Raw genomic sequence first — 45181 nt, 5'->3', positions numbered from 1 at the left:
TACCTTTTTGCCGTCATCAGAAAAAGTAAAACTCCGGACGGCAAGCGGAGCCGTTTTACCTTTTGGTGTAAGCAATGCTTCGTTTACCAGTATAATTTCTTTGGTCGGGTCGCTTACGTCCGTTTGCACGATAGAACTGTTTTGCTGGTGCATATAACTTTGGCCGTCTTTGGTCCACTGCGTGCCAAAACTGCCCTGCGAAAAAGCGGCAAAAAAATTAAAAAAAAGGACCGAAAGCGTAAAAAAAAGTAGTTTTATAAATTTTTGAAATAGCATTTGGGAAGAAAGTTTAGCTTTTTAAGAAGGACGAAAAATAGGCAGTAAAAGAAGTATACCGCTTATTTTAATTTTAATATAATCTGTTAACTACAAATTAACATTAGATTGCAATTTATTTGTAAATTTTTTTTGGTTTAAGAAAGCAGTTTTTGCCGCAGCAAAAACTCCAACTGTCCGTTGCTCACGGCCAGTTTATCGTTCATTTCTTTAACATTTTGGGCTTCTTCGTAAATGGCGTACGCCCGTTTAAGGGTCCGGTCCATTTCGTCTTCGTTCCAAGGTTTAGTGAGGTAATGAAAAATCTTTCCTTTGTTAACTGCCTCAATTACAGCATCCATATCCGAAAAACCGGTTAGTAACATACGTACTGTCGCCGGGAATTTTTCCACCACTTTTTGCAAAAATTCGCTTCCGTTCAGCTTGGGCATCCGCTGGTCGGCAATCACGATCTCGACCGGGTTTTGCTCCAAAATCTGCATTGCTTCGTCTGTATCCAGCGTGGTATAAACCTGGTATTTCGTCCGGAAAACCGCCCGAAAAGAGATAAGGTTGTTTATCTCATCGTCCACGTATAAAATATTAATTTTTTTTTCAGCCATAAGGAAAATTTTAATTAATATAAATCATATTTCTATTAATTAAATCAATAATTTGCATTACTCGTATAAACGAATTAAATAAGAAATCATACTATGGATTCATTAAACGAATTAAAAAAAATAATAGCTATAAAAACCAACAAAAATTTGTGTGAAAATGACATATACAGACCAAAATTTTTTAAACTAATTAATGAGTATGAAAAAGAGGAATTGCTGAAATTACTATTTGAAAAAACCAATATAAAAATTTATGACAGTATTTTATCTCAATTAAAGGAATTAGTAAAAAATAGAAACCCGAATATAACTTTAAAAAAAGATGAAATTGATAAAGAAATTGAATATACTTTAAAGGGAGTTGATCTATCAGAATTTGGGACATGGGTATATTATCCATGGAATGAAAAATTAGTACACATTTTAGACGAAAAAGATTTTATAGATTTAAGGACAAGCAGAAATAAATATAAGATTACAGATGAGGAAAGAAAAACTTTATCATCAAAAATTATTGGCGTAATAGGTCTTTCTGTAGGTCAATCAGTATCTTTAACATTAGCAATGGAAAGATGCTTTGGAGAATTAAGAATCGCAGATTTTGATGAATTAGAATTAACAAACCTAAACAGGCTTAGAAGTGGCGTACATAACTTAGAAATCAAAAAAACTGTAATAGTAGCCAGGGAAATAGCCGAAATAGATCCGTATTTAAATGTTACTTGCTTTCATGAAGGAATCACTGAAAATAATTTAGATAAGTTTTTGTTAGAAAACGGGAAATTAGATGTCCTTATAGATGAATGCGACGGAGTTGATATAAAACTTAAATGTAGGATAGCTGCTAAAAAATATACAATTCCTGTTTTAATGGAAGCAAGTGATAGAGGGACTGTGGATGTAGAAAGATTTGATTTAGAACCAGACAGGCCATTATTACATGGTTACATTCAACATTTAGATGTTTCAAAATTTCATACATTAACTACCAACGAACAAAAACTGCCGTACCTTTTAGCTTTTGCAGGGGTAGAAACATTATCCACCAGAATGAAAGCGTCTGCTGTGGAAGTAGGCCAAACAATTTCAACATGGCCACAACTTGCAAGCGCAGTTACGATGGGTGGTGGAATTACAGCAGACATATGCAGAAGAGTTCTCTTAAATCAATTCCATCAATCTGGTAGATACTTTATTGATATTGAAGAGTTGGTAGGCGATCCTAAACAAGAAGATAAACTTTTTCATTATAAAACTGAGAAACTAACTATAGAAAAGATGAGAGACTTTGCTAGTAAAGTCGCTTATCAAACGATTGATAATGCTGTTATTGATAATGATATTATCGAAACTTTGGTGAAGGCAGCTCTTGTTGCACCATCACCTGGTAATAATCAACCCTGGAAATGGTTCTTTGATGGAAGACAGCTATTTCTATTTAATGATGAAGAACGTTCAATTTCCTATGGCGATTTTAATTATATGGCTACCTATATGTCGCTTGGGGGCGCACTTGAAAATATTGAATTGAAAGCATTAGAATTAAAAATTAAAACCATAATAAAGCATTTCCCACTAAAAGAAACTGAAAATAATGTTTTAGTTGCTGTTTTACAATTTATTAAAGATGATAACATTGCAAAAGATAACTTGGTAAGCTTTCTAAATGTTCGTTATACAAATAGGCGTAAAGGAGATAGTTCGCCGTTAAGCAATGACATTCTTAATGATTTTAAAACATCTGTGGCTGATATAAAGGATGTTGATTTAACATTTATAACTGAGTATAATATATTGCAAAAAGTTGCAGAAATAACTGGAAAAGCAGAAAAATTACGAATGTTTATTCCACAAGGACACTACGAATTGTTTGAAAAAGAAATAAGGTGGACTAAAGAAAGTGCAGAAAGTACAAGGGATGGCTTGGATATTCGAACACTCGATCTTGAGGCAAAAGATGCAATCGGTTTTCGTGTTGCAAAAGATTCACAAGCTATAAAACTGGTAAGTGCCTGGAATAAAGGTGCGGCGTTAGAAAATATGACTAAAAAACTTGTTTCAACAGCTTCTGCAGTTGGATTAGTCACTATTCCAAATTTCACTCCGGAGAATTGTTTATTAGCAGGACATGCTACACAACGCATTTGGCTCAATGCAAGTAAACATCATATTGCTATGCAACCAGCATTGGCAGCAGTATTACATTTTGCCAGACTGATACAAGGTAACGGCATTGATATGCCAGAAAATATACAAGTTCAATTTAGAGAGTTATATAATGAATTTAATACAATATTCAACTTAAATTCTAATCAAGTACCGGTGTTTTTATTTCGACTTTTTAATGCCACCGAACCAAACATAAAGTCATTAAGATTAAATTTGAGTGAAATTTACTTTTCATAAGTAACATATCAATGAATTCGCTCGTATTTAGAGTATTTAGAGCTATTGATGAACCCGAAGCATGTTTGCGATTTATAGAAGGCCATAGAAAGGTTTTAGAAATTTATGGTATAACCATGATAACATCCAATAAAGCATTATGGATGAACCATAAAAATACTTACGTTATACTTGTTGAATCTGTAGAAGACGGAAAAGTAGTTGGTGGTGCCAGAGTACAAATTGCAGATGATGATTTACCGTTACCTATTATTGATGCTGTTAAGCAGATTGATATAAGAATATATGATATTGTTGATGAATATAAATATAACTTTATAGCAGAATTATGTGGACTATGGAATTCGAGGGAAATTGCCGGATATGGAATAGGTAGTAATTTCTTAATAAGAAATGGAATTGCATTAGCAAGAATCTTACGATTAAAAACAATGATCGCTTTATGTGCCCCTGCAACTGTAAAAATGTGTTCAAAATCTGGATTTGTAATTGAAAGATCATTAGGTAATGATGGATTTTTTAATTACCCTAAATTAGATCTTATAGCAACAGCAATGATTATTAAAGATATAAATAATCTTGAAACCGCAACAGAAGAAAGTCGTGACTTTATTAATGACTTGTGTTATAAAAGAATAATGCACAACATAGAAAAAGGCCCGAAAGGTGAAATTAGAGTTGAGTATAATTTAATTTTAAAAATGTAAATGTGTAAGCATAAAAGCCTTATTGTAATAATAATTATAAATTGCACTTGTTTAATAACAAAACCGTCTTTTGCAAACATCGGTTTTGTGAAAATAAAAAACGTTTCATTTTATGAAGATAAAACTAAATTTTTAACAATTAAAGATGCAGTAAATCTTAATTATAAAACAACAAGCCTAACTCCAAACTTTGGTTTATCAACTTCGGTTTATTGGTTTAAAATAACCATTGAAAATAATAGTGATGATAGTAATTTACTCTTTCAAATATTAAACAGTACAATAAGTTCTTTAGAGCTATATAAACCAGAAAATGGGAAACTAACATCAACAAAACTCGGTGAGTATATTCCTTTTTCAAGTAGGTTATTTAAAAGCTCTACTCCAATTTTTAAAGTTTATATACCTCGTAACAACGCCCGTACTTTTTTTTTAAAAGCCTATAGCAATAGTGTTATACAACTTCCGATGTCTATTGGTTCAGAATATGATATACTATATTCTATAAGTTTTGACCAATATTTATTTGGAATCTATATTGGGATAATTTTTGTTATGTTCTTTTACAATCTGTTTATTTATTTAACAGTTCAAGATAACAATTATTTATTCTATGTGCTATATATATCAGTTATAGGATTAACACAAGCATGCTTGAAAGGTTATGCTGGAAAATATCTTTGGCCAGAGAATACTTGGATTATTATTCATGCTCAAATTATTATCATAGGTTTGTCCGGAATTGTGTCTTTGTTATTTTCATCAAGCTTTTTAAATGCAAAATATAACTCACCTCTGTTTTATAATCTCTGTAAAGTTTTAATAATTGCAGATATTATTGGAATTATTTTTGCTCTATTAAATTTTTACATTTTAGCACAACAGCTTTTTCAGATTGTAAACGGAATTGAATCTATTCTAATAATAGTATTTGGGTTAATAGTTTATAAAAAAGGTTATAAACCTGCACTATTTTTAAATATATCGTGGAGTTTTTTTTTAGTAGGAGTTATAATCTACATATTAAAAGATGTTGGTATACTTGCTTATAGTACATTTACCAGTAATTCAATATTAATAGGTTCTGCAATTGAAGTAACATTACTATCTTTCGCCCTTGCAGATAAGATAAACACTTACAAAAAAGAAAAAGAAGAACTGCAGGCACAGGCATTGGTTACCGCACAAGAAAAAGTCGAATCAGCAAAAAACCAAAATAATATTTTGGAACACAAGGTAGAAGAACGTACATTTGAACTGGTAGAGACAAACAAAAATTTAAGCAAAACCCTTACTGATTTGAAAGAAGCCCAGACACAATTGGTAGAAGCAGAAAAAATGGCTTCGTTGGGGCAACTTACCGCGGGCATTGCCCACGAGATCAACAACCCGATCAATTTTGTTTCGGCCAACATAGAACCCTTGAAACGCGATGTTGACCTGCTGGTGGATGCCATCCAAACGATGGAAAACGTAGGTTTATCAGAAATACCGGTTAGCAAAAAGCAGCAGCAGATTGACGAGTACAAAGAAGAAATTGATTTTGACTACCTGAAATTAGAGATCGGCCAATTGCTGAACGGGATACACGAAGGCGCTTCGCGCACGGCCGAAATTGTAAAAGGGCTGAAAATATTTGCCCGCTTGGACGAGGACGACCTTAAAAAAGCCGATATCAACGAAGGCCTGGCCTCAACGTTGTTGGTTGCCAACAATATCATCGGCAAAAACATCCGGGTAATCAGAAACTTTGGCCAAATTCCGGTGATCGAATGCTTTCCCGGCAAACTGAACCAGGTATTTTTAAACATTATCTCTAATGCAATCTATGCCATTGATGAAAAATTTGGCAAAGAGCCTGGCGGGGTGTTAGAAATAACGACCGCTTGCGATGAAAAATATTTGCTGATTACCATTGCCGATAACGGCACCGGCATGAGCGAAGCGACAAAGAACAAAATATTTGAACCTTTTTTTACCACCAAAAACGTGGGTGTAGGTACTGGCCTGGGCATGTCCATCGTGTACAACACGATTAAAAAACACCATGGCGAAATTTATATAAATTCGGCCGAAGGCGAAGGGACAACCTTTATATTAAAATTACACCTTATATTTGACGAGTACCTATTAGAAGACTACCAAAGTGAGCAGCACGGATAAAATTAAAGTTTTGTATTTGGATGATGAGCCTCAAAACCTGATTGGGTTTAAAGCGTCATTCAGGTTAAATTATACCATTTTGGTAGCTCTTAACAGTGATGAGGCCCGCCAGCACCTGAAAGAAAACCCCGACATCCGTGTTTTCTTTTGCGACCAGCGCATGCCAGACATCAGCGGTGTTGATTTTTTTGTAGAAATCCAACGTACTTATCCGCTGCCTGTCCGTATTCTGCTGACCGGTTTTACCGATGTAGAATCGGTTATTGATTCGATCAACCGCGGCAATATTTTTCGGTATTTAAGGAAGCCTTACCTTCCGGAGGATATCATATCTTGTATCGAACAGGCCAACAAGTTTTACATGGTTACTTCTATGCTTTCTATAAAAAACACAGAGCTGGAAAAGGCCTATAAAGAACTGGAAAAGTTTGCCTATAGCGTATCGCATGACCTCCGTGGGCCGTTGCTGAGCATTATGGGTGCCGCAGATGTGGCGCAATACATTGATAATATTGACGAAATAAAAGAGATGCTGCGGCTGATGGAAAAATCAGTTAAAAAGCTGGACACTTTTATCCTCAACATCCATGATTATTACAGTTTAAAACAAGGTGAACTGCAAATTGAAGAAGTGAATTTTGCAGATATTATAAAAGACCAGGTAGAAAACTTTAAGGTAACTACCAAGATGAAAAATATAAACTTTGTTACAAAAGTAGAACAAAAAGATAATTTTAGGAGCGACACCATGTCGCTTAAAATTATCCTAAGCAACCTTTTGTCCAATGCATTTAAATACCAGCAAAAAGACAAACCGGACAAATATGTTGAATTGGATATCAAAGTAAAAATAGGGACAGCTACCATACAAGTAATAGACAACGGGATAGGCATACAAGATAAATTTGTGGGCGATATTTTTAACATGTTTTTTAGGGCCACGGCAGAAGAAGTTGGATCTGGCATTGGCTTGTACAATGTTAAAGATGCCGTTACAAAAATAGGCGGCCAAATTTCTGTAACTTCTGTTTTTAATAAAGGCACAACATTTGTAATTACAGTTCCAAGTAAATAATAAAATGCAGGATATTACCAACTTTATTATAATTGATGATAGCAAAGAAGATTGTTACCTGATTAAAAAAAGACTGCAAACATTAAAAGCTTCTTTTACTATTCAATCTTTTTTAAGCCCGCACGAAGCTTTTGACTATGTTTTAAATACTGTTGCCACCACCAAAAGCATCATCATCCTGGATATTTACATGCCGTTAATGGATGGTTTTGAATTTGTAGAAGCTTTTGAAAACCTTCCAAAAAACATCCAAGACAATTATTTAATTTGTGCACTTACTTCATCCATCAACAAACAATATACCGACAGGATCAGTGCTTACCAATCTGTTAAGTTCTTTTTAGAGAAGCCACTCAAAACAGAAAGTTTACTGGATCTGATGGCAAGCTAAACTTGCACAATTGATAGTTGATGCTTTACTTGGATAACAATTAACTTTACAACCATTCAAACAATTATCCAAGATTAAAAAAATAAGTTTTGCTCCTTTAATCTTACCAACAATTAGTACAATACCTTATTTTACAATCTCAAGCCTTATTTTTAAAGTTACCAAAAACATTAAAGGTTTATTTTAATTTGTACAAAAGGTTTGGCCATGCTTCTTTTATCACCTAAAAATTGGCAAGCCCTTGATTTTTAATTTGTACAAGTTGTTGCAATCACCAATTTTATATGGTAAAAGAAGCATGGAAATCTAAATAAGTGAAGTTTAAACAGGCACTAAATTTATACCGGTAAAAGAAGCATGTATCTCTGACATCTGCTATCAAACTAACCTAATACAAAAAAACTTATTGTGTTAAAGCATATTGAATAAGGTTGGCGCCCATTTTCAAAGCTTTTAAGCGGCTTTCCTGCGTATCTCCTGCATAAGTTCCAAAATCTTCCCAACCGTTGCCCAGGTCGCATTCGTAAGTATAAAAACAAACCAAACGGCCTTTGTAGATCAGCCCAAACCCTTGCGGCCTTTTACCGTCATGTTCGTGTATTTTGGGCAAGCCATTTGGGAAAGCAAATTTCTGGTGAAAAATGGGATGGTTGGCCGGCAGTTCTACAAAATCCAGTTCGGGGAAAACCTTTTTCATTTGCGGACGGATAAATTCGTTCAAACCGTAATTATCGTCAATGTGCAAAAAACCGCCACCTGTTAAATATTTGCGCAGGTTTTTAACTTCCTGTGCAGAAAAAACAACGTTTCCGTGCCCGGTCAAAAACACAAACGGATAATTGAACAAAGTTTCACTGCCCACTTCTACTACATCTTCTTCGGGCTTAATATTGGTTTTCAGGTTGTCGTTGCAAAATTTAATCAGGTTGGTCAAAGCAGTCCTGTCACCGTACCAATCGCCGCCGCCATTGTATTTTATTTTAGCAATTTTGTAAGTTGGTTCTGTAAAACTCAACAAAGACAAAAAACAAATGAGCAGGTATTTTATCATCGGTTTAAAAAGTTGACTTCAAAACAGGCTTCCAGTGCAGCCGTTTCTGTTCTTAAACGGCTGTTGCCTAAAGTTATGGCCTGATATTGGTTTTTTAAAGCGAAATCAATTTCCTGCGGAGAAAAATCGCCTTCCGGGCCAATCAAAATTAAATAGTTTTGCTGCGGCCGCAATGCTTCTTTTATCGGTACTTTTTCGGTGTCCATACAATGTGCCATCCATTTTTGGGCATTTGCTGGCACGTTTATCAAAGTTGATAAATCAGTCAGCGAGTTTAATTTGGGGTGATATGCTTTAAGCGATTGTTTTACTGCGGAAGTGATTACCTTGTTCAGCCTTTCGTGGTTGATGGTTTTACGTTCTGAACGTTGGCAAAGAATGGGCGTAATCTCGTCAATGCCAATTTCGGTTGCTTTTTCTACAAACCATTCCAGCCGTTCGATATTTTTGGTTGGCGCAATGACCATGTGCAGATAATGATTTCGCTTGCCAAATTCATGCTGTGTTTGTAAAATGGTAAAACGGGTTTTTTTAGGGTTAGCGTCCGTAATCTTAGCATGATAGAAATTGCCTTTCCCATCAATTACTTCAATTGTACCTTCTTTTTGCAAACGCAAAACTTTACAGCAATGCCTGCTTTCTTCCTCATTTAAAAAGCAATCCTGCAGATCTAAACCAGGGGCATAAAACAAGTACATGTAACAAAGCAATTAATGGTTATCAATTACGTCTTCCTCGTTCAGCAACAATTCCAACTTAACCGATTCGATGTTCTGGTCTGATTTTTTTAAAACAGTAATGTTGTAGCCGTTGGCTTCCTTTTGCTCGCCCACTTCCGGGATTTTGCCAAAAATATCACCCAGCCAGCCGGAAACAGTATCAAAATCGCCGTCTTCAGGCAGGTCGTGCGGCAATTGCCCGTTCACATCATAAATACTGGCCAAAGCGTTCACCACAAACTCCGTCGAAGTAATTTGCTCTACAATTGGTTTTTCCTCATCATATTCATCCTGTATCTCCCCTACAATCTCTTCCACAATGTCTTCCATGGTAACCATACCGGCAGTGCCACCAAATTCATCTAAAACAATAGCAATCTGGATGCGCCTTAGCTGAAGCTCGGCCATCAAGTCATTAATCCTTTTGGTTTCGGGGATGAAGTAGGGTTTACGGATGATATCGCTTAAGTTGAATTCGGTTTGGTTAACCAGCAGCGGCAAAATATCCTTTGCTTGCACAATGCCTACGATCTTGTCCATCGTGTCATCATAAACCGGCATCCTGGAATAGCCTTCTTTGATGATCCGGTTTAACAGTTCATCTTTGTTTAAGTGCAGTTCTACACCGGATATTTTTGTCCTCGGAACCATGATATTTTTAACAACCCGCTCGTTAAAATCAAACACGTTTTTAATTAGTTCATGCTCGGTAGAATCCAAAGCGCCGCTTTCTTTGCCCTGGTCTAATAGATACTGCAGCTCTTCCGAACTGTGGTGTGCTTCGTTTGTGCTTACATTTTCTATCCCAAACAGTTTTAAAATCCCATTGGCAAAACCGTTCAGCAACCAGATAAACGGCCGGAAAACCACATAGAAAAAACGCAATGGCAAAGCAACAAACAAACTGGTACGGACAGGCTGCTGTATGGCAAAAGTTTTTGGCGCCAATTCGCCAAAAACAATATGCATGACCGTAATAATTAAAAAGGCTAAAAAGTAGCCGAGATTTTGCGCAAAAGCACCTGATATAGAAACATGTAAAAAGCCAAATAAGCTAAAAACCAGCTTTTTCATTACCTCCTCACCTACCCAACCCAAGCCTAATGAGGCAAGCGTAATCCCCAATTGCGTGGCGGCCAGGTATTCATCCAAGTGATGAATGATACTTTTGGTTATTTTGGCTACCTGGCTGCCGGTTTTTGCCTGGACTTCAATTTGAGAAGACCGTACCTTAACAATTGCAAATTCGGCAGCAACAAAAAAACCGTTTAGGAATACTAAAAAAACAGTTAAGAAGGCATGAAAACCGCTAATGTCAAGATCGGGACCCATTAAATAATTTCTTTCTGGAACGTTGCTTTGTACAGCTCGATACTTTCTTCAATTATCCGGTAAGCTGCATCTTTACCTTCAAATTGCTCGACTGTAACGGCGTTACTGTGTTCCAATTTTTTATAATCTTCAAAAAAACGCGTAATTTCTGCTTCGGTGTGCGGCGGAAGGTCTAAAATATCATTGATATAGTTTACCGACATATCTTTGGCGGCAACAGCAATAATTTTATCGTCGCGTTCGCCTTTGTCTACCATGTGCATTACACCGATTACTTTGGCTTCGAGCAAACACATCGGCACCACTTCCTGCGAACAGATGACCAAAATATCTAACGGATCATTATCATCACAATAAGTTTGCGGGATAAAACCATAATTGGCCGGGTACATTACCGAGGAGAACAGCACGCGGTCTAATCGGAGCAGGCCGTAATCTTTATCTATTTCGTATTTACATTTAGAGCCTTTTGGGATTTCGATAATTGCATTAACAATTTTAGGAGAGTTATTACCTTCGCCAGGCGGAATGCTATGCCAAGAATGTTCTGGAGTCATAATCAATTGTGTTTTATATTTATTTTCAGTTTGGTAAGTCGTTTTGGCCAAAATTGTTTTTTGCTGATTTAAAATAGGCAATTACGATAGGCGTTGCCGTAAAAGCAATCAAGCCGACAATAATATAGGGCATATAATGAACAATTCCAGGGAATTTTATGCCCAGGAAAAAGCCAAGCAATGTGAGCAGCATCACCCAAAAAAAGCTCCCCAACAAATTAAAAAGCGTGAATTTTTGAAAACTGACTTTTGCAACACCCGCAAAGATAGGTGCAAAAGTTCGGATTATCGGAAAAAAGCGGCCAAAAACAAGGGCCATACCGCCATATTTTTTAAAAAAGTCTTCGGCCATGTAAACGTAGCGCTTTTTAAAGAAAAAGGAGTCTTCGCGGTTAAACAACCTTCGGCCGGTGCTGCGCCCAAACCAGTAACCTACATAATTGCCCAGTACGCCGGCCAGAAACAAGGTGGCCAGTAAATGGTAAATGGAAACCTCCAGCAAACCGGTGGCACAAAAAATGCCTGCTAAAAACAGCAAGTAATCACCTGGCAGAAAAAACCCAAAGAACAAACCGGTTTCTGCAAAAACAATAAAAAAGACCAGGTAAATTCCGCCCTTGCTGATGATTGCTTCTGCATCCACTAAGTTTGATAAATGTTCCCAGATTTCTTTCATTCGCAATGTTAATTTGCAAAATTACAAATTATTAAATTAATTGCAGTTTTAGCTGCCAAAGCTAATAGCCTGTTTAAAGTTTACCTAACAACCATCATGCTTCTTTTATCATCTAAAAATTGGCAAAGTTTTGGTTTTATTTAAATTGATACAGGCACCAATTTTTATAGGGTAAAAGAAGCATGGGCAATTTTTTCTGGCATAAACAATTCTGCCTTAAATTAAATGGGCAATGATACCCGGAAAGATGCCGATAATAATGGTGGCCAAAGCAGCGAACCCCAACACAAAGCCAACATTTGCCGGAATGTTGATGGAATTACGTTCTTCCTGATGAAAGTACATGGCAATAATCACCCTAAAATAATAGAAAATTGAAATGATGGCATTGATAACGGCCAGCACTGTAAGCCAAACCTGGTACTGCGACAATGCCCTGGAAAACATAAAAAACTTGCCGATAAAACCGGCCGTTAAAGGAATGCCCGCCAAAGAAAGCATGGAAATGGTAAGCACTAAAGCCAGGAAAGGGTTGGTTTTTCCCAAGCCGTTAAAGTTGTCAAAACTGCTGTTTCCGGTTTGCTGCTGCACCAGCATCAACACACCAAAAGCGATGATGGAAGCAATGGAATAAGCCGTGGCGTAAACAAAAACCGCATTGCTGGAAGCAACGCCCAAAGCAACAATGGCAAACAACATATAACCCACATGCGAAATGCTGGAAAAAGCCAGCATCCGTTTAAAGTTATGCTGATACAAGGCCGTAATATTGCCGATAAACAAAGTAATAATCGTAATGATTAAAAGCGAAGGTGTCCAGAAATCGGCTAATGGCGCAAAGCAAACGGCAAACAAACGCAGAAATGCAGCAAAACCTGCTGTTTTAACCACGGTTGCCATATAAGCGGTAATCAGCGTTGGCGAACCTTCGTACACATCTGGTGTCCAAAAATGAAACGGCGCGGCGCCAACTTTAAAACATAAGCCTACGATAATCAGTAAAATTCCTGTGTAGAACAAAAAAGAAATATCGCGCGGGTTGGATAAAATGTAGTCACGTATGACTTCCAAATCAAAAGAACCGGTTGTGCCGTAAATCAAAGCAATACCAAACAACAGGAAACCGGTAGAAAAAGCGCCCATCAAAAAATATTTCATCGCGGCTTCGTTTGATCCAAAATCCCGCTTTTTAATACCCGCCAGAATATACAGGCTTACCGACATAATTTCGATGCCTATAAACAGCATCGTTAAATTGTGGTACGAAACCATCACCAAAATTCCGGCTAACGAAAATAAAATGATGGCATAATATTCTGCCACATGCACACTGATCCTTTCAAAATAGTTTTTGGAAAGGAGAATAATCAGCACGGTAGAAAGAATACAAATCACCGAAAAAGCAATGGCATAATGGTCAAACAAAACCATTCCGCTGTACTGAGGTTGGGCAATTGTGTTCCATTGCATGGCAGCCAATCCGGCGGCTACCAACAAACCAACTACCGTAACCGGCAGCAATGCTTTGTTTGCACCATATAATCCCAAATACAAAACAACAATGGCTAAAACAGAAACTGTAATTAAACTACCCATTTTTTATTTAGCTGATATTAATTTTTGATTTACTTGTTCGATCAGGTTGCCCACGCTTGCTTCCGAAAGGTGTAATATTGGTTGCGGATAAATACCGATGATGATGATTAAAGCACAAATGGTGATTAAAACAACTTTTTCTGAACCGGAAACATCGGTAAAAGGAGCCGTAAGTGCAGTGGTTTCGCCCTGCATCACCTGTTTATACATTCTTAACATGTAAACGGCACCGAAAATAATCGTCAACCCGGCAACGGCAACCAGCCAGATATTGTATTGATAGATGCTGTTCATGAGCAAAAACTCGCCGATAAAGCCATTGGTTAAAGGGAGCGCAACCGTGCCCATAATTATAATGATAAAAGAAGCAGCGAGAAAAGGTGCACTTTTGGCAATACCACCCATTTGGCTAATATCGCGTGTGTTGATCCTTCTGCTGATGATATCCATTACAAAAAACAAACCGACCACATTAATTCCGTGGCTCAACATTTGGATGACCGCACCTTGCACGCCTTGCATGTTCCAGGCAAAAATGCCGGCGGCAATCAGGCCGACGTGTGCAATGGAAGAATAAGCAATTAAGCGTTTGCCGTCTTTTTGGTTAAAAGCGATCAGTGAAGCATAAACAATCCCGATAACAGCAAGAATAATGGCCGTACTTTGCCATTGTACAAACCCAAGGGGCGCGATTGGAATGAGCCAGCGGATCACGCCGTAAATCCCCATTTTCAGCATAATACCCGAAAGCATCATTGTTCCTCCTGTTGGTGCCGTAGTGTAGGTATCAGGTTGCCAGGTATGAAAAGGGAAAACCGGCATTTTGATGGCAAAAGCAATAAAGAAAGCCCAGAATATCCAGCTTTGGTGATAGGCATCAAGGTTGAGGTGATAAAAAGCCTGGATATCAAAAGTTTTACCAGGTGTTTGCAGGTACATATAAATAATACCGAGCAGCATAAAAAGCGAACCGGCGAACGTATAGATGAAAAACTTGATGGTTACTTTAACCCGGTTTCCTCCGCCCCACAAAGCACAAATAAAATAGATCGGAATCAGCGCCGTTTCCCAACCGACGTAAAACAGAAAAGCATCCATCGCTGTAAAAACCAACAGCAAACCGGTTTGCATAAACAGGATCAATGCGTAAAAAGCGGAAGGATTACTGTACCGATGTTTGAAAGTTGAAAGGATAATCAGCGGCACTAAAACAGTAGTCAGGATAACCATAACCAGACTAATGCCATCAACGCCGGCTTTAAAATGGATTCCCCAATCTGCAATCCAGGGATAATCAATTACGTATTGAGAAGTGGCATCGGCATGAAAACCGGAAACCATAATTGCGGCAACAATTAGTTCGGCCAGGGCAAAAAACAGGGCAATATTTTTAGCGTTATCGCCTTTAAACAATAACAATAGCAACGCTGCAAAAAGAGGTAAAAAGAGTAGAATAACCGTCATATCTTAATCTTGCAAGCTGTTAAATTTTGAATAAACTATAAGCCATCATGGCAATGATACCGATTACCATTACGAAAATATAAAAACCGACATTTCCGGTTTGCAGCAAACGCAGGCCTTTGCTGCTTTCTACCGAAACTTTTCCCAAACCGTTTACAAATCCGTCTATTATTTTCAAATCAACAACTTTATAAAAAAACTTTGATGCTACATCCAAAGGTTTGCGGATGATCAAATCGTACAGTTCATCAATATAAAACTTATGGTAAGCCAAAGCAGTAATTGGGGTACGTTCTCCGTCTTCTTCAACCGGAATATTGCCGCCTTTGCCATATTTTATAAAAGCATAAATGATGGCCAGAATAGCACCGGTAACAGAAACAGCCATCAGGATTAATTCCGACTGGTGTTCCATATGAAATTCTGTAGTTTGTGCAGCGGTTGAAGCAAAAATGGGCGAAAGAAAATGTTCCAGCCAATGATTTCCGCCCAAAGTTTCTGGGATGCCGATAAATCCGCCAACTATAGAAAGAATGGCGAGCACGATTAACGGAATAGTCATGGAAGAAGGTGATTCGTGCAGATGGTGTTCCTGCTCATGCGTGCCGCGGAATTTTCCGAAGAAAGTTAAATAAATCAGCCTGAACATATAAAAAGCGGTAAACATGGAGCCCATCACACCTAAAACATACATCGTTTTGCTATATTCAAATACATGCGCCAGGATTTCGTCTTTGGAGAAAAACCCTGAAAATGGCGGAATACCGGAAATGGCAATTGCGCCAATCAACATCGTGATAAAAGTAACAGGAAGCTTTTTGCGCAAGCCGCCCATATTGCGCATGTCCTGCTCACCGCTTACCGCGTGGATGACCGAACCGGCACACAAGAATAAAAGTGCCTTAAAAAAAGCATGGGTGATGACATGGAAAAAAGCACCCGTGTAAGCGCCAACGCCCAATCCTAAAAACATGTAACCCAACTGCGAAACCGTCGAGTAAGCCAGCACTTTTTTAATATCCGTTTGGGCAACAGCAATAATGGCTGCCAAAAGAATGGTTGCCAAACCGATAACCGCTATTAAATGCTGCGTAAAAGGTGCCAACGTAAATAACACATTAGACCGAACGATCATATAAATACCGGCCGTAACCATTGTTGCTGCGTGGATTAAAGCAGAAACTGGCGTTGGGCCAGCCATGGCATCGGGCAGCCAAGTAAATAAAGGTATTTGTGCCGATTTTCCGGTTGCGCCAATAAACAGCAAAATCGTGATCAAAACTAAAGTTGGATTGCCGATATTTAAAGTTGCTGCTTTAGAAAAAACATCGGTAAAAGAAGCACTGCCGAAAGTAGCGATCATCACAAAAATGGCGATCAGGAAACCTAAATCTCCGATGCGGTTCATTACAAACGCTTTTTTGGCGGCATCGGCATAATCCGGATTGGTAAACCAGAAACCAATGAGCAGGTAAGAACAAAGCCCCACGCCTTCCCAACCAATAAATAAAATGATGTAGTTTGAGCCAAGAACCAGTAGCAACATGAAGAAAATAAACAGATTGAGGTAAGCAAAAAACTTTCCGAAACCTGCATCATCGTGCATATAACCAATGGAATAAACATGGATTAAAAAACCAACGCCGGTAATAATCAACAGCATTAAGGAGCTTAACTGATCAACCAGGAATGAAAAAGGAATGGATAATTTTCCGGCTTTGATCCATTCAAAATAAGTAACATTAATAGGCTGACCTAAATTTTTTACCTGTAAAAACAGTATCACGCTCAGGATGAACGGAATCAGGACGACCAAACTCCCCAGCAAACCAACCAGGTTTTTGGGTAATGTATTTCGGCCTAAACCATTAATAATAAAGCCAGCTAAAGGAAGTATTGGGATTAACCAAATGTAATTACTGATCATGCCAATACGTTTTGATTTCTAAAAGTTATTACCATTTTAACCTGTTCAAAACATTAATATCAATGGTGTTGGTGTTGCGATAGATCATTACGATGATTGCTAATCCAACAGCTACTTCTGCTGCGGCCAAAGCCATCACAAAAAACACAAAAACTTGCCCGGCTGCGTCGTTTCTGTAAATAGAAAAAACGGTGAGCAGTAAGTTTACCGAGTTCAGCATCAACTCAACCGACATAAAAATGACGATCGCGTTTCTTCGGATCAAAACACCCATGACACCAATGGAAAAAATAATGGCGCTTAATAAAATGTAATGGTTAAGCGGAATGGTTTGGATGGCGTTGGATATATGTTGCATCGTAGATCAGGATTCTTTTTTAGCTAATAAAACCGCGCCAACCATTGCCGATAACAGCAGGATGGAGGAAACCTCGAACGGTAATAAAAATTGATGGAAAAGCACTTTGCCCAGGTTTTTTACCAGACCGAGGTTTGGGTCGCGCAAAATAACCGGTTCAGTATTACCGGATATTTTTAAGGAAGCAATTAGCGTTACCAGTAAACAACCGCCGCCAATCACGCCAATTATTTTTAACAGGTTTGATTTTACCGGCTCTGTTTCTGTATTCAGGTTCATCAACATTAAGGTGTATAAAAACAGCACCAGGATGGCACCCATGTAAACAATAAAATTAACGATGCCTAGAAACTGTGCATTCAGCAAAAAATAATGAATGGTAAAAGTAAAAAAAGTGAGAATGAGGTAAAGCACGCTATGAACCGGATTTTTAGAAAAAATCACGAGCAGCGAAAAGAAGACAGACAAGAATGCGACGAAGTAAAATAGACTCATAGGTTGAAATAAAAATACCTTTGCTCCGGGCAAAAACCGGGGCAAAGGTATAAAAACTATTGATTCAAGGGCGCTTCTACCAATTTGTCTTTTCCGTAGATAAAATCTTTCCGTAAAAAATCAGATGGAACAATATCTCCGTCTAAGTAAATCGCTTCTTTTGGGCAGGCTTCTTCACACAAACCGCAGAAAATACAACGCAACATGTTAATTTCGTAAACGGCGGCATATTTTTCTTCGCGGTACAGCTTTTCTTCTCCAGGCTGGCGTTCGCCTGCAATCATTGTGATTGCTTCTGCCGGACAGGATAAAGCGCACAAACCGCAAGCCGTGCAACGTTCCCGGCCTTCTTCATCTCTTTTTAAAGAATGCAGGCCACGGTAATTTTCAGAAAATTCGCGTTTTTCTTCCGGGTAACGGATGGTTACCGGTTTTTTAAAGAAGTGTTTTATAGTGATGGAAAGCCCTTGTGCAATGGCAGGCAAGTAAGCACGCTCCCAAAAATTGAGCGGTTTTGCTTCGAGGACTTTCTTTTTATTGGTTAATGATTCCATTTTAATTTAGACAACTATTTAAAAATTGTGGCAAAAACACCGGTTAAAACGATGTTGGCAATAGCAAGCGGGATTAAAACTTTCCAACCCAGATCCATCAATTGATCGTAACGGAAACGCGGGATTGTCCACCGTACCCACATAAAAAAGAAGATGAAGAAAATAATCTTGATAAACAAAGCAACCACGCCCAGGATGGTAACCAAGTTTTCCGACAAACCCAAATGGTGCATAAACGGAAAGTTAAAGCCACCAAAATAAAGGGTTGCCATTACTGCCGAGGAAATGAACATGTTGATGTATTCTGCAAAAAGGTAAAAACCCAATTTCATGGAAGAATATTCGGTGTGATAACCGCCAACCAACTCAGTTTCGCATTCCGGCAGATCAAAAGGGCTACGGTTGGTCTCTGCAAAAGCACAAATGATAAAGATGATAAAACCCAAAGGCTGACGGAAAACGTTCCAGGTAAACCATCCGTTCGACCAAAAACCGTGTTGCTGCTCGGCAATTTGTCGCAGACTTAATGTTCCCGTTAACATCAATAAGGCGATGATGGATAAGCCCATCGCAATTTCGTAACTGATGTTTTGGGAAGCTGCACGGATAGCACCTAATAAAGAATATTTGTTGTTGGATGCCCAGCCGCCTATCATGATACCGTAAACGCCCAGAGAAACCACTCCGAAAATGTAAAGGATTCCAACGTTGATATCAGTTACCTGCAAATCAATTACGCGCGAACCAATGGTTAGTTTTTGTCCCCAGGGAATAACCGCAGAACCGATACAAGCCGTTAAAATAGCCAGTGAAGGCCCGACAATAAACAGCAAACCGCTGGATTGTGTCGGAATGATCTCTTCCTTCATAAACATTTTAGCACCATCAGCCATTGGCTGAAAAATGCCAAAAGGGCCGGCGCGGTTCGGGCCAACGCGGTCTTGCAAAAATGCAGCTACTTTACGCTCGGCGTAAGTAGAATACATGGCAGTTACCAAACTGATCCCGAAGATGATCGCAACCAGTATAAATTTTTCTAAAACTAATGCTAATTCCATCGTCTAATTATTGTACAACTATTACTCTTGTTAATCCTGTATCTAAATAGAATATCTTGTCCTCTTTAACAAATGCACCTAATTTATTCTTTGCTCTATACTCATGCACAAGTGTGTAGCCGTAAAATCCTTTATGATTTGTTGTGTCTGGTGGAAGTACTCCATGTCTTACATAGTTTACGTTTTCACCACTAAATTGAGATTCTGTAATACTATCAATTTTCCTAAAAGTTCCAGGTTGATAACTTGTTGAATCATCTAAATTCTTGTTAAGATAGCTTTTTACTAATTCCTGAGCTTTATCTTGCTTGTCGATCATTTTTTTATTACAAGCAATTAGAAGAGGAATAAAAACTATAATACTGTATTTTTTCATGAATTTGAAAAATCAAATTATAGTCGTGTAAAACGTTCTAATTGTTCTTTATTAGATTCCTGTAAGGCCAGGTTTTTCTTTACAACAGGTGGCAGATTCAAAGAACCATAATGATTTGAACTGATGACAGAATCATTGGAAACATTGCGTGGACCTTCAATTACCCAATCTGCTGTTTTCTTTTGCTCAAAACGGCAAGTGTTGCAGATGAACTCTTCCACTTCGCCATAAGCATCTTTGCGGCCGGTTACGCGCAACACATCTTCGCCTTTATACCAAAGCGTTACCTTTCCGCAGCATTTATCGCAATCGCGGTGCGCTTCTACGGGTTTGGTAAACCAAACGCGGTTTTTAAAGCGGAAAGTTTTATCGGTTAAAGCACCAACCGGACAAACATCAATTACGTTTCCGGAGAAATCATTGTCAACTGCCTGATGAATATAAGTGGAGATTTCAGAATGATCGCCGCGGTTTAAAATGCCGTGGATGCGATGATCGGTGATTTGATCGGCCACAAAAACGCAACGGTAGCATAAGATACAGCGCGTCATGTGCAATTGAATTTTATCGCCGATGTCTACCCGTTCAAACTTACGTCTTTCAAACTCGTAACGTGTTTTTGCTGCGCCGTGCTCGTAAGCTAAATCCTGCAAAGAGCATTCGCCTGCCTGATCGCAAACCGGACAATCCAAAGGATGGTTGATCAGCAGCATTTCTACAATGCCTTTTCGCGCTTCAATTACTTCCGGCGAGGTGATGTTTTGTACTTCCATGCCATCCATTACAGTTGTACGGCAGGAAGCAACCAATTTCGGCATCGGCCGCGGGTCTTTTTCTGACCCTTTGCTCACTTTAACCAAACAGGTACGGCATTTTCCGCCGCTGCCTTCTAATTTAGAATAATAGCACATGGCAGGCGGAACCACATCTCCTCCGATTTGCCTTGCGGCATTAAGGATCGTAGTGCCCGGAGCCACTTCTACCGGAATCCCGTCTATGCTAACTTTAACTATTTCTGACATTTCGATTTCTAATCAGTAATAAAAACTTAAAAACTGCGCCTCTATTTTTTATGTGGTAAAAGAAGCATTTATGCTGATGCTTCTTTTAACACCTATTTTTTATACTGCAACAGGTTCTGGTTTTGGCAACGGATCGGCGTAATGTGCCAAACCGTAATTGCGTTGTAAACAAAACTTTGGCTCGGTTACATGCCACTCAAACTCATCACGGAAATGACGGATGGCACTTGCAACAGGCCAAGCCGCAGCATCACCTAAAGGACAAATGGTGTTTCCTTCGATTTTTCTAGAAACGTCAACCAGCAAATCAATATCGCTTAGTTTTCCGTGCCCGTATTCCAAACGGTGCAACACTTTTTCCATCCAGCCTGTTCCTTCGCGGCAAGGCGAACATTGCCCGCAGCTTTCGTGGTGATAAAAACGCGCAAAATTCCAGGTGTTCCGAACGATGCACTGGTCTTCATCAAAAGCAATAAAACCACCCGAACCCATCATTGAGCCGGTTGCAAAACCGCCGTCGGATAAGGATTCATAAGTCATCAGCCTTGCTTCCTGGTTAATGGTTTTATTGATCAAATTTGCTGGTAGAATCGGAACAGAAGAACCGCCTGCAACAACTGCTTTTAAACGTTTGCCGTTTGCAATTCCGCCGCAATATTCATCGGAATAAATAAATTCTTCAACCGGAACGCCCAGTTCAATTTCATAAATTCCTGGTTTTACTAAGTTTCCGGATGCAGAAATTAACTTAGTTCCTGTACTTCTGCCTACTCCAATTTTGGCATATTCTTCACCGCCATCACGGATGATTGGAACAACTGCTGCAATAGATTCTACATTGTTAACCACCGTTGGGCAACCCCATAAACCGGCAATTGCCGGAAAAGGAGGTTTAATCCGTGGGTTTCCGCGTTTGCCTTCCAACGATTCGATTAACGCTGTTTCTTCTCCGCAGATGTACGCACCGCCACCAGGTTGAACGTATAATTCCAGATCGTAACCTGTTCCTAAAATATTTTTGCCTAAAAATCCGGCATTTCTGGCTTCGGCAATTGCTTTTTCCAGAATACGAATTTGCGGCATCATTTCTCCACGAACGTAGATGTAAGAAGTTTTTGCTCCCAAAGCAAAACTGCCGATGATCATTCCTTCGATCAAAAGATGCGGGATTTTGGTCATCAAAAAGCGGTCTTTAAACGTTCCCGGTTCCGATTCATCCGCGTTGCAAACCAAGTAACGCGGCTTGCCTTCCGGTTTAGCCAGAAAACTCCATTTCATTCCTGTTGGAAAACCGGCACCGCCACGGCCACGCAAACCCGATTTTTTAACTTCTTCTACAATATCTTCCGGAGAAAGTGTTTTTAATGCTTTTTCAACAGCCGCGTAGCCGCCTTTTGAACGGTAAACATCAAATGTATTGATGTTGGGCACGTTTATATGTTCTAATAATAATTTGCGACCCATTACTGCTAATATATTTTACCCGTTATTTTATAGTATTTTAAATGATGTTTTAAGCTGAATGAAAGAATTAACACTGTTTCAAAACCTATGATTAGATTGTATCGCTCCCAATTTTTAGTCTATAAAAACAGTATCAGTAAAGTTATCAACGCTACATCACACGCAATAACTTTAATTTTTTCATTTTAATTATTCGCCTTGATTGTAAGATCACTGATTAACTGATCGACAGAAGCTTCTGTTAAATTTTCATAAAAAGTATATTCAGGACCAATTTGCAAAACCGGGGCGAAACCGCAAGCTGCCAAACATTCTACGCCGCGCCAGCTAAATAAGCCATCGGGCGTTACATCACCTTCTTTTACACCCAATTTTTGTTCGATGTATTTCATAATTTTTTCTGCGCCAACCAAACAACAAGGCCCGGTCCGACAAACCTCCAGCATGTATTTTCCTTGCGGACGAAGGAAGTACATCGTATAAAAGGAAGCAACTTCATATACTTCAATCGGCTGAATATCTAAATATTCGGCCACTTTATCCATTGCATCTACGCTTAACCATCCGAATTCGGCTTGTACAACATGCAGAATCGGTAACAATGCCGCTTTTGCACTTTCAACCGGGTAGCGTTTTACGATTTCCTGAAATTGCTGGTAGAGGTGCGGAGAAAAATCATGCACTACAGTTGTTTCTTCAATTTTAAGCATCTAATTCTCCTGCAATAATATTTAAACTACTCATGTTGATGATGGCATCTGATAAAAGCATGCCTTTGCTCATCGGCGCATACATTTGGTAATTGATGAAGCTCGGCCTGCGGAAATGTAAACGAAAAGGGGAACGGCCGCCATCATTAATTAAATAAAAACCCAATTCGCCGTTTGCGCCTTCCACTGCGTGATATACTTCTTTTACCGGTGTTTTTACCTCGCCCATCACAATTTTAAAATGGTAGATCAAAGCTTCCATATTGTTGTAAACTTCTTGTTTTGGAGGCAAGTAATACTCCGGAACATCAGCATGGAAAACACCTTTCGGTTCTTTTTCCAGTTTTTCTAAAGCCTGGGAAATAATGTGCATACTTTGCTTCATCTCCTCGTTACGAACCATAAAACGATTGTAAACATCGCCGTTTGTGCCAACCGGGACTTCAAAATCAAAATCTTCATAAGAACTGTAAGGCTCCATCGCACGAACATCGTAGTCAACACCAGTTGCACGTAAAATCGGTCCGCTCCAACTGTAACTTAGCGCCGTTTCTGCATCAACAGGCGCAACACCACGCGTACGGTCAATAAATATACGGTTGCGGTTAAAAAGAGATTCAAATTCTTTTAACACAACCGGGAAATCAACCAAAAACTTACGGATTTTACGGAAAGCGATCTCGTTAAAATCACGTTCAAAACCGCCGATACGGCCGATGTTGGTGGTCAATCGCGAACCGCAAACTTCTTCATAAATCTCATAAATGGCTTCACGATATTCCATCATGTACAAAAAGCCGGTGAAAGCACCAGTATCAACACCTAAAACGCCGTTACAAATGATGTGATCTGCAATCCGGGCCAGTTCCATTACAATTACGCGAAGGTAATCTACACGTTTTGGCGTTTTAATATCTAACAGTTTTTCTACCGTCATGTGCCAGCCCATATTGTTGATGGGGGATGAACAGTAGTTCATCCGGTCTGTTAGCGGTGTGATCTGGTAAAAAGGCCGGTGTTCAGCAATCTTTTCAAAAGCGCGATGGATGTAGCCGATGGTAGAAACACCGCTTACGATTCTTTCACCATCCATTTGCAACACATTTTGGAAAACGCCATGCGTGGCTGGATGGGTTGGGCCGAGGTTTAAGGTTGTAGGCGAATCCTGAACATCGGTATTTGTAAAAACAGGAAAACTTTCCATTCCTTGTATGCTCCTTTTATCTTCCAAAAAAATAATCTCTTTTATCTACGCGGTTTGGGTCTTCCAATGGGAACTCTTTTCGCATTGGAAAAACTGTCATATCGTCCACGTTTAAAATCCTGCGTAAATCCGGGTGTCCGTCAAATTCAATTCCGAAGTAATCATATGTTTCGCGCTCCATCCAGTTGGCACCATTCCAAAGGTTGGTTGCCGTTGGAATATGGACGTCATCTTCTGTAAGAAAAACTTTAACCCTGATACGAACATTATTGACAAAACTATGCAGGTGGTAAACAACTGCAAATTTCTTTTCCTTGTCAGGATAATGAACAGCGGTAATGTCCGTCAAATAATTAAACTGAAATGTAGGATCTGTTTTTAAAAACGAAAGGACATCAGTAATTTTTTCGCGGGAAGTTTCAAAATTGGGCAAGTCAGAAGGTTCTGAAAGCAAAACAATTTGTTCGCCAAACTTTGAATTGAGTTGATTAATTACTTCTTCGTTTGAAATTTTACCCATTATTGAATCCCGTATTTAGCAAGCAGTTCTTTGTATTCCGGTGCTTCCCTTCTTCTGCCGCTTTCTGTTTGCACTAATTTTTGGATGTTCATAAAGCCATCAATAATCCCTTCGGGCCTTGGCGGGCAACCCGGAACATAAACATCAACCGGAATAATTTCATCAATCCCCTGCAATACAGAATAGGTATCAAAAATACCACCGCTTGAAGCACAGGCACCAACCGCCATCACCCAACGTGGCTCGGCCATTTGCAAATAAACCTGGCGTAAAACTGGCGCCATTTTTTTAGCAATTGTTCCCATCACCATTAATAAATCTGCCTGGCGTGGAGAAAAGCTTAATCTTTCGGCACCAAACCTGGCCAAATCATAATGCGAACCCATCGTAGCCATAAACTCTATACCGCAGCAAGAGGTAGCAAACGGTAAGGGCCATAATGAATGTGAACGGGCAAGGCCAATTGCCTGGTCCAGTGAAGTAGCAAAAAATCCTGATCCTTCTACGCCCGGTGGCGCTTCAACAACCTTTATATTACTCATATATTTAATGCCAAAAAACTCATCTCACAAAAAAGACGAGTACAAATTTACAATAATAACTTCTTGTGCAATAGCTTCTAAACCAGCATAAACTTATTTAGAACAATTCTATTATTAAAACTGGTTTAAATTTTTATCGCAAAATTTATCATGCTTCTTTTATGCCTCTAAATTTTGTTTCGGTATAAAAAGCACAAGACCTCAATGATTTTTATGTGGTAAAAGAAGCATATGAATTATTATCGAAAAAATTTCAAACTGACTTTTAATCCCAGTCCAATGCCTTTTTTTTGATAATATAAATAAAGCCTAACAGTAAAGTCCCCATAAATACAAACATTTCTATCATGCCATCTGACCCTAAATCCCGAAAATTTACTGCCCAGGGATACATAAATATAACTTCTACATCAAACAGTACAAACAGGATAGCCACCAAAAAGTATTTGATAGAAACTGGCGTACGTGCATTTCCTATCACTTCAATCCCTGATTCAAACGGCGTTAACTTGTCTTTAGTACTTCTTTTAGGCCCTAATTTATGGGTTGCAAGCATGGTGGTAAAAACAAAACCAAGCGCAACAATCATTTGAAAAATGATTGGCAGATAATTGACTGGTAAACTTTGTGCTTCCATGTTGCAAAGATAATAATGTAACATAAAAAAGGCCTCTTTTTCAAGAAGCCTTTTTTATGGATACTGTTTTTATCATTTACCTTTTGCGGAACCACCGCCTTTTTTGGAGAAATAAGCAATTGCCTGTTTATTAGTTGGGTCATTTTCCCTTGCCTTGGTAAAGTTCTCACTGGCCTTAGCAGCATCTTTTTCTTTATACTCGTAATAAGTTCCTAAATAAGCATAAGCTTCGCCTAAATATACTTTGTCTGCATCAGCAACAGGGGTTTTGGCATTAATCAACTGAATGTATTGCTCATAATATGGTTTGGCGTAACCATTAGTTGTATTACGGCTTGGTTCTTTTAAGTCATTTGCCCTTGCCTGATAAAGTGCGACTGTAGCTTGTGGGGCTGCGGCATGGTGCTGTATGTAGCTAAATGCCGAATCAGCTTTTACAAGCAACGTCGTATCAGGAACTGGTTTTGTTTTGGCAGTACTAAAATATTGTTCTTTAAACGCATTGTAATAACTTACACCTTCTCTCAAATAATCACCTAATGTTACCTGACGAGATTTCGCGATATACGTTTTGTAAGTATCACCAGCCTCCACATACTTCTTTTGGTTATACAAAGTTTTGGCAATCTCGCCGTAAGCATCTACCTGAGTAGTATCCAATTGAAGTGCTTTTCTCAAATTGTTAATAGCGGCAGAATCCTGTCCGCCAATGGCTAACTGTAACCTTCCAAGGTATAGGTAATCCAAAGGAATAATACGTTTTTGATCTGCCTGGCTCATAAACTTGTTCAAAGCATCTAAACCTGCCTGGTAGTTTTTGTTTTCGTAGGCCGCGTAACCCAAATACCGGTAAACTTTTAAATTGTCTTTAGGTGCGATTTTAGCAATATCATTTGCCTCTTGCTCTAATCCTTTGTAATCCTGCGCATAAACCAGGAAGTCAGCATAACGCATCCTTGAAGCCACAGAGCGGTCTGTTAAATCCAGGTACTTTTTATAAAAATCTACAGCTTGTGTATATTTTGTCGGTGCATCGGCTTTTTTGGTATTGTTTCCCCAACGTAAATAAGTCTCAGCCAATTCCCGATAAGCAGGGCCGTAATTTGGGTCTATTGCCAATGCCTTACGGTATTCTTTTTCAGAATCTTCAAAGTTGTTGGCTTGTTTCCAAATCACACCAGTTGCTACAATGGCACTTACCATTTTTGGGTTGATCGCCAATGCCTGCTGATAATTGTCATAAGCATCCGTATTTTTAAGTTGAGAACGATATGCATCGCCTAAAGCAGCAAATAGTTCCGGGTTTTTTTCTTTAGGGTTAGATGCGATACCTTTTTTCAAAACTGCAATTGCAGCATTTGCATCCGGGTTTGGCTCTAATAAATATGCTTTGCCAATATATACATAAGGCTCTAAATCCTTTTTGTCTATCGCAGCTACAGCTTTGTCCAGATCTGCTTTTGCGGAAGTGGCATTTTTATCTAAACGGTCTACTGCGCCTAAGCCTGCATAATTTAAAGCAGATTTCGGGTTTACACTGATTCCTTTGGTAAAAGTAGCTTTTGCAGAATCAGGCTCATTTGTTTTTAAATATACCCAGCCCAGATAAAAAAAGTTCTCATCTTTTGTGGCTTGGGTTTGTGTAAGGTTCTTCAGCATTGATTCGGCCTTTTGGTATTGTTCTGCATCAATTGCCTTTTTAGCATCGGCTAAACTTTGGGCAAATACAGAAGAACTTAACATGGCTAAACCAGAAATGGTCAGTGCTGCTTTATTGATCATCTTCATAGTTAAAATTCTAATGGTTAAATTATATTATAAGTCCTTTTTAATATTTATTTCCCTTCTGGGCAAAGAATCAGGTAATAAACCTGACCGTAATATTATCTTTTGCCCTCGTTCACTTTGTAAAAAGGAAGCAAAACCTGTACCTAAACCTACTTTACCGGTACAATCTACTATATAAATTGTTCTTTTTAAAGGATATTGGTTTAGAGCCAAAGCGGATTGCGAAGGTTTAACATAACTATTGTTTATGTTTTTTGTGTTGTCATCCTTTACACCAACAACGCTAATGTTTTGAGCTGCACTGGCATAATCTGTATCTGGTTCTAATAACCAACTGTAACTGATAAAACCAACTGCATCCTGATGCGTGGCAACATACTTTATCACTTCCTTGCTATTTTTAAGGGCATAAACATTTTTTTGTTTTAATTGGTTCGTTCCTGATAACTTCATTAAGTAATTAATAATGCTTGAGTTTGGACTATCAAAAACGAGGTTTTTACTTGTTTTAGTATTGCTTAAAAACAAACTTTTTACTTCTGACAGCAGCATTAATGAATCCGGGGAATTTTTTCCAACAATTAAAGCAATGGCATCTTCGGCAATTTTCCCAATCTGCGGAGGTAAATTTCGGTTGTTTAACACTTTTACTTCGTCTGGATTCAAAGTACGTCCCATAACTGCAAATCTTGCTTTATTATTCAGCATTAAATCCAGTATTTTATTTTCAGGTTGATAAATAACATCAGGTTTTGCATCTGGATAAATAGATTTAAAAACGTACAGCTCCTGGTCTAATATCGGGGAAAGCGATTCATCAAACACAAAACGATAACTACCGGAAGTGAATTGGTCGGCAGTATTTGCATTATTGCAGGAAGCAATAACTATACTTAATAGTAATGTACAACTGAAACTTATTAAATTTCTTGATTTCATTTTCTTGTAATATATCTGGAAAATCGAAGTACGGAATAAATAATAATTACAGCACCAAATAAGTAACGTTGGGTATTGTTCATGTTTAAAGGAAGCTTGTCCCAAAACATAACCATTAATCCTAAACTTACAAAACAAACAAATGTGGTTAAGCCTAAAATAAGGAGAAACCGCTCTTTGAGCGGTTTCTCCTTAAAATTTAATCGGTCAAACATGTTAATATTACTGGTCTGACGAAAGCGTAAAGTTAACCGGCATGGTAAAAGCAACACGAACTGGCTTTCCGTTTTGGATACCAGGTGTCCAATGTGGCGATTTAGACAATACCCGTATGGCTTCCTGGCCACATCCTCCGCCAATATCTCGCAATACTTTAATATCAGTTAAGCTGCCGTCTTTTTCTACCACAAAAGATAAGATAACACGACCTTGCGTATTGTTTTCTTTTGCTACTGGAGGGTAACGAAGGTTCTTTTGTAGATAACTACCAAATGCACCTTCACCACCAGGAAATGCCGGCAATTTTTCAACTGCCGCGAAACTTACAATCGCATTGGTATTTTCTTCAACTACTTTTTCTTTTATGTCCGATTTGCCTACAGCTTCATCTATACGGATATCAGCACTGGGGTCGCCTTTCAAATCTTTTTGCCCTGGGTCTTTTACTTCCAGTTCCTTTACCGTCGGCGGATCTTTTTCCTTCACCTCATTATCTGGCTTAACAACCGGAGGCGGAAAACGCACCTGGTCAACTTTTGGTTTTGGCGGCTCCACTTTAGGTGGCGGGGGTGGCGGTTTAGTTGCATCTATCGGCGGTGGCGGTATTAACACAACATCCTGGATTTTTACTTTTTCATCTGCCTTAGGGATAAAACCTTTAAGTTTGTTGATAATAGTAGGCATTGCAATAGCCAAAACAAATAAAGCACTGGCAATGATTAAAGCCCGTACTGATGTCTTTGCATTTTCCTTACGTAGCACATACGCTCCATAAGCCTTATTGCGGCCCCTAAAAACAACCTCGATCCATTCCGGATCCAATATATCTAATCTTGCCATGGTTGTTTAAATTTATGATTTAATTTTTTTAACTGATTGATTCTATCTTGATTACACATATTAGTAAAGGGCATCTCGTTTCAACGATTCGACCTCAGCAGCGGTAATATCTACAATTGCATAAATCTGAATATTAGCAATTTTAAGTTCGTCCAGCATATCCACTAAATTCTTGTAGTCAGATTTATCTGATGGCTTAATTAACACGATCATATCCTTTCCACCTGATTGTTGTTTAATACGTGTAGCATTATCCAATAAAGCTTTACGAATTCCATTTTTTCCGTAATTATCAACATTAGGGGCTACTTTTCCTGGTTCGCCAACAAACCATTCTAATTTATCTTTACTGCCCAGTAATACAGACATTGTACGAGAGGCCGGAACTGGTAACTGATCCTTTTTAATATCATCCTTATCTGGCATGCCTAAATCCATAGCCTGTGGTTTTGCCAAGGTTGTGGTTAGCATAAAAAATGTGATCAGCAGGAAAGCCAAATCTACCATAGCTGTTAAATCAACACGGGTGGATGCTTTTTTACTCCTTACTTTTCCCCCGCCTTTTTTGCCACCCCCGGAGGTATCTAATTCTGCCATCTTATTTTAAGTTTAATTATTTCGCAGCCCGCATTGAAGTAATCAGGCTAAATTTGTTTACTTTTTGTTTTTGCAATATTGCAATCACTTTTTTAATAGTAGGATATTCTTCCTTGCTATCTCCTTTAATACCAATCCTTAAATCTTTATTAACCAAAGCTTTTGCTGAAACCCGAGCTTCACGAACCCAGTTAAACAATTCATTACTAACAGAATCAGTTGGTATTCCCGGTTGTTTTAATGCCTTACGTTTCTCCGGATCCATATCCAGAAACTGTTTCATACTGGCTATGGGCACACCAAAAGATGGCAATCGAGAAAACAACTCTTTTTCTGCAGGTGTAAAAGTTATATTATACTTTTGACCAACATTTTCTAATGTTTGTGCCTTTATCGCTTCTCCTTCAATACTAAAAAAAACCTTTCCTTGTCCAATTGTAAGGGTTGCTACATCATCCGGTAATTTAATCAGCACAGAAGATCCAGGAATATCTACCGGAACAAGATCTTCTGTTTTAGGCTTGGAAGTAAGAATAAAAAAGGTAAGCAAAAGGAAAGCCATATCGCACATCGCTGTCATATCGATTGCAGTACTTTTTCTTTTTATATGAGCTCTTGGCATAATTACTTTATTTTAAATAATCGGTTAGAAATATGAGCAAACAATTGCAGACATATTAACGATAAAAATTAATGATTATTTTTATGGGAAGCTGCATAAGTTTGAACAATACTAAAACCTGTTTCATCAATAGCATAGGTTAAGGTATCAATTTTAGAAGTAAAGTAGTTGTACGCAATAACGGCTAAGGTTGAGGTGAAAATACCTAAAGCTGTATTGATCAAAGCTTCAGATATACCTGTCGCCAGTGCAGCTTGATTGGGAGCTCCTGATGTTGCCAATGCAGCGAACGCTTTAATCATACCAGTTACTGTACCTAACAAACCGGTTAATGTACCGATAGATACCAAAGTTGCAATGATCGTTAAGTTTTGCTCCAACATTGGCATTTCTAAAGAAGTTGCTTCTTCAATATCTTTTTGGATAGCCAGGCATTTCTGATCTACGTCCAAATTTGGCTCTTGTTCCATCTCGCGGTATTTTTTCAAACCTGATTTAATCACGTTTGCTACCGAACCTTTTTGTTTATCGCACTCGGCACTTGCTGCTTCAATGTTTCCAGCATTAAGGTAAGACTGAACTTTTTTGATAAAAGCGTCTACATTTCCAGAACCAGCCGCTTTACCAATTACAACAAAGCGCTCAATAGAAAAAATAATAACACAAAGCAAAAAGGTCATTAGAACTGGTACAATTGGTCCTCCTTTGTGCACAACACCAAAGTAATCACCATTTGCTGGCTCGTTAGCTGGGTCACCGCCTTTGTAATGACTTGGATCACCCAATACAAATATGTATATCAATAAAGCTACGACAAATGCGATTGGAATTACTAAAGATGCAAAAATGCTCGATGAACCTGAGCCTTCTTTTTTTACTGTTGCTGTTGTTGTTGGTTTTGGTGGAGTAGTTGCCATTGTTTGGTTTTTTAGTTTAGTTAGTTTTTAGTTTTATAAATGTAGGGTTTAATATTGGTGTTTTTATAAATGGAATAACAAATTTAAAGTTTTACTATTTTAAAAAAAGAATAAATATAAAAGATAATGTTAATTTAATTTACCTCCTTAAAAATGCTTATCGAACTGCTTTGATTTAAAAATAACACTTTCTACAAATTTGTTTTTACAATAAAAGTGAAAAATATTAATTAATGCAAGTATTAAGTGTAAAAAACACACCATTGCCGTAATTGTAAAAATTGTTGCCTATCCTCCGGCTATTTTTGCTTTGTAGTTATCGGTTTGCAAAATCTGTAAAACCTTGTCCCTGAAATTTCCCTGGATCAATATTTCGCCGTCTTTTACCGCTCCGCCTACACCGCATTTTGCTTTCAGTTTTTTACCTAATTTTTCCAAATCTTCTTCGTTGCCTTTAAATTCTGTAATCCTAGTTACCAATTTTCCGCCCGCTTTCCGGTCTAAAAAAATCTTGAGCTGCTGCTGTTGCGCAGGAAGCGTTTCGCCAACCCAGTCATTTTCCTGCTGGTATTCAAAACCAGGATCAGTAGAATAAACTACGCCTGTGGCATTTTTATTTCTCTTGCTCAAATTAATTTATCTATTAAAGAGTTGAACGCCTTTTCGTGATGCTGTTTTTACCGGTATAAATTTAGTGCGAAAACTTTTGTTGAACGAAATTTACCACATATAATTTTATTCTTGTTCTTCATCCACCCCAAATTTATGGCACTAAAAGAAGCATTGCAACTGCAAAAAACAAATCTGGTTTCAAATTTCGGCAATTATAAAAATGTTCTAATTTTGCTGGCTGTAAAGTGGACTGATTTGAATTGATTGCAACCACGTAAAAAAAAGTGCTAAAAAACTGGTCTTCCATTTTGCGCTTGCAATCCTCATCCGGCTATTTTGCTTTTTTATTCATGTTAACTTATTAAAATAGCTATGTCATATTTATTTACTTCGGAATCTGTTTCTGAAGGGCATCCCGATAAAGTTGCCGATCAAATTTCTGATGCTTTAATTGATAATTTTTTGGCCTTCGACCCTGATTCTAAAGTTGCCTGCGAAACGTTGGTTACCACCGGGCAGGTTTTTTTGGCGGGAGAAGTGAAATCCAAAGCTTATTTAGACGTGCAAAAAATTGCCCGCGATGTGATCAACAAAATTGGTTATACCAAAGGCGCTTACATGTTTGATGGCAATTCCTGCGGTGTGCTATCGGCCATTCATGAACAATCACCGGACATCAACCAAGGTGTTGACCGCGCCGATAAACAACTGCAAGGCGCCGGAGACCAGGGCATGATGTTCGGTTATGCCACTATCGAAACGGATAATTTTATGCCGCTTACGTTGGATATTGCCAATGCTTTGCTGATCGAACTGGCTGCCATTCGCCGAGAAAACTCAGACATACCGTATTTAAGGCCGGATGCAAAATCGCAGGTAACGCTGGAATATAACGATGACAACCAGCCCATCCGGATTGATGCGATCGTAATTTCTACGCAGCACGATGATTTTGACGAGGAAAAAGCAATGTTAGAAAAGATCAGGGAAGACATCATTAAAATCCTGATCCCGCGTGTAAAAGCAAAGTATCCAAAATACAGCCACTTTTTTAACGACGAAATTAAATACCACATCAACCCAACCGGAAAATTTGTTATTGGCGGCCCGCACGGCGATACCGGTTTGACCGGGCGAAAAATTATTGTAGATACTTACGGCGGCAAAGGTGCGCACGGCGGCGGTGCTTTTTCCGGAAAAGATCCTTCAAAAGTTGACCGTTCTGCAGCTTATGCCACACGCCATATCGCCAAAAATTTAGTTGCTGCCGGTGTTTGTACCGAAATTCTGGTCCAGGTTTCTTATGCCATTGGCGTGGCACAACCGATGGGCATTTATGTAAACACGTACGGCACTGGAAAAGTGAATTTGCACGACGGAGAAATCGCCGAAAAAGTGGCTGCCATTTTTGATATGACGCCTTACGCCATCGAAACCCGTTTTAAATTGCGCAACCCAATTTATTCTGAAACTGCGGCTTATGGGCATTTTGGTAAGGAACCGCAAACGGTAATCAAATCTTTCTTCACGCCAAACGGCGAAGAAACCAAGGTAGAAGTAGAATTGTTTACCTGGGAAAAACTCGACTATTTAGACCAGGTAAAAGAAGCATTTGGTTTATAAGCCGATGCTTCTTTTACCCTATATTTTTTGGTATTGCCGTTTTGAGGCAATACCAAAAATTAAGGTCTCGGTATGAAAAATAACCTGCTCTTCCAGCGACTCCTGCTGATTTTCGCTTTTTTTAACATCTACATTATTTGGGGTTCTACCTATTTGGCTGTGGCTTTCGGGCTAAAAGGTTTTCCGCCTTTTGTTTTAGTTGGATTACGTTACCTCGTGGCCGGTTTAATTTTGCTGGCTTATGCCAAACTAAAAGGCGAAAAACGGCCTTCGCTAAAAATAATTTCAAGGCATGCTTTAAGCGGTATATTAATGCTGGTTGGCGGCACCGGGATGATTGCCTGGGCCGAACAATACATTACCTCCGGACAGGCCGCCATCCTAATTGCAACCGAACCGTTGTGGTTTTTGCTGTTGGATAAAAAAAACTGGAAAACTTACTTCTCCAACAAATACATTATTGCCGGATTAATTATTGGCTTTGGCGGGATTTTTCTGTTTCTAAAATCAACTGATGTGCAAATCAACCAATCTGCCATTGGCCTTATTGCAACTTTGGTTGTTTTGCTGAGCGCAATTTGGTGGGTTTTAGGTTCGCTCCTGATTAGCAATACCAAAGGCAGCAGCTCCATTGTGATGAACAGCAGCATCCAATTGCTGGCAGCAGCAGCGTTAAGCGGCGTTATTGCTTCTTTTACCGGAGAATTTTCCGGTTTTTCCTTTGCAAATGTTCCTACACAATCATGGCTGGGACTGTTGTTCCTAATCGTTTTTGGTTCTTTAATTGCCTATATGTCTTTCGTTTGGCTCATTTCCAAGCGTCCTCCGGCCTTGATTAGTACGCATACTTATGTTAATCCGGTTGTGGCCGTGCTTTTAGGCTGGTTGTTTGCGCACGAAAGTTTGGTAAAAGAACAGTTGCTCGCACTCGTCATTATTTTGGTTGGCATTGTATTGGTAAATGTACCTGAATACCAAAAAGCAACGGCAACCTGATTTCCGGCTTTTAAATTTTACTACTTTTACAACCATGCAAACTGAAGTTAATCCCTGGAAAGTTACTTCCGAAGAAAATATTTACGATAACCCTTGGATCAATATTACTGAGTTTCAGGTGCTCAATCCTTCGGGTAATCCCGGGATTTATGGCCGGGTTCATTTTAAAAATAAAGCGATTGGCGTTTTGCCTTTGGATGAAAACCTCAACACGTATTTGGTCGGGCAATTTCGCTTTCCGTTAAAGCAATACAGTTGGGAAATCCCGGAAGGCGGCGGGCCATTATCCGGCGAACCTTTGGATTCGGCCAAACGCGAACTGTTGGAAGAAACCGGATTAAAAGCTGGGAAATGGACCGAAATCCAGCGCATGTATTTGTCCAATTCGGTTTGTGATGAAGAAGCCATCATTTATCTCGCTCAAAACCTGGAACAATTTGAAGCCGAACCGGAAGAAACCGAACAGTTAACAATCAAAAAATTACCTTTTGAAGAAGTTTACCAAATGGTTTGCCGTGGCGAAATTACCGATGCTATTACCGTTGCGGCGGTTTTGAAAGTACACATCATGCTCTCGGAAAATTAATTGCCGGCCTAAACTTTAATGCTTCTTTTACCATGCAAAAATTGTTGAGTTATATTTTAACGCCGCTGCATTATATTCTATTCACTTTTTTTCTGCTGTTTTTTCATCCGATACAATGGATTGCGTTTCGGCTTTTCGGCTACAAAGCGCATAAAAATGTGGTGGATGTGATGAATTTGGGTTTGATTTCCTCTTATTATCTGTTAGGCAACACCGTTAGTTTTAGCAACCGTTTTGCTTTGCCCGAAAACCGGCCAATTATTTTTATTGCCAACCACCAAAGTTTGTACGATATCCCGCCGCTGATTTGGTTTCTGCGGAAATACCACGCCAAGTTTATTTCTAAAATCGAACTGACCAAAGGAATCCCTTCCATTTCTTTCAACTTAAAATATGGCGGTGGCGCCAACATTGACCGCAAAGATTCAAAATCAGCGATTGTCGAAATGTCGAAATTCGGGACGCGGATGCAAACCAATACCTGGTCAGCAGTAATTTTCCCCGAAGGAACACGTGCGAAAATTGGTGTAATGCGCAATTTTCAGATTGGCGGAATTGCAACGCTGTTAAAAAAATGCCCAAATACCTTATTGGTTCCAATCGTCATCCGCAATTCCTGGAAAATGGTTCGGAACGGCACTTTCCCGTTAGGAACCTTTTTAAACCTGCAATTTGAAGTTTTGGAACCGATAGAACCAACCGAAAAAGACATGGAAGTTTTAGTGAAACGTGTGGAAACGGAAATTCGGGAAGCGTTGGGGCAAAGCAACTAAGTTTAGCCTATGCAGTTTTAAATTTGATGATATATCAAATACAGAATCTATTATCTTTGACTGTACATGAAAAACTTACTTACAATTTCACTAATCCTATGCGGACTATCTGCTAATGCTCAAACTAAAGATTGCGTTGATTTGGCAAAAGAAAATCAATATTTGCGCTCAGCCTTAAATATTCAAAAACCGATCTTGACTGCTCAAGCAGAAAACATTGATTTTAATTTGATTAAAGCAGAAGGCAATAAAAGCAGTGATAAAATAACGCTACAGTTTGTGTTAACCAACAAAGGGGCAGATAAAGAATTTCAGTTTGCAGGTGCATCTGCAATAGATGTAGAAGGAAATGAAATAAAAGCGGGTAATATTAACATTGGTTCTTCAGGAATAAGGGGAAAGCTATTTTCAAATACTCCTGTCAAAACAACTATCGAATTAAAAACAACTCCAACTACCCTTATTTTAAAACTTATTAATATCGAGTATTACGATCCTGATGCACCAGGACGAACATTAAACTTAAAACTTAAGGATGTAGCTGTAAAATGGAAATAAGGCACGCTAATTTTATAATAGAAATAGTCTTTCTCTTTTTTTAATTTTAGGTTTTTTCTTCTTTCGGTAAAAATTTTCGTCGGTAAAAAAATGCCGTTCACCGATTTTTCTTACAGCTCTGCCTAATAAGCATTTAGCAGCTTGCAGATTAGCTTTTTCTTTGATTCATCAAACCGATAGTCATGAAAAACTTTATCATCAACACCAACCCTTTTATACTGCTTTTGGCACCGGTAATTTTGGCTCTATTGCTGAGCATTAATTACGAAGTAGAAAATTTGCGCACTTTCCAGATTGCCAGTGCCGAAACTATTTCTTTGTTTTCCGGCAAAATGAATTTATTCCAAACCGTTTGCGAAGTGGTTAAAGATCAAGTTTGGTAAGGAATTTTAGGTGGTAAAAGAAGCATTGCTTTTAATTACAATTTACTAATTTTGGATTATGAGGTTACAGGTAATACAAGATAGTAAAGGCAAAGCTACTGGTGTTTATATTCCGATTAAAGAATGGGAAAACCTAAAAAAGCAATACAAAGATTTGGAGGTTTTAGAATTTGAAGAACCAACCAAAGAACAGCTTTTACTCGAATTGAAAGAAGCCGTTACCCAACTTAAACTTGTAGAACAAGGAAAACTAAAAGCCCGGCCGGCAAAAGAATTGCTGGATGAATTATGAAATAGCCACTATTCCGATTTTTGACAAACAAGCAAAACGGTTAGGAAAAAAACATCCTTCTTTTAAAAACGACCTGGCCCAACTTATTGCAAGCCTTACAACTGAACCGAACCAAGGCAAGCCCTTGGGCAACAACTTTTTTAAAATCCGTTTAGCCATTGCTTCGAAAAACAAAGGAAAATCTGGCGGTGTCCGGATTATTACTTATTTGAAAATCACCGCAACAACTGTTTACCTTGCTTCTGTTTATGATAAATCTAAAAAAAGCACAATTACAGACAAAGAATTGGAGCAAATTTTTAAAACAATCCTTTAAAGTCAAAAAATGCAGATTTGGTAAGGAATTTTAGGTGGTAAAAGAAGTATTACAACTTCTACCTAATTGGCTTCGGTACAACCGGCAAACTTTCATGCCCTTGCTCATCCACAGACTGCACTGCAAAAAAGTAATTGTCTTTCGAGTAATCCATCGTAGCTTGTGTATCCGTTACATAAAATTTCTTTTCCCAGTACGGGCTGATCGTTTCGCGCATCAACACATAATAACCTGCGGGTTTTTTGCCGGTTTTTGGCGCTTCCCATTTTAAAGCCGTTTTATTGGTTAAACCGCTGGTGATGACGCCAACGTTTTGCGGTTCGGCAGGGGCCAAAGCCAAATTTGCCAGGACAGACAAATTCATCCTTGAAATTTTTTGAATGTAATCGTAATCGGCAGCATCCGGCACATCGCCGTAATCTACGCCGTTTTCTTTGCGTACATCCTGGTGCTGGCGGTTAAAATCCTCGTTCATTTCGGTAAAACGGACGGCCGTAAAACCTTGCTGTAAAAAAGGCGTTTGGTCGCCGCCACGCAAAAAGCGGTCTCGCCGATAAATCATTTTTACATCTAACTGGGCAACATAACGCTCGCCAACTTCTTTGATATAGCGCGCCAACTGCCGGGACGGACTGTCATTTTCGCCGCCGTTTCCAACCAAAGAATTAATAGCGATACCGGCACGGCGGGCAGCCAAAGTATCATTTTTGGAAGCAATAGCGGTGGAAGGAACACCTTCGCTAAAAACACGGATGCTGCGGTTATCTTTCAAACCGGTTTCCATGCCGTAAGTATTGCCCACAATATCGTTGTTCAGCATCGCGTCAATGTTCCAGTTTTCGGCTTTGGCGCGTTTGGCCACATTGGTTGAGCCGTTTAAACCCTGCTCTTCTCCGGCAACGGCCATAAAAATGATGGTGGAAGGAAAAGCCCTTCTCGACATGACCCGCGCCAGATCCATAGACAAAGCCGTTCCCGAAGCATCATCAACTGCGCCAGGTTCTACGGAACTAGCGTTCATAATATCATTCACCCGGGAATCATAATGGCCGGAAACCATGTAAATCCGCGTATCATTTGGGTCGGTTCCTTTCAAAATAGCCAGCACGTTTTTTAGAACGGTTGGTTTGTCAATCCTTCCGCCTGCTGGTTGGGTAAACGTATCAAATTCCACTTTCATCCTTCCGCCGGAAGCAGCGGCGTAACGTTCCATTTCGGCTTTGATCCAGTTTCTGGCTGCGCCGATGCCAGTTGTTTTACTCGTGGTATCGCTTAATGTGTGACGTGTTTTGAAGCTCACCAATTTCCGAACGGTTGCTTCCAAATTTTTGGCCGAAACTTCGTCCACCATTTTACTGATCTGCAAATCAGGTTTAATGGTGGTTTGCGCGAAAGCAAAAATGTTGAATGAGGCAAATATAAAAGTGCTGAGTATTGTTTTTTTCATGTTTCTGCTGATGTTGTTGCCAAATTTATACCGGTAAAAGAAGCATGCTTCTTTTACCGTACCTTTTTTAGTGTGTTAGTTCAAATTAAAACTTAAATTTTTTAGCTTGATGTAACAAATTTGCTAAACGTAGTTAAAATTATGCTGAATTAAGTTAAAAAGAAGTACAAATTTTGTCATTCTAAACGCAGAGAGGAACCTTTTTCAAAGCAAGAAGATAATACTTCTTTTATCGCCTAAAAATCAGTGTTCTTTTAAAGAGTATTTCTCCTTTTGATAGAAATGGCAAAGCCACTACCTTTCTCCCTTCCACCCTAAACCTTTTACCTTTCAACCCTTCACCTTAAAACCACCGCTACAACTCCACCGTTTCGTGCTGTTCCGGGATTTCCACTTCCTTAAAATTGTAGGTTTTGATCCGTTCGGCAAAGTTTTGCTGCACTTTGTATTCGCCGTGCACCAAAAATATTTTCTTCACTTCTTTCGGGTCTTGGCAGGATAAAAAATGCAGCAAATCATTGTAATCGCCGTGCGCACTCATGGATTTAATCACTTTTACTTCGGCCATTACCTGGTATTCTTCCCCAAAAATCGAAACCCATTTATCGCCGTTGATTAAATGTCCGCCCAACGAATTTGGCTCGCAATAACCGACCATCAAAATGGTGTTTTTATGGTTGCTGATGCTGTTTTTGATGTGATGTTTTACGCGTCCGGCTTCGGCCATTCCGGAAGCAGAAATAATAACGCAAGGCCGCGGATCGGCATTTAAAGCTTTGGATTCTTCCACCAGTTCAATAAACCGCAACCCTTTAAACGCAAAAGGGTCGGCATCAACCTGAAGCACTTTCTGCACATCTTTATTATATACTTCGGGATGGTTTTTTAAAACTTGTGTTGCTTTTTCGGAAAGCGGACTATCTACATAATACGGCACATCGGGCAAAACGCCTTTTAGTTCCAAAGCATTTAAAGCATACAGCAGTTCCTGTGTGCGGCCAACGCTAAAAGCCGGAATGATGAGCTTTCCGCCTTTTACAAAACACGTTTGCTCGATCATTTCTTTGAGTTGGTCTTCTACCGGCGGCAAATCTTTGTGCAAAGAATCACCATAAGTGGATTCCAAAATGATATAATCCGACTGCTCGTAAGGCTGCGGGTTTTTCAGCAATAAATCATCGTAGCGGCCAACATCTCCGCTAAAAGTAAGGTTGGTAAATTTGCCATCTTCCAAAATGGTCAAATGCACGGCCGCGCTGCCAATAATATGTCCGGCATCAGTTAGTTTCAATTTTACGCGCGGCGTGATTTCAAATTCTTCATCGTATTCTACAATCTTAAACAGCCGTAAAGCTTCTACCACGTTATCTTCAACATAAAGCGGCGTTAGTTCGTGCATATTTTTTTGTCGGCGGTGTTTGTTGCTGTAGTTAGAATCCTGTTCCTGGATCCGTGCCGAATCTGTCATCAGTATCCGCGCCAAATCCATCGTGGCCGAAGTACAAAAAATTGGGCCTGCATATCCTTCGGCAACTAAACGCGGAATTAATCCACAATGGTCAATATGGGCGTGCGACAAGATCATGTAATCTACCTGATCCGGTTTAAAGCCAAAATATTCGTTCAGTTCTTCGGTTTCTTCGCCCATGCCCTGGAACATGCCGCAATCCAGCAAAATCTTTGTCCCGTCTGCCAGTTCTAATAAATGTTTGCTGCCGGTTACGTTTCGTGCGGCACCGTGGAAAGTCATCTTCATGTAGTTTTTATCTTTTAAGTTGAGGTGCAACGTGTTTTCCTGATAAAAGTTCTTTTTTTAACTTTTTATCAAAAAATTATGAATACATAAACTTTCATTGGATTTATTGCCGATGCTTCTTTTATCGACTAAAAATCAGCAGGTTTCCATACTTTTCTAAAAGCCTTCTTAATTGTGAAGAGGCTGCAAATATTTAATTTACAGGCATAAAAGAAGCATGTCTATAATCACAAAAAATTATCTGCCAAACAACAGATGCTTACTTTTTTTTGCAAAGCTGTATAGGTAAGCCAGTATTTTATGGAAGTTTTTCATATGGATGATAGACTCCGTGAGAAGGGAGTAATTAGTTTTGTAAACAGACCTGTGGTGAGTATTGGTATAAACGGAGTATTGCAGCCCTACGTCCGTTTCATTGTTGACCAGTCTATACGATGCCGATGCCAGTAAAGGATGAATGGCCAGCGTGTAAACGAGCGGGCCTGTCAAACGTAAAACCCCTATTCCGCCTGTGCCATGCAACCAGGGACGATAGTTATCAATATTACGGATGACGGTTTCGATAACAGCTTTCAAAAAAGGGTGGCCGGGAGCCGCAACAATATGCCATTGCTGGTATTCGCCGCCTTCGATAAAGGCTACTTCTTTAGATAGGCCATATCCGGCATAATTTTCGCCCGGCTTGTTCCTCCACTGCGCCAAAATGTACTTATCGTCAGGTTGCAATACCTCGTCCAAAGGTTTGGTGCAGGTACTTTTAATATCCAAATATACACCCCCACATTTGTACATAACTAAGTAGCGGAACAAATCTGCCCGCGCCGCGCCGTACCTTGGGTTGATGCGCCCGAAATAACTAAGCATTTTAACCCCGTAGTTTTTGCGGATAAAGGTTTGGATATCGTTATCATCATAAAGGATATGCGTCCAGCCCGGGTTCAGCCTTTTTATTCTTTCCACATTTTCCTGCAGCTCTGCCGGTAAATTTTTAGACATGAACGTTTGGTGAATGATACGCGGAATGACCCGCCCTTCATCTATCTGCAATAAATTTTTACTGTTGTCTACTTGGTGTGAAGCGCGGTGAAAAGTAATGCTCATGCTGTTTTAATATTCATCTGATGTTGGTTGCAACAAGATATAATTATAAAATGTTCTTTTTAAGCTTATCAGTCCTAAAACCTTTAAAAATAAAAAACTTTTTATTCTAATTTTTTAGTTGGAAAACTAAAATAATAGTTCTACCTTAGTCCTATGAAACAAATTAAAGAATTAACCCGCGCCGAAGAACAAATTATGCAAATATTATGGCAGTTGAAAAAAGCCTTTGTAAAAGAAGTAATTGAAGAACTGCCCGAACCGAAACCTGCCTACAACACGGTTTCTACGTTTATCCGCATTTTGGAAACCAAAGGCTTTATCGCCCACCACTCTTTTGGCAAAAGCCACCAGTATTATCCGCTGGTCTCGAAAGAAGAATACCAGAATTTTTCGGCCGATAAACTGTTGAATGGTTATTTCGACAACTCGGTAGAACGCATGTTTTCCTTTTTTGTGGAGAAGGAAAAAATAGACTTAAAAGAAGCAGACGAGATTTTAAAGCTGATCGAGAAACTTAAAAACAAATAAAAACGATATGAACTGGTGGCACTATCTTTTACTGGCAAACCTGTATTTGGCGCTGTTTTACGGGTTTTATTTATTGCTTTTGCGCAAAGAAACCTACTTTATGCTCAACCGCATTTATTTGGTTTCGGCGGCAATGCTGTCTTTTTTCATCCCGCTGATGCAATCTGAATGGGTGAAAAACCTGTTCATCACGCAAAAGGTACAACAAACCATTTACTACATTGACCCCGGTTTTGTTTACCAGGTTTCGCCAACGGCAGAAAGCGGTTTTACCGTTTCCCAGTTTTTTACCGCCGTTTATTGGTTGGTAACGATGCTTCTTTTAGCACGCTTAATTTATCGTTTTGTAAAGCTGAAACGCTACCTGCAATCAGCAGAAACCGGGCTTGCTTTTTCCTTTTTTGGAAAAGTTAAGGTTGATGAAAACCTGCCGCAGAAAGACGTGATTTTACAGCACGAAATGGTGCACGTAGCGCAATTGCATTCGGCCGATGTGCTTTTGTTTGAAGCCTTAACCATCCTTAATTGGTTCAATCCAGTAATCTATTTTTACCGCAAAGCCATCAAATACAACCACGAATTTATTGCCGATCGTGATGCCATCAGTTTTGGTGTTGATAAATCGGATTATGCGATGCTGTTGCTTAGCCAAAGCATGGGCATCGAGCCAAACACTTTAACCAACAGTTTTTTTAACCAATCGCTTTTAAAACAACGCATTATGATGCTGCATAAAAACCCTTCGCGCCGTGCCGCACTTTTAAAATACGGGCTTTCGGCACCGCTTTTTGCCGCCATGCTGATTTTAACTTCAGCCACAGTAAGCAAGCAGAAAACGATCCAACAAATTTCTGATAATTTCGGCAGTGATATACCTGTTAATTCTGTTTTGATGAATATTGATAAAGGAGAAAGTTCTTTTCCGAAAAATACTTTAACAGAAAAAGGCACGGTAAAAACAGTATCAGATTTAAAAGGGAAAGTGGTAAATCCTATGGGCAAACCTATGGCGAATGTTAAAGTGCAGTACGAACAAAATAATTTTAATACAACAACGGACGAAGACGGAGATTTTGAAATACCCAATTATACTGAACGGGCTATAGTAAATTTTAAAAGTCCTGATTCAACTGTTTTGGTAACAACATTTGATAATGTTGCCGGAAAACTTAAAATCGTTGTGTTTGAAGACAAGACGATGGCCAAAGCCAGAGCAAACACACTTGCTGTAAAACCTTCTTCTGACCCTGGAGTCGTTAGTTTTGCATCAGTTGAAAAACTGCCATCATTTCCCGGAGGAGAAGAAGCTTTTGCTAATTATTTGGCAAAATCAATCCGTTACCCAAAAGAAGCTAAAAACAATAAATTTACTGGTCGCGTGATCGTTTCGTTTATTGTAGAAAAAGATGGTAAATTAACCAATATCAAAGTGCTGCGCGATATTGGCGGCGGCTGCGGGCCAGAAGCTGTCCGTGTTCTGTCAGAATCTCCTGCCTGGAATCCTGGCCTGCAAAATGGCAACCCGGTAAGGGTGAGTTTTACCATGCCGGTTAATTTCAGTTTGAATGATGGAACAAAAGCAGCAAGTACAAGTTCATCTTCAAAAAAAGATAGCATTATTGATATTGTACTCACTCCACCGCCAAATGCAGATACTACTAAAAGAATAAATGCAGTAAGAATTGATGGTAATACATTATATAATAAAGCTATAGTGATTATAGATGGTGTTGAGGCAAAAGGGATTAACCCGCTTAACAACATCAACCCAAATGATATAGAAAGTATTACTGTTTTAAAAGACGGTTCTGCAGCAGTAAAATATGGTGATAAAGGCAAAGATGGCGTAATTGAAATCACTACTAAAAAAGGCAAAAAAGCGACAGGCGCAACTAAACCTTAATGCTTCTTTTACCGCATAAAAATCAGCATCAAACCGGTGCTGATTTTTTTGTTTATGATGGTTGTTTTAACTATGTTGCGATAACAAAACGCAGATAACAAAGCCGAAAAGAACCCGCAACTCACAACCCAAAACCATCAACCGATACCAGCCCCAACCCAAATGCTTCTTTTAGCACATATTTTCCATTGGCAAATGCAGGGTTTTGGTAAGGGTTGTTTTTGGTGAGGAACGGCCCATCCAAATCGGCCCAATCACAAAGCGGGGCCAAAGCAGCGGCGGCCAACGTAGCGCAACTGGTTTCACTCATGCAGCCAATCAAAACTTTTAAACCCAATTCTTTCGCTTTTAAAATCATGCGATTCCCTTCATACATCCCGGCCGATTTCATCAGTTTTACGTTGATGCCGTGGTAAACGCCTTTTGCTTTTGCTACATCGGCAAAACGCTGTACGGCTTCATCGCCAATGATCGCAACCGGACTTCTTTCCATTAGCCAAGCG

The 45181-nt window shown here is 39.1% G+C and carries 47 protein-coding genes and 2 pseudogenes; 16 read left to right on the top strand and 33 right to left on the bottom strand.

The genetic code is table 11. The annotated features are described in order from the left end of the window. A pseudogene (locus Q0192_RS01110) lies at positions 1-276 on the bottom strand (S9 family peptidase); the annotation flags it as partial. Positions 277-413: 137 nt separating this feature from the next. Beyond that, positions 414-878, bottom strand: coding sequence for a response regulator (locus Q0192_RS01105; protein WP_299284800.1), 465 nt, complete (start codon positions 876-878; stop codon positions 414-416). A gap of 93 nt (positions 879-971) precedes the next feature. Here Q0192_RS01105 and Q0192_RS01100 point away from each other — a divergent pair, with 93 nt between their 5' ends. The 6 genes and pseudogenes from Q0192_RS01100 to Q0192_RS01080 all read left to right on the top strand — a co-directional run bounded on the left by Q0192_RS01100 (position 972) and on the right by Q0192_RS01080 (position 7620). Continuing rightward, on the top strand, positions 972-3284 hold the full coding sequence (locus Q0192_RS01100; RefSeq protein ID WP_299284798.1) for an Rv1355c family protein: 2313 nt from the start codon (positions 972-974) through the stop codon (positions 3282-3284). An 11-nt stretch (positions 3285-3295) separates the two neighbouring features. Beyond that, positions 3296-3991, top strand: coding sequence for a hypothetical protein (locus tag Q0192_RS01095; RefSeq protein ID WP_299284795.1), 696 nt, complete (start codon positions 3296-3298; stop codon positions 3989-3991). After that, positions 3992-5107 (top strand): annotated as a pseudogene (locus Q0192_RS18700) (7TM diverse intracellular signaling domain-containing protein); the annotation flags it as partial. A 108-nt stretch (positions 5108-5215) separates the two neighbouring features. Then, positions 5216-6154 carry an ATP-binding protein gene (locus Q0192_RS01090; protein WP_299284792.1) on the top strand — a complete coding sequence of 313 codons (939 nt, stop codon included), beginning with the start codon at positions 5216-5218 and terminating at the stop codon, positions 6152-6154. Then, positions 6138-7229: a hybrid sensor histidine kinase/response regulator gene (locus Q0192_RS01085; RefSeq protein ID WP_299284790.1), complete on the top strand. Its 1092-nt coding sequence runs from the start codon at positions 6138-6140 to the stop codon at positions 7227-7229. The genes Q0192_RS01090 and Q0192_RS01085 overlap by 17 nt, the downstream gene beginning before the upstream one ends. 4 nt (positions 7230-7233) lie before the next feature. Further along, positions 7234-7620: a response regulator gene (locus tag Q0192_RS01080; protein ID WP_299284787.1), complete on the top strand. Its 387-nt coding sequence runs from the start codon at positions 7234-7236 to the stop codon at positions 7618-7620. 403 nt (positions 7621-8023) lie between these two features. On the opposite strand, the gene Q0192_RS01075 is transcribed toward Q0192_RS01080, so the two are convergent. The 27 genes from Q0192_RS01075 to Q0192_RS00945 all read right to left on the bottom strand — a co-directional run bounded on the left by Q0192_RS01075 (position 8024) and on the right by Q0192_RS00945 (position 32434). Continuing rightward, on the bottom strand, positions 8024-8671 hold the full coding sequence (locus tag Q0192_RS01075; protein ID WP_299284784.1) for a DUF4159 domain-containing protein: 648 nt from the start codon (positions 8669-8671) through the stop codon (positions 8024-8026). Beyond that, entirely contained in the window at positions 8668-9369 is a 702-nt protein-coding gene (locus Q0192_RS01070; protein ID WP_299284781.1) for a 16S rRNA (uracil(1498)-N(3))-methyltransferase, read from the bottom strand. The genes Q0192_RS01075 and Q0192_RS01070 overlap by 4 nt, the downstream gene beginning before the upstream one ends. 12 nt (positions 9370-9381) lie before the next feature. Further along, a complete protein-coding gene (locus Q0192_RS01065; protein WP_299284778.1) occupies positions 9382-10722 on the bottom strand; it encodes a hemolysin family protein in 1341 nt (446 codons plus the stop codon). Further along, positions 10722-11279 (bottom strand): inorganic diphosphatase, encoded by a 558-nt coding sequence (locus tag Q0192_RS01060; RefSeq protein WP_299284775.1) that lies wholly within the window; start codon positions 11277-11279, stop codon positions 10722-10724. Before Q0192_RS01060 ends, Q0192_RS01065 begins: the two co-directional genes overlap by 1 nt. 25 nt (positions 11280-11304) lie before the next feature. Next, positions 11305-11955 (bottom strand): VTT domain-containing protein, encoded by a 651-nt coding sequence (locus Q0192_RS01055; RefSeq protein ID WP_299284772.1) that lies wholly within the window; start codon positions 11953-11955, stop codon positions 11305-11307. Positions 11956-12171: 216 nt separating this feature from the next. Continuing rightward, a complete protein-coding gene (locus tag Q0192_RS01050) occupies positions 12172-13551 on the bottom strand; it encodes an NADH-quinone oxidoreductase subunit N (protein ID WP_299284769.1) in 1380 nt (459 codons plus the stop codon). A gap of 3 nt (positions 13552-13554) precedes the next feature. Next, positions 13555-15015, bottom strand: coding sequence for an NADH-quinone oxidoreductase subunit M (locus Q0192_RS01045; protein WP_299284766.1), 1461 nt, complete (start codon positions 15013-15015; stop codon positions 13555-13557). A gap of 19 nt (positions 15016-15034) precedes the next feature. Then, entirely contained in the window at positions 15035-16939 is a 1905-nt protein-coding gene (nuoL, locus tag Q0192_RS01040) for an NADH-quinone oxidoreductase subunit L (protein WP_299284803.1), read from the bottom strand. Between the two features lie 31 nt (positions 16940-16970). Next, positions 16971-17300, bottom strand: coding sequence for an NADH-quinone oxidoreductase subunit NuoK (gene nuoK, locus Q0192_RS01035; protein WP_299284763.1), 330 nt, complete (start codon positions 17298-17300; stop codon positions 16971-16973). Positions 17301-17306: 6 nt separating this feature from the next. Continuing rightward, entirely contained in the window at positions 17307-17795 is a 489-nt protein-coding gene (locus Q0192_RS01030) for an NADH-quinone oxidoreductase subunit J (RefSeq protein ID WP_299284760.1), read from the bottom strand. 56 nt (positions 17796-17851) lie between these two features. Further along, positions 17852-18349: an NADH-quinone oxidoreductase subunit I gene (locus Q0192_RS01025; protein ID WP_299284757.1), complete on the bottom strand. Its 498-nt coding sequence runs from the start codon at positions 18347-18349 to the stop codon at positions 17852-17854. 14 nt (positions 18350-18363) lie between these two features. Continuing rightward, complete coding sequence (nuoH, locus tag Q0192_RS01020; RefSeq protein ID WP_299284754.1) at positions 18364-19407, bottom strand: NADH-quinone oxidoreductase subunit NuoH; 1044 nt, start codon at positions 19405-19407, stop codon at positions 18364-18366. A 7-nt stretch (positions 19408-19414) separates the two neighbouring features. Further along, entirely contained in the window at positions 19415-19783 is a 369-nt protein-coding gene (locus tag Q0192_RS01015) for a hypothetical protein (protein WP_299284751.1), read from the bottom strand. Between the two features lie 17 nt (positions 19784-19800). Further along, positions 19801-20805: a 2Fe-2S iron-sulfur cluster-binding protein gene (locus Q0192_RS01010; protein ID WP_299284748.1), complete on the bottom strand. Its 1005-nt coding sequence runs from the start codon at positions 20803-20805 to the stop codon at positions 19801-19803. 99 nt (positions 20806-20904) lie between these two features. Next, positions 20905-22269, bottom strand: coding sequence for an NADH-quinone oxidoreductase subunit NuoF (nuoF, locus tag Q0192_RS01005; RefSeq protein ID WP_299284745.1), 1365 nt, complete (start codon positions 22267-22269; stop codon positions 20905-20907). Between the two features lie 185 nt (positions 22270-22454). Next, on the bottom strand, positions 22455-22979 hold the full coding sequence (locus Q0192_RS01000; protein WP_299284742.1) for an NAD(P)H-dependent oxidoreductase subunit E: 525 nt from the start codon (positions 22977-22979) through the stop codon (positions 22455-22457). Then, the gene (locus tag Q0192_RS00995) at positions 22972-24183 is read right to left on the bottom strand and encodes an NADH-quinone oxidoreductase subunit D (RefSeq protein WP_299284739.1); all 1212 of its coding nucleotides are present in this window, start codon (positions 24181-24183) and stop codon (positions 22972-22974) included. Before Q0192_RS00995 ends, Q0192_RS01000 begins: the two co-directional genes overlap by 8 nt. Positions 24184-24199: 16 nt before the next feature. Continuing rightward, positions 24200-24703 carry an NADH-quinone oxidoreductase subunit C gene (locus Q0192_RS00990; protein WP_299284736.1) on the bottom strand — a complete coding sequence of 168 codons (504 nt, stop codon included), beginning with the start codon at positions 24701-24703 and terminating at the stop codon, positions 24200-24202. Continuing rightward, on the bottom strand, positions 24703-25245 hold the full coding sequence (locus tag Q0192_RS00985) for an NADH-quinone oxidoreductase subunit B (RefSeq protein ID WP_299284733.1): 543 nt from the start codon (positions 25243-25245) through the stop codon (positions 24703-24705). Before Q0192_RS00985 ends, Q0192_RS00990 begins: the two co-directional genes overlap by 1 nt. A 265-nt stretch (positions 25246-25510) precedes the next feature. Next, positions 25511-25882 (bottom strand): NADH-quinone oxidoreductase subunit A, encoded by a 372-nt coding sequence (locus tag Q0192_RS00980; protein WP_299284731.1) that lies wholly within the window; start codon positions 25880-25882, stop codon positions 25511-25513. A gap of 72 nt (positions 25883-25954) precedes the next feature. Continuing rightward, complete coding sequence (locus Q0192_RS00975; protein ID WP_299284728.1) at positions 25955-27670, bottom strand: tetratricopeptide repeat protein; 1716 nt, start codon at positions 27668-27670, stop codon at positions 25955-25957. Positions 27671-27697: 27 nt separating this feature from the next. Beyond that, positions 27698-28609, bottom strand: coding sequence for a substrate-binding domain-containing protein (locus tag Q0192_RS00970; RefSeq protein ID WP_299284725.1), 912 nt, complete (start codon positions 28607-28609; stop codon positions 27698-27700). A gap of 222 nt (positions 28610-28831) precedes the next feature. Further along, positions 28832-29668, bottom strand: coding sequence for an energy transducer TonB (locus Q0192_RS00965; RefSeq protein WP_299284722.1), 837 nt, complete (start codon positions 29666-29668; stop codon positions 28832-28834). Between the two features lie 60 nt (positions 29669-29728). Beyond that, entirely contained in the window at positions 29729-30265 is a 537-nt protein-coding gene (locus Q0192_RS00960) for a biopolymer transporter ExbD (RefSeq protein ID WP_299284719.1), read from the bottom strand. Positions 30266-30281: 16 nt separating this feature from the next. Further along, the gene (locus Q0192_RS00955; protein ID WP_299284716.1) at positions 30282-30887 is read right to left on the bottom strand and encodes a biopolymer transporter ExbD; all 606 of its coding nucleotides are present in this window, start codon (positions 30885-30887) and stop codon (positions 30282-30284) included. A 68-nt stretch (positions 30888-30955) separates the two neighbouring features. After that, complete coding sequence (locus tag Q0192_RS00950; RefSeq protein WP_299284713.1) at positions 30956-31804, bottom strand: MotA/TolQ/ExbB proton channel family protein; 849 nt, start codon at positions 31802-31804, stop codon at positions 30956-30958. Between the two features lie 288 nt (positions 31805-32092). After that, the gene (locus Q0192_RS00945) at positions 32093-32434 is read right to left on the bottom strand and encodes a translation initiation factor (RefSeq protein WP_299284710.1); all 342 of its coding nucleotides are present in this window, start codon (positions 32432-32434) and stop codon (positions 32093-32095) included. A 354-nt stretch (positions 32435-32788) separates the two neighbouring features. Here Q0192_RS00945 and metK point away from each other — a divergent pair, with 354 nt between their 5' ends. The 8 genes from metK (at position 32789) to Q0192_RS00905 (ending at position 37943) form a co-directional block, all read left to right on the top strand. Further along, entirely contained in the window at positions 32789-34039 is a 1251-nt protein-coding gene (gene metK / locus Q0192_RS00940) for a methionine adenosyltransferase (RefSeq protein ID WP_299284706.1), read from the top strand. A gap of 72 nt (positions 34040-34111) precedes the next feature. Further along, positions 34112-35035 (top strand): EamA family transporter, encoded by a 924-nt coding sequence (locus tag Q0192_RS00935; protein ID WP_299284703.1) that lies wholly within the window; start codon positions 34112-34114, stop codon positions 35033-35035. A gap of 34 nt (positions 35036-35069) precedes the next feature. After that, entirely contained in the window at positions 35070-35621 is a 552-nt protein-coding gene (locus Q0192_RS00930) for an NUDIX hydrolase (protein ID WP_299284700.1), read from the top strand. Positions 35622-35653: 32 nt separating this feature from the next. After that, complete coding sequence (locus Q0192_RS00925; RefSeq protein ID WP_299284697.1) at positions 35654-36394, top strand: lysophospholipid acyltransferase family protein; 741 nt, start codon at positions 35654-35656, stop codon at positions 36392-36394. Between the two features lie 66 nt (positions 36395-36460). Continuing rightward, positions 36461-36952: a hypothetical protein gene (locus Q0192_RS00920; RefSeq protein WP_299284694.1), complete on the top strand. Its 492-nt coding sequence runs from the start codon at positions 36461-36463 to the stop codon at positions 36950-36952. Positions 36953-37134: 182 nt separating this feature from the next. Next, positions 37135-37335, top strand: a complete 201-nt coding sequence (locus tag Q0192_RS00915) for a hypothetical protein (RefSeq protein WP_299284690.1) — start codon at positions 37135-37137, stop codon at positions 37333-37335. Between the two features lie 58 nt (positions 37336-37393). Next, positions 37394-37627 carry a hypothetical protein gene (locus Q0192_RS00910; RefSeq protein ID WP_299284687.1) on the top strand — a complete coding sequence of 78 codons (234 nt, stop codon included), beginning with the start codon at positions 37394-37396 and terminating at the stop codon, positions 37625-37627. Continuing rightward, complete coding sequence (locus Q0192_RS00905) at positions 37617-37943, top strand: type II toxin-antitoxin system RelE/ParE family toxin (protein ID WP_299284684.1); 327 nt, start codon at positions 37617-37619, stop codon at positions 37941-37943. Before Q0192_RS00910 ends, Q0192_RS00905 begins: the two co-directional genes overlap by 11 nt. Before the next feature lie 58 nt (positions 37944-38001). On the opposite strand, the gene Q0192_RS00900 is transcribed toward Q0192_RS00905, so the two are convergent. The 3 genes from Q0192_RS00900 to Q0192_RS00890 all read right to left on the bottom strand — a co-directional run bounded on the left by Q0192_RS00900 (position 38002) and on the right by Q0192_RS00890 (position 42247). Further along, on the bottom strand, positions 38002-39390 hold the full coding sequence (locus Q0192_RS00900) for a M28 family peptidase (protein ID WP_299284681.1): 1389 nt from the start codon (positions 39388-39390) through the stop codon (positions 38002-38004). Between the two features lie 355 nt (positions 39391-39745). Next, on the bottom strand, positions 39746-41176 hold the full coding sequence (locus Q0192_RS00895) for an MBL fold metallo-hydrolase (protein ID WP_299284678.1): 1431 nt from the start codon (positions 41174-41176) through the stop codon (positions 39746-39748). A gap of 207 nt (positions 41177-41383) precedes the next feature. Further along, positions 41384-42247 carry a glycosyltransferase gene (locus tag Q0192_RS00890; protein WP_299284675.1) on the bottom strand — a complete coding sequence of 288 codons (864 nt, stop codon included), beginning with the start codon at positions 42245-42247 and terminating at the stop codon, positions 41384-41386. Positions 42248-42400: 153 nt separating this feature from the next. On the opposite strand from Q0192_RS00890, the gene Q0192_RS00885 reads away from it, so the two are divergent. Beyond that, entirely contained in the window at positions 42401-42775 is a 375-nt protein-coding gene (locus Q0192_RS00885) for a BlaI/MecI/CopY family transcriptional regulator (RefSeq protein ID WP_299284672.1), read from the top strand. Positions 42776-42782: 7 nt separating this feature from the next. Continuing rightward, positions 42783-44678 carry a TonB family protein gene (locus tag Q0192_RS00880; RefSeq protein WP_299284669.1) on the top strand — a complete coding sequence of 632 codons (1896 nt, stop codon included), beginning with the start codon at positions 42783-42785 and terminating at the stop codon, positions 44676-44678. A 121-nt stretch (positions 44679-44799) separates the two neighbouring features. On the opposite strand, the gene Q0192_RS00875 is transcribed toward Q0192_RS00880, so the two are convergent. After that, positions 44800-45181 (bottom strand): enolase C-terminal domain-like protein (locus Q0192_RS00875; RefSeq protein ID WP_299284666.1); only part of this gene is annotated, 382 nt, incomplete at its 5' end.

The organism is uncultured Mucilaginibacter sp. (assembly GCF_937859865.1).
Taxonomy (GTDB): Bacteria; Bacteroidota; Bacteroidia; order Sphingobacteriales; family Sphingobacteriaceae; genus Mucilaginibacter_A.
This window is presented reverse-complemented; position numbering and strand designations above follow the sequence as displayed.

Bases quoted from the DNA above. Each gene is read 5' to 3' on its own strand.
- Q0192_RS01105 (WP_299284800.1), bottom strand. From the start codon at position 878: ATGGCTGAAAAAAAAATTAATATTTTATACGTGGACGATGAGATAAAC.
- Q0192_RS01070 (WP_299284781.1), bottom strand. From the start codon at position 9,369: ATGTACTTGTTTTATGCCCCTGGTTTAGATCTGCAGGATTGCTTTTTA.
- Q0192_RS00925 (WP_299284697.1), top strand. From the start codon at position 35,654: ATGCAAAAATTGTTGAGTTATATTTTAACGCCGCTGCATTATATTCTA.
- Q0192_RS00950 (WP_299284713.1), bottom strand. From the start codon at position 31,804: ATGGCAACTACTCCACCAAAACCAACAACAACAGCAACAGTAAAAAAA.
- nuoH (WP_299284754.1), bottom strand. From the start codon at position 19,407: ATGGAATTAGCATTAGTTTTAGAAAAATTTATACTGGTTGCGATCATC.
- nuoF (WP_299284745.1), bottom strand. From the start codon at position 22,269: ATGGGTCGCAAATTATTATTAGAACATATAAACGTGCCCAACATCAAT.
- Q0192_RS01015 (WP_299284751.1), bottom strand. From the start codon at position 19,783: ATGAAAAAATACAGTATTATAGTTTTTATTCCTCTTCTAATTGCTTGT.
- Q0192_RS01030 (WP_299284760.1), bottom strand. From the start codon at position 17,795: ATGAGTCTATTTTACTTCGTCGCATTCTTGTCTGTCTTCTTTTCGCTG.
- Q0192_RS01000 (WP_299284742.1), bottom strand. From the start codon at position 22,979: ATGCTTAAAATTGAAGAAACAACTGTAGTGCATGATTTTTCTCCGCAC.
- Q0192_RS01100 (WP_299284798.1), top strand. From the start codon at position 972: ATGGATTCATTAAACGAATTAAAAAAAATAATAGCTATAAAAACCAAC.
- Q0192_RS01025 (WP_299284757.1), bottom strand. From the start codon at position 18,349: ATGGAATCATTAACCAATAAAAAGAAAGTCCTCGAAGCAAAACCGCTC.
- Q0192_RS01050 (WP_299284769.1), bottom strand. From the start codon at position 13,551: ATGGGTAGTTTAATTACAGTTTCTGTTTTAGCCATTGTTGTTTTGTAT.
- Q0192_RS00955 (WP_299284716.1), bottom strand. From the start codon at position 30,887: ATGCCAAGAGCTCATATAAAAAGAAAAAGTACTGCAATCGATATGACA.
- Q0192_RS01060 (WP_299284775.1), bottom strand. From the start codon at position 11,279: ATGACTCCAGAACATTCTTGGCATAGCATTCCGCCTGGCGAAGGTAAT.
- Q0192_RS00900 (WP_299284681.1), bottom strand. From the start codon at position 39,390: ATGAAAAAAACAATACTCAGCACTTTTATATTTGCCTCATTCAACATT.
- Q0192_RS01065 (WP_299284778.1), bottom strand. From the start codon at position 10,722: ATGGGTCCCGATCTTGACATTAGCGGTTTTCATGCCTTCTTAACTGTT.
- Q0192_RS00970 (WP_299284725.1), bottom strand. From the start codon at position 28,609: ATGAAATCAAGAAATTTAATAAGTTTCAGTTGTACATTACTATTAAGT.
- Q0192_RS00890 (WP_299284675.1), bottom strand. From the start codon at position 42,247: ATGAGCATTACTTTTCACCGCGCTTCACACCAAGTAGACAACAGTAAA.
- nuoK (WP_299284763.1), bottom strand. From the start codon at position 17,300: ATGCAACATATATCCAACGCCATCCAAACCATTCCGCTTAACCATTAC.
- Q0192_RS01055 (WP_299284772.1), bottom strand. From the start codon at position 11,955: ATGAAAGAAATCTGGGAACATTTATCAAACTTAGTGGATGCAGAAGCA.
- Q0192_RS00935 (WP_299284703.1), top strand. From the start codon at position 34,112: ATGAAAAATAACCTGCTCTTCCAGCGACTCCTGCTGATTTTCGCTTTT.
- Q0192_RS00885 (WP_299284672.1), top strand. From the start codon at position 42,401: ATGAAACAAATTAAAGAATTAACCCGCGCCGAAGAACAAATTATGCAA.
- Q0192_RS01095 (WP_299284795.1), top strand. From the start codon at position 3,296: ATGAATTCGCTCGTATTTAGAGTATTTAGAGCTATTGATGAACCCGAA.
- Q0192_RS00915 (WP_299284690.1), top strand. From the start codon at position 37,135: ATGAAAAACTTTATCATCAACACCAACCCTTTTATACTGCTTTTGGCA.
- Q0192_RS00930 (WP_299284700.1), top strand. From the start codon at position 35,070: ATGCAAACTGAAGTTAATCCCTGGAAAGTTACTTCCGAAGAAAATATT.
- Q0192_RS00965 (WP_299284722.1), bottom strand. From the start codon at position 29,668: ATGGCAAGATTAGATATATTGGATCCGGAATGGATCGAGGTTGTTTTT.
- metK (WP_299284706.1), top strand. From the start codon at position 32,789: ATGTCATATTTATTTACTTCGGAATCTGTTTCTGAAGGGCATCCCGAT.
- Q0192_RS00960 (WP_299284719.1), bottom strand. From the start codon at position 30,265: ATGGCAGAATTAGATACCTCCGGGGGTGGCAAAAAAGGCGGGGGAAAA.
- Q0192_RS01075 (WP_299284784.1), bottom strand. From the start codon at position 8,671: ATGATAAAATACCTGCTCATTTGTTTTTTGTCTTTGTTGAGTTTTACA.
- Q0192_RS00995 (WP_299284739.1), bottom strand. From the start codon at position 24,183: ATGGAAAGTTTTCCTGTTTTTACAAATACCGATGTTCAGGATTCGCCT.
- Q0192_RS00920 (WP_299284694.1), top strand. From the start codon at position 36,461: ATGAAAAACTTACTTACAATTTCACTAATCCTATGCGGACTATCTGCT.
- Q0192_RS00905 (WP_299284684.1), top strand. From the start codon at position 37,617: ATGAATTATGAAATAGCCACTATTCCGATTTTTGACAAACAAGCAAAA.
- Q0192_RS00910 (WP_299284687.1), top strand. From the start codon at position 37,394: ATGAGGTTACAGGTAATACAAGATAGTAAAGGCAAAGCTACTGGTGTT.
- Q0192_RS00975 (WP_299284728.1), bottom strand. From the start codon at position 27,670: ATGAAGATGATCAATAAAGCAGCACTGACCATTTCTGGTTTAGCCATG.
- Q0192_RS00990 (WP_299284736.1), bottom strand. From the start codon at position 24,703: ATGGGTAAAATTTCAAACGAAGAAGTAATTAATCAACTCAATTCAAAG.
- Q0192_RS01045 (WP_299284766.1), bottom strand. From the start codon at position 15,015: ATGACGGTTATTCTACTCTTTTTACCTCTTTTTGCAGCGTTGCTATTG.
- Q0192_RS00985 (WP_299284733.1), bottom strand. From the start codon at position 25,245: ATGAGTAATATAAAGGTTGTTGAAGCGCCACCGGGCGTAGAAGGATCA.
- Q0192_RS01080 (WP_299284787.1), top strand. From the start codon at position 7,234: ATGCAGGATATTACCAACTTTATTATAATTGATGATAGCAAAGAAGAT.
- Q0192_RS00980 (WP_299284731.1), bottom strand. From the start codon at position 25,882: ATGGAAGCACAAAGTTTACCAGTCAATTATCTGCCAATCATTTTTCAA.
- Q0192_RS00880 (WP_299284669.1), top strand. From the start codon at position 42,783: ATGAACTGGTGGCACTATCTTTTACTGGCAAACCTGTATTTGGCGCTG.
- Q0192_RS01010 (WP_299284748.1), bottom strand. From the start codon at position 20,805: ATGTCAGAAATAGTTAAAGTTAGCATAGACGGGATTCCGGTAGAAGTG.